Annotated in this window: 54 protein-coding genes and 1 pseudogene (2 of these 55 cut by a window edge); 28 read left to right on the forward strand and 27 right to left on the reverse strand. The window is 68.5% G+C overall.

The features are described from left to right. The 4 genes from pilB to coaE form a co-directional block, all read left to right on the forward strand. Positions 1-38, forward strand: the 3' portion of a protein-coding gene (pilB, locus tag OSC30_RS08210) for a type IV-A pilus assembly ATPase PilB (RefSeq protein WP_267171366.1). It extends 1,687 nt beyond the left edge of the window; the window shows 38 of its 1,725 coding nt (coding positions 1,688-1,725); its start codon lies off the left edge, out of view; the stop codon is at positions 36-38. Between the two features lie 178 nt (positions 39-216). Next, positions 217-1,485: a type II secretion system F family protein gene (locus OSC30_RS08215; RefSeq protein WP_323374203.1), complete on the forward strand. Its 1,269-nt coding sequence runs from the start codon at positions 217-219 to the stop codon at positions 1,483-1,485. A gap of 105 nt (positions 1,486-1,590) precedes the next feature. Further along, the gene (locus OSC30_RS08220) at positions 1,591-2,448 is read left to right on the forward strand and encodes a prepilin peptidase (protein WP_267171367.1); all 858 of its coding nucleotides are present in this window, start codon (positions 1,591-1,593) and stop codon (positions 2,446-2,448) included. After that, on the forward strand, positions 2,445-3,062 hold the full coding sequence (gene coaE, locus OSC30_RS08225; protein WP_267171368.1) for a dephospho-CoA kinase: 618 nt from the start codon (positions 2,445-2,447) through the stop codon (positions 3,060-3,062). Before OSC30_RS08220 ends, coaE begins: the two co-directional genes overlap by 4 nt. Positions 3,063-3,176: 114 nt before the next feature. Here the strand turns inward: coaE and OSC30_RS08230 are convergent, their stop codons facing one another. The 4 genes from OSC30_RS08230 to OSC30_RS08245 all read right to left on the reverse strand — a co-directional run bounded on the left by OSC30_RS08230 (position 3,177) and on the right by OSC30_RS08245 (position 6,305). Further along, positions 3,177-3,581 (reverse strand): (deoxy)nucleoside triphosphate pyrophosphohydrolase, encoded by a 405-nt coding sequence (locus OSC30_RS08230; protein WP_267171369.1) that lies wholly within the window; start codon positions 3,579-3,581, stop codon positions 3,177-3,179. 4 nt (positions 3,582-3,585) lie between these two features. Then, positions 3,586-4,074 carry a dihydrofolate reductase gene (locus tag OSC30_RS08235; RefSeq protein ID WP_267171370.1) on the reverse strand — a complete coding sequence of 163 codons (489 nt, stop codon included), beginning with the start codon at positions 4,072-4,074 and terminating at the stop codon, positions 3,586-3,588. A gap of 334 nt (positions 4,075-4,408) precedes the next feature. Next, positions 4,409-5,947 (reverse strand): M56 family metallopeptidase, encoded by a 1,539-nt coding sequence (locus tag OSC30_RS08240; protein WP_267171371.1) that lies wholly within the window; start codon positions 5,945-5,947, stop codon positions 4,409-4,411. Next, positions 5,937-6,305 (reverse strand): BlaI/MecI/CopY family transcriptional regulator, encoded by a 369-nt coding sequence (locus tag OSC30_RS08245; RefSeq protein WP_267171372.1) that lies wholly within the window; start codon positions 6,303-6,305, stop codon positions 5,937-5,939. The genes OSC30_RS08240 and OSC30_RS08245 overlap by 11 nt, the downstream gene beginning before the upstream one ends. A gap of 301 nt (positions 6,306-6,606) precedes the next feature. Here OSC30_RS08245 and OSC30_RS16885 point away from each other — a divergent pair, with 301 nt between their 5' ends. Further along, complete coding sequence (locus tag OSC30_RS16885; RefSeq protein ID WP_323374204.1) at positions 6,607-7,959, forward strand: 3-oxoacid CoA-transferase subunit B; 1,353 nt, start codon at positions 6,607-6,609, stop codon at positions 7,957-7,959. 103 nt (positions 7,960-8,062) lie between these two features. Here the strand turns inward: OSC30_RS16885 and OSC30_RS08260 are convergent, their stop codons facing one another. From OSC30_RS08260 to OSC30_RS08270, 3 genes are all read right to left on the reverse strand, one after another. Then, positions 8,063-8,950 carry a sensor histidine kinase gene (locus OSC30_RS08260; protein ID WP_323374205.1) on the reverse strand — a complete coding sequence of 296 codons (888 nt, stop codon included), beginning with the start codon at positions 8,948-8,950 and terminating at the stop codon, positions 8,063-8,065. A gap of 115 nt (positions 8,951-9,065) precedes the next feature. Further along, a complete protein-coding gene (locus tag OSC30_RS08265) occupies positions 9,066-9,791 on the reverse strand; it encodes a response regulator transcription factor (protein ID WP_267171374.1) in 726 nt (241 codons plus the stop codon). 130 nt (positions 9,792-9,921) lie between these two features. Next, complete coding sequence (locus OSC30_RS08270; RefSeq protein ID WP_267171375.1) at positions 9,922-10,554, reverse strand: arylesterase; 633 nt, start codon at positions 10,552-10,554, stop codon at positions 9,922-9,924. On the opposite strand from OSC30_RS08270, the gene OSC30_RS08275 reads away from it, so the two are divergent. The 5 genes from OSC30_RS08275 to OSC30_RS08295 all read left to right on the forward strand — a co-directional run bounded on the left by OSC30_RS08275 (position 10,553) and on the right by OSC30_RS08295 (position 15,922). Next, the gene (locus tag OSC30_RS08275) at positions 10,553-11,248 is read left to right on the forward strand and encodes an ABC transporter ATP-binding protein (RefSeq protein WP_267171376.1); all 696 of its coding nucleotides are present in this window, start codon (positions 10,553-10,555) and stop codon (positions 11,246-11,248) included. The genes OSC30_RS08270 and OSC30_RS08275 overlap by 2 nt on opposite strands. A gap of 160 nt (positions 11,249-11,408) precedes the next feature. Next, positions 11,409-13,889 carry an ABC transporter permease gene (locus tag OSC30_RS08280; protein ID WP_267171377.1) on the forward strand — a complete coding sequence of 827 codons (2,481 nt, stop codon included), beginning with the start codon at positions 11,409-11,411 and terminating at the stop codon, positions 13,887-13,889. Between the two features lie 41 nt (positions 13,890-13,930). Next, a complete protein-coding gene (locus tag OSC30_RS08285) occupies positions 13,931-14,143 on the forward strand; it encodes a glycine zipper domain-containing protein (protein WP_267171378.1) in 213 nt (70 codons plus the stop codon). Between the two features lie 29 nt (positions 14,144-14,172). Further along, entirely contained in the window at positions 14,173-14,793 is a 621-nt protein-coding gene (locus OSC30_RS08290; protein WP_267171379.1) for a glutathione S-transferase family protein, read from the forward strand. A 19-nt stretch (positions 14,794-14,812) separates the two neighbouring features. Further along, a complete protein-coding gene (locus OSC30_RS08295; RefSeq protein WP_267171380.1) occupies positions 14,813-15,922 on the forward strand; it encodes an SLC13 family permease in 1,110 nt (369 codons plus the stop codon). A gap of 285 nt (positions 15,923-16,207) precedes the next feature. On the opposite strand, the gene OSC30_RS08300 is transcribed toward OSC30_RS08295, so the two are convergent. Beyond that, on the reverse strand, positions 16,208-16,978 hold the full coding sequence (locus OSC30_RS08300; RefSeq protein WP_267171381.1) for a DUF4097 family beta strand repeat-containing protein: 771 nt from the start codon (positions 16,976-16,978) through the stop codon (positions 16,208-16,210). A 117-nt stretch (positions 16,979-17,095) separates the two neighbouring features. Here OSC30_RS08300 and OSC30_RS08305 point away from each other — a divergent pair, with 117 nt between their 5' ends. After that, a complete protein-coding gene (locus tag OSC30_RS08305; RefSeq protein WP_267171382.1) occupies positions 17,096-17,575 on the forward strand; it encodes a hypothetical protein in 480 nt (159 codons plus the stop codon). A 294-nt stretch (positions 17,576-17,869) separates the two neighbouring features. Here the strand turns inward: OSC30_RS08305 and mazG are convergent, their stop codons facing one another. From mazG to OSC30_RS08330, 5 genes are read right to left on the reverse strand one after another with little or no spacing between them, the layout of a single operon-like run. Then, positions 17,870-18,673, reverse strand: a complete 804-nt coding sequence (mazG, locus tag OSC30_RS08310) for a nucleoside triphosphate pyrophosphohydrolase (RefSeq protein ID WP_267171383.1) — start codon at positions 18,671-18,673, stop codon at positions 17,870-17,872. 8 nt (positions 18,674-18,681) lie between these two features. Beyond that, complete coding sequence (gene cysQ, locus OSC30_RS08315) at positions 18,682-19,506, reverse strand: 3'(2'),5'-bisphosphate nucleotidase CysQ (protein WP_267171384.1); 825 nt, start codon at positions 19,504-19,506, stop codon at positions 18,682-18,684. Continuing rightward, positions 19,503-20,057: an ADP compounds hydrolase NudE gene (gene nudE / locus OSC30_RS08320; RefSeq protein WP_267171385.1), complete on the reverse strand. Its 555-nt coding sequence runs from the start codon at positions 20,055-20,057 to the stop codon at positions 19,503-19,505. Before nudE ends, cysQ begins: the two co-directional genes overlap by 4 nt. A 9-nt stretch (positions 20,058-20,066) precedes the next feature. After that, on the reverse strand, positions 20,067-20,852 hold the full coding sequence (locus OSC30_RS08325; RefSeq protein ID WP_267171386.1) for an inositol monophosphatase family protein: 786 nt from the start codon (positions 20,850-20,852) through the stop codon (positions 20,067-20,069). Continuing rightward, positions 20,849-21,631 carry a type II secretion system protein N gene (locus tag OSC30_RS08330; RefSeq protein ID WP_267171387.1) on the reverse strand — a complete coding sequence of 261 codons (783 nt, stop codon included), beginning with the start codon at positions 21,629-21,631 and terminating at the stop codon, positions 20,849-20,851. Before OSC30_RS08330 ends, OSC30_RS08325 begins: the two co-directional genes overlap by 4 nt. 339 nt (positions 21,632-21,970) lie before the next feature. On the opposite strand from OSC30_RS08330, the gene OSC30_RS08335 reads away from it, so the two are divergent. Together OSC30_RS08335 and OSC30_RS08340 are read left to right on the forward strand one after the other, a co-directional pair. Further along, the gene (locus OSC30_RS08335) at positions 21,971-23,377 is read left to right on the forward strand and encodes an adenosylmethionine--8-amino-7-oxononanoate transaminase (RefSeq protein ID WP_267171388.1); all 1,407 of its coding nucleotides are present in this window, start codon (positions 21,971-21,973) and stop codon (positions 23,375-23,377) included. Between the two features lie 205 nt (positions 23,378-23,582). Beyond that, on the forward strand, positions 23,583-24,317 hold the full coding sequence (locus tag OSC30_RS08340; RefSeq protein WP_267171389.1) for a 16S rRNA (uracil(1498)-N(3))-methyltransferase: 735 nt from the start codon (positions 23,583-23,585) through the stop codon (positions 24,315-24,317). A gap of 24 nt (positions 24,318-24,341) precedes the next feature. Here OSC30_RS08340 and OSC30_RS08345 read toward each other — a convergent pair. The 8 genes and pseudogenes from OSC30_RS08345 to pilG form a co-directional block, all read right to left on the reverse strand. Further along, positions 24,342-24,715: pseudogene (locus OSC30_RS08345) on the reverse strand (type II toxin-antitoxin system PemK/MazF family toxin). Between the two features lie 34 nt (positions 24,716-24,749). Then, the gene (locus OSC30_RS08350; protein WP_267171391.1) at positions 24,750-25,241 is read right to left on the reverse strand and encodes a chemotaxis protein CheW; all 492 of its coding nucleotides are present in this window, start codon (positions 25,239-25,241) and stop codon (positions 24,750-24,752) included. Next, on the reverse strand, positions 25,238-27,082 hold the full coding sequence (locus OSC30_RS08355; RefSeq protein WP_267171392.1) for a chemotaxis protein CheB: 1,845 nt from the start codon (positions 27,080-27,082) through the stop codon (positions 25,238-25,240). The genes OSC30_RS08350 and OSC30_RS08355 overlap by 4 nt, the downstream gene beginning before the upstream one ends. Continuing rightward, a complete protein-coding gene (locus OSC30_RS08360; RefSeq protein WP_267171393.1) occupies positions 27,075-33,131 on the reverse strand; it encodes an Hpt domain-containing protein in 6,057 nt (2,018 codons plus the stop codon). The genes OSC30_RS08355 and OSC30_RS08360 overlap by 8 nt, the downstream gene beginning before the upstream one ends. A gap of 77 nt (positions 33,132-33,208) precedes the next feature. Further along, positions 33,209-35,239, reverse strand: a complete 2,031-nt coding sequence (locus OSC30_RS08365) for a methyl-accepting chemotaxis protein (protein ID WP_267171394.1) — start codon at positions 35,237-35,239, stop codon at positions 33,209-33,211. A 117-nt stretch (positions 35,240-35,356) separates the two neighbouring features. Next, positions 35,357-35,902 carry a chemotaxis protein CheW gene (locus OSC30_RS08370; protein ID WP_267171395.1) on the reverse strand — a complete coding sequence of 182 codons (546 nt, stop codon included), beginning with the start codon at positions 35,900-35,902 and terminating at the stop codon, positions 35,357-35,359. After that, complete coding sequence (locus tag OSC30_RS08375; RefSeq protein WP_267171396.1) at positions 35,899-36,270, reverse strand: response regulator; 372 nt, start codon at positions 36,268-36,270, stop codon at positions 35,899-35,901. Before OSC30_RS08375 ends, OSC30_RS08370 begins: the two co-directional genes overlap by 4 nt. A gap of 36 nt (positions 36,271-36,306) precedes the next feature. After that, the gene (gene pilG, locus OSC30_RS08380) at positions 36,307-36,663 is read right to left on the reverse strand and encodes a twitching motility response regulator PilG (RefSeq protein ID WP_091337506.1); all 357 of its coding nucleotides are present in this window, start codon (positions 36,661-36,663) and stop codon (positions 36,307-36,309) included. Positions 36,664-37,040: 377 nt separating this feature from the next. Here pilG and gshB point away from each other — a divergent pair, with 377 nt between their 5' ends. From gshB to OSC30_RS08415, 7 genes are all read left to right on the forward strand, one after another. Then, complete coding sequence (gshB, locus tag OSC30_RS08385; RefSeq protein ID WP_267171397.1) at positions 37,041-38,003, forward strand: glutathione synthase; 963 nt, start codon at positions 37,041-37,043, stop codon at positions 38,001-38,003. After that, positions 38,000-38,863, forward strand: a complete 864-nt coding sequence (locus OSC30_RS08390; protein ID WP_267171398.1) for an energy transducer TonB — start codon at positions 38,000-38,002, stop codon at positions 38,861-38,863. The genes gshB and OSC30_RS08390 overlap by 4 nt, the downstream gene beginning before the upstream one ends. Before the next feature lie 143 nt (positions 38,864-39,006). Next, a complete protein-coding gene (locus OSC30_RS08395) occupies positions 39,007-39,579 on the forward strand; it encodes a YqgE/AlgH family protein (RefSeq protein ID WP_267171399.1) in 573 nt (190 codons plus the stop codon). Between the two features lie 31 nt (positions 39,580-39,610). After that, positions 39,611-40,057, forward strand: coding sequence for a Holliday junction resolvase RuvX (gene ruvX / locus OSC30_RS08400; protein WP_267171400.1), 447 nt, complete (start codon positions 39,611-39,613; stop codon positions 40,055-40,057). 40 nt (positions 40,058-40,097) lie between these two features. After that, entirely contained in the window at positions 40,098-41,024 is a 927-nt protein-coding gene (locus tag OSC30_RS08405) for an aspartate carbamoyltransferase catalytic subunit (RefSeq protein WP_267171530.1), read from the forward strand. 103 nt (positions 41,025-41,127) lie between these two features. Further along, positions 41,128-42,894: a hypothetical protein gene (locus OSC30_RS08410; protein WP_267171401.1), complete on the forward strand. Its 1,767-nt coding sequence runs from the start codon at positions 41,128-41,130 to the stop codon at positions 42,892-42,894. Between the two features lie 272 nt (positions 42,895-43,166). Beyond that, positions 43,167-43,550, forward strand: a complete 384-nt coding sequence (locus OSC30_RS08415; RefSeq protein WP_267171402.1) for a BON domain-containing protein — start codon at positions 43,167-43,169, stop codon at positions 43,548-43,550. 74 nt (positions 43,551-43,624) lie between these two features. Here OSC30_RS08415 and OSC30_RS08420 read toward each other — a convergent pair whose 3' ends face one another. Next, on the reverse strand, positions 43,625-44,791 hold the full coding sequence (locus OSC30_RS08420) for a PilT/PilU family type 4a pilus ATPase (RefSeq protein ID WP_267171403.1): 1,167 nt from the start codon (positions 44,789-44,791) through the stop codon (positions 43,625-43,627). A 135-nt stretch (positions 44,792-44,926) separates the two neighbouring features. Then, positions 44,927-45,964: a type IV pilus twitching motility protein PilT gene (locus tag OSC30_RS08425; RefSeq protein WP_267171404.1), complete on the reverse strand. Its 1,038-nt coding sequence runs from the start codon at positions 45,962-45,964 to the stop codon at positions 44,927-44,929. Positions 45,965-46,442: 478 nt separating this feature from the next. Here OSC30_RS08425 and proC point away from each other — a divergent pair, with 478 nt between their 5' ends. Beyond that, positions 46,443-47,276: a pyrroline-5-carboxylate reductase gene (gene proC / locus OSC30_RS08430; protein ID WP_267171405.1), complete on the forward strand. Its 834-nt coding sequence runs from the start codon at positions 46,443-46,445 to the stop codon at positions 47,274-47,276. Next, the gene (locus OSC30_RS08435; RefSeq protein ID WP_267171406.1) at positions 47,273-47,845 is read left to right on the forward strand and encodes a YggT family protein; all 573 of its coding nucleotides are present in this window, start codon (positions 47,273-47,275) and stop codon (positions 47,843-47,845) included. The genes proC and OSC30_RS08435 overlap by 4 nt, the downstream gene beginning before the upstream one ends. A gap of 105 nt (positions 47,846-47,950) precedes the next feature. Here OSC30_RS08435 and OSC30_RS08440 read toward each other — a convergent pair whose 3' ends face one another. From OSC30_RS08440 to pdxH, 3 genes are read right to left on the reverse strand one after another with little or no spacing between them, the layout of a single operon-like run. Continuing rightward, positions 47,951-48,778, reverse strand: a complete 828-nt coding sequence (locus tag OSC30_RS08440; protein WP_267171407.1) for an ABC transporter substrate-binding protein — start codon at positions 48,776-48,778, stop codon at positions 47,951-47,953. Further along, the gene (locus OSC30_RS08445) at positions 48,778-49,218 is read right to left on the reverse strand and encodes a secondary thiamine-phosphate synthase enzyme YjbQ (protein WP_267171408.1); all 441 of its coding nucleotides are present in this window, start codon (positions 49,216-49,218) and stop codon (positions 48,778-48,780) included. The genes OSC30_RS08440 and OSC30_RS08445 overlap by 1 nt, the downstream gene beginning before the upstream one ends. Then, on the reverse strand, positions 49,215-49,802 hold the full coding sequence (pdxH, locus tag OSC30_RS08450; RefSeq protein ID WP_267171409.1) for a pyridoxamine 5'-phosphate oxidase: 588 nt from the start codon (positions 49,800-49,802) through the stop codon (positions 49,215-49,217). The genes OSC30_RS08445 and pdxH overlap by 4 nt, the downstream gene beginning before the upstream one ends. Positions 49,803-49,841: 39 nt before the next feature. Between pdxH and OSC30_RS08455 the strand changes: the two genes are divergently transcribed. Next, positions 49,842-50,672, forward strand: coding sequence for a kinase (locus OSC30_RS08455; protein WP_267171410.1), 831 nt, complete (start codon positions 49,842-49,844; stop codon positions 50,670-50,672). A 347-nt stretch (positions 50,673-51,019) separates the two neighbouring features. On the opposite strand, the gene OSC30_RS08460 is transcribed toward OSC30_RS08455, so the two are convergent. Beyond that, a complete protein-coding gene (locus OSC30_RS08460) occupies positions 51,020-51,865 on the reverse strand; it encodes an NAD-dependent epimerase/dehydratase family protein (protein ID WP_267171411.1) in 846 nt (281 codons plus the stop codon). A gap of 6 nt (positions 51,866-51,871) precedes the next feature. Between OSC30_RS08460 and OSC30_RS08465 the strand changes: the two genes are divergently transcribed. From OSC30_RS08465 to OSC30_RS08485, 5 genes are all read left to right on the forward strand, one after another. Beyond that, positions 51,872-52,411: a shikimate kinase gene (locus OSC30_RS08465; RefSeq protein ID WP_267171412.1), complete on the forward strand. Its 540-nt coding sequence runs from the start codon at positions 51,872-51,874 to the stop codon at positions 52,409-52,411. Beyond that, positions 52,408-53,517 carry a 3-dehydroquinate synthase gene (aroB, locus tag OSC30_RS08470; RefSeq protein ID WP_267171413.1) on the forward strand — a complete coding sequence of 370 codons (1,110 nt, stop codon included), beginning with the start codon at positions 52,408-52,410 and terminating at the stop codon, positions 53,515-53,517. The genes OSC30_RS08465 and aroB overlap by 4 nt, the downstream gene beginning before the upstream one ends. A 165-nt stretch (positions 53,518-53,682) precedes the next feature. Then, on the forward strand, positions 53,683-53,943 hold the full coding sequence (locus OSC30_RS08475; RefSeq protein WP_267171531.1) for a WGR domain-containing protein: 261 nt from the start codon (positions 53,683-53,685) through the stop codon (positions 53,941-53,943). Between the two features lie 2 nt (positions 53,944-53,945). Continuing rightward, the gene (gene hemE / locus OSC30_RS08480; protein WP_267171414.1) at positions 53,946-55,016 is read left to right on the forward strand and encodes a uroporphyrinogen decarboxylase; all 1,071 of its coding nucleotides are present in this window, start codon (positions 53,946-53,948) and stop codon (positions 55,014-55,016) included. 256 nt (positions 55,017-55,272) lie between these two features. Beyond that, positions 55,273-55,442, forward strand: partial view of a hypothetical protein gene (locus OSC30_RS08485; protein WP_267171415.1) — the start only. 391 nt of this gene lie beyond the right edge of the window; 170 of the gene's 561 nt are visible here — the first part of the coding sequence; its start codon is at positions 55,273-55,275; its stop codon lies beyond the right edge, outside the window.

Here is a 55,442-nt window from a genome sequence, read left to right on the forward strand (position 1 = left end):
CCAGCCTGGCCGAGATCGATCGCGTTACCAAGGATTGACGGCGTCGCCGGAAGGGGTCGCGCCCAAGGGCGCTCCTACAATGGGGCCCAAGGGGCGCAACGGCCATGCGAAGTTGCGCGGAACGGCACGAAATAACTTGTCGGATTTGGCATAAGCTGCACTGACGACCCGCCGCGCGAGCGGCGGTCGCGGATCGAACCATCGGGGGAATCGGGCATGGCTACGGCTAACGCAATCGCCAAGAACGCGCGTGATATCGGCGCCCAGCGCGCCGAGGTCAGCAGGATGACCATGTACGACTGGGTCGCGCTGGACAAGCGCGGCAAGCGCATGAAGGGCGAAATGCCGGCGAAGAACGCCTCGCTGGTCAAGGCCGAACTGCGCCGCCAGGGGATGAACCCGCAGACGGTGCGCGAGAAGTCCAAGCCGCTGTTCGGCGCCACCGGCAAGACGGTGAAGCCCGGTGACGTGGCCGTCTTCAGCCGCCAGATCGCCACGATGATGGCGTCCGGCGTGCCGATGGTGCAGTCCTTCGACATCATCGCCGATGGCCAGAAGAACGTCCGCTTCAAGAACATCCTGACCGACGTCAAGCAGGGCATCGAGGGCGGCGCGTCGCTGCATGAGGCCTTGGGCAGGCACCCGGTGCAGTTCGACGAGCTTTACCGCAACCTGGTGCGCGCCGGCGAATCGGCGGGTGTGCTGGACACGGTGCTCGACACGGTGGCGACCTACAAGGAACGCACCGAGGCGATCAAGAAAAAGATCAAGAAGGCGCTGTTCTACCCGGCCATGGTGCTGGCGGTGGTGTTCCTGGTCACCATGATCATGCTGTTGTTCGTGGTGCCGGTGTTCGCGCAGACCTTCCAGGATGCCGGTGCCGACCTGCCCGCGCCGACGCAATTCGTGCTCAGCGCCTCCGAGTTCGTGAAGAGCTACTGGTGGATGATCATCGCCATCGTGTTCGGATCGATTACCGGGATCATCGCCGGAAAGAAACGCTCGTTGGCGTTTGCCCATCTGCTGGACCGTATTTCGCTGCGGTTGCCGGTGATGGGTGAAATCCTGCGGCAATCAGCGATTGCCCGCTTCGCGCGCACCCTGGGCGTCACCTTCCGCGCCGGTGTGCCGCTGGTCGAAGCGCTGGACGCCGTGGCCGGTGCCACCGGCAGCATCGTCTACGGCGATGCCGTGCGACAAATGCGTGACGACATCGCGGTGGGCCACCAGTTGCAGCTGGCGATGCGCCAGACCGGCCTGTTCCCCAACATGGTGGTGCAGATGACCGCCATTGGCGAGGAATCCGGCTCGCTGGACCACATGCTGTTCAAGGTGGCCGAGTTCTATGAAGACGAAGTCAGCAACATGGTCGACACCTTGTCTACCCTGTTGGAACCCTTGATCATGGTCGTCCTGGGTGTGCTGGTCGGCGGCATGGTGGTCTCGCTCTACCTGCCGATCTTCAAGCTGGCGGGCACGGTGTAATCTTCCAGCGGACAAGGCCCCTCTCCCCGCCGGGAGGGGGGCCTTTTTTGTGCTTCTCGCAAAAACGGCATCTCAATTGCCTTTGCAGGGCTTCAAGGATTACGCATGATCGACCTTCCGCTCTGGCTCTGCCTCGTCTTCGCCGGTGTACTCGGCCTGCTGGTGGGCAGCTTCCTCAATGTGGTGATCCTGCGGCTACCGGCGCGGCTGGCGGCGCAGTGGCGGCGCGAGGCGCAGGAAGAGCTGGCGCTGGAGGCGGCCGACGAGCCGCTGCCGCCGGGGATCGTGCGCGAATCCTCGCACTGCCCGCACTGCAAGCACCCGCTGTCGGCGGGCGACAACATTCCGCTGTTCGGCTGGCTGCTGCTGCGTGGGCGATGCCGCTATTGCCGCGAGCCGATCTCCATCCAGTACCCGCTGGTGGAGCTGCTTTCGGGCGTGCTGAGCGTGCTGGTGGTGTGGAAGTTCGGGCCCGGTTGGGTGGCGCTGGCGGGGCTGGTGTTCACCTGGATGCTGATCGCGCTGGCGGGCATCGACTTTCGCACGCAGTTGTTGCCCGACCAGCTCACCTTCCCGCTCCTGTGGCTTGGGCTGCTGCTGTCGCTGCTGCCGATGTTCGTGCTGCCGGCGACGGCGATCCTCGGCGCGGCGCTGGGCTATCTCAGCCTGTGGAGCGTGTACTGGCTGTTCAAGCTGCTCACCGGCAAGGAGGGCATGGGCTACGGCGATTTCAAGCTGCTCGCCGCGCTGGGCGCGTGGATGGGGCCGGGCGCGCTGTTGCCGGTGGTGCTGCTGTCCTCGCTGGTGGGGGCGATCCTTGGCGGGCTGTTGATCGTGTTGCGCAAACACGGCCGCGAGGTGCCGATGCCGTTCGGGCCGTTCATCGCGATGGCGGGGTGGATCTGGTTCATCGCCGGCGAACCGCTGCTGCAGGCCTACATGCAGCTGACCGGGCTGCGATGAGCGCGCGGCACGCCTATGTGGTGGGCCTCACCGGCGGCATCGCGGCCGGCAAGACGGCGGTCGCCCGCCGTTTCGAAGCGTTGGGCGTACCGGTGCACGATGCGGACGTGGCCGCGCGTATGGTGGTGGAGCCCGGCAGCGAGGGGCTGGCCGCGATCGTCGCCGGCTTCGACACCGACGTGCTCGATGCGCAAGGTCGCCTGGACCGCGCCGCGATGCGCCGGCGGGTGTTCGCCGATGCCGCGGCCAAACTCCGGCTCGAGGCGATCATCCATCCTCGCGTGCGCGAATGGCTGCACCAGCGGGCGCTGACCGAAACCGCGCCTTACTGCCTGCTGGCGGTGCCGCTGCTGGCCGAGAACATCGCCCATTACCGCTGGCTGGATCGCATCCTGTTGGTGGACGTGCCCGAAGCGGTGCAGCTCGAGCGCCTGATCGCCCGCGACGGCATCGACCGCACCCTCGCCGAACGCATGCTGGCGCAACAGGCCAGCCGTGCCGAGCGGTTGGCGCTGGCGGACGACATCATCGACAACAGCAGCAGCGAAGCGGCGCTGGATGCGCATGTGCAGGGGCTGCATCGGCGTTATCTGGCGCTGGCGGCCGGGCGGTAGCGTAGTGGAGTCGTGGCGAGCGTAGGGGTGGCGGTCGCGCCCAAGGGCGCTCCTACAGGCGGTCTGCTGAGCGCGCGCTGACACGCATGCGGTGGCGGGGGAACAAGACAGTATCTACAAGGCCCCTTCTATTTCCTGCAGGATCACCCGATCCGCGGGCGCCAGCTCGTCCGGTGCGATATCCGCTGGCAGGATCCATCGCAGGCCCTGGCCTTCCGCGGACCGCGGCGTCCCCTGCCAGCGGCCGACCACCCACGTGTCGAGCAACAACGCACGTTCGCCGTAATTCCAGGGCACCTGGATCAATGGCACGGCGCTGGCGGGATCGATCCGGATATCGAGCTCCTCCGACAGCTCGCGCAGCAACCCCGCCACGGGCGATTCGCCGGCTTCCAGCTTGCCGCCGGGAAACTCCCACAGGCCGGCCAGGTGCTTGCCCGGCGGCCGCTGGGCGAGCAGCAGGCGGCCGGCAGGGTCGAGCAGCACGCCGGCCACCACGTGCATGGCGGCGGTGGTCAAGGGATCAAGATTCGCGAACGTACTCGACCATGTCGAAGCTGTATTCGTGCTCGTCGTCGGCCTTGTGGTGGGTACGCGCGACCTCGGTCCAGTCGCGCAGGTGCACGCCGGGGAAGAAGGTGTCGGCGCCCTCGACGGCGGCGCTGACCCAGGTCAGGTACATACGTCGCGCATGCGGCAATGCCGCCGCGTACACCTGGCCGCCGCCGATCACCATCAACCCGGTACCGCCGGCGCGCGCCTGCGCTTCCTCCAGCGATCGCACCGCGATCTGGCCCGGGAATGGCGCCTCGTGGCGGCGCGACAGCACCAGGTTGTGCCGGTCCGGCAGCGCCCGGCCGATCGCCACGGCGGTGTTGTAGCCCATCAGCACGTACTTGCCGAGCGTGAGCTGCTTGAACCAGCGCAGGTCGTCCGGCAGGTGCCAGGGCAGTTGCCCCTTGCGGCCGATGGCGAAGTTCTCATCCAGTGCGGCGATCAACGAAATGGACATCGGGGCTCCAGGAACGGTTGGATGGTCCTACCGGCATGCGGCCGCTGGGGGCCACCGGCCATGCTCGGGTCCATTGTAGCCACTCGCGGGAGCCGCGGAGATGCCGATCGCCCTTCCCTGACCGCCATCGCGGCGCTGGCCGGGCACTTCTACGCCACGCCGGAGACGGCCGATGGGGACGGGTGCGTGGGCGCGGCGGACACGACCGCGCAAACGTGGGCTCCTACAGGGATATCCGGAGCCGGGCGGGCCGAGCGGCTCTCCAATCTCGGCGCGGATGCTGTTTGGCTTCACCCCAGCCTCCCCCCTTGCGATCTGGGGCAGGAGCGGTTTCCTAACGCGCAGTCTCTGGTGGCTTGGGCTCGAAATGTACGCGGGCCCCGTCGAAAATCGCTTGCGCACCATCGGCGTCGGCAACCAGTTGCATGGCCGAGGCGGCCGACACCTGGTCGAAGTGCAGTGTCACCTCGCGCTCGTCCAGCACCTCTGGATTGACCAGGACAAAACCGGCCTGCGCGGCGATCATCGAGGCCGCCTTGCGTGCCGCGACACCTTGCATCTTCGCCGTGACCGGCCGGGCCGCAATCGCGGCGGCCGTGGCCCGTGCCGGGCAGCCCTGGCGTGGCGTCACTTCCAGCAGGTAGCGGCTGGCACTCGCGGGCAGCTCGCCGGACGCGGCGAGCGGCTGGCCAACGCGGCCCTGCAGCCGGAGGTGGGCCGGCGCGGCACCGGCGGATCCATGCAGCACCAGGTCGATGTCCAGCCGGCCCTCGTTTGCCGGCCGCGTGATCGCGTCGATACGCTGGTCATGCGTGCTGACCGTGGCCGTCTCGCCCGGAGCCATGCAGAGCGCGACCTTTGTCCGTTGCGCGTGATCGGCCTGCGCATCATCGCGGGTTACCGACAGCTGCATGTCGAGCTGGTACTCGCGCCCGGCAATGGACGGATGCTGCATCGTGGAAGCCCCCGGCGCGGTGGCGGCGTAGGCGACGCCGCCCATGGCGAGCGCAAACGCGAAGCTGGCGAACGCTCCGGCGAGGCGGCGGGCGGACCCGGGCAAAGGCAACTTCAACATGGCGATGCGCTCCGTGAGTGGGTGGCGGGAAGACCAACTGCATCCCACCGGCAGCGCGTGCATGGCGGCGGGGGTTTTCAACATGGCGCGGGCGTAGCGACGGCGGCAGTCGCCGTGCTCCCGCAGTACGGCGGCATCGCAGGCCAGCTCCTGGTCGCGGCGCAAGGCGCCCAGCGCCCACCACGCCAGCGGGTGAAACCAGAACAGCGAGGCGATCAGTTGCGCCAACAGGCTCCACCAGCCATCGCGACGGCGCGCATGCATGGCTTCGTGCGCGAGGATCAACGCCTGTTCGTCGTTCGAATAACGAGCCGCGAAATCCGCCGGCACCACGATGCGGGGGTGCCAGGCGCCGACCAGCGCCGGCCCCGTATCCGCCGTCGTGGCACGCAGCACGGGCCACGGCAGGTTGCTGCCGGCGTACGGGACGGCATCGAGCAAGCGCCGGCGAAAGCGCCCTTGCGCCACCGCGGCGCGCGCCAGGCTCGTGGCCGCGCCCAGCCACCAGGCCCACGCCAGCGCGTCCTGCCATGGGATGGGCGCCCCTTGCGCGCGCGGCCAGGCATCGGCGGCCGACACCACCACCCAGGCCATGCCGGACAAGGCCCCGCCGCTGGCAGCCGGCGCGTGCGGCAGCAGACTGGCGACCATCGCCAAGGGTGGCAACCCCCACAGGACAAAAGCGCTCTCTGCGCCGAACCACCGCCGGCATGGACGCCGCACCAGCGCCACGCAGGCGAGTGCCCCGGTGCAGGCCAGCACCAATAGCCAGGCCGGGCCGGTCCAGTCAGCGCTCATCTTCCAGCTCCTGCAGCAGCCGGCGCAGTTCGGCAATGTCCTTCTTCGACAACTTGCGCTGCTCGGAGAAGTGCGCCACCAGCGGCGCAACGCGACCGCCGAACAGACGATCGAGCAGGCCCTTGCTCTCCTGCGAGACGTATTTCTCGCGGCTCAGCAAGGGGGTGTAGAGATAGCGGCGGCCATCGCGTTCGGCCTTGATCGCCTTCTTCTTGAGCAGCCGGTTGAGCAGCGATTTGACGGTGCCTTCCTGCCAGCCCTGGCGGGGGCCGACTTCGGCGAGGATCTCCTCGGCGCTGCGCGGGGCCTGGCGCCAGAGGACGTCCATGATGGTGGATTCGGCTTCGCTGACCGGCATGAACCGCTCCGTTTACGTTTGTAATTGTTCATGATGTTTACACGCGTAAACAGAGCCGTCAAGCGATCCGATGTCTGGGCTGGAGAGGATTCCGGGTGTCCCAAGGTCGCCGGCCATCTGCTCCCTCCCCTGCTTGCAGGAGAGGGGTACTCTTTCGCTCCGGACAAGCACCCCCTTCCAGCCTCCCCCTGCAAGCAAGGGGGAGAGGCAGGTTCGGCGGGCTTGCGACCTTCGTACGACGCGGCCGAGGTGGGTTCCGTCGTATCCTTGGCAGCTGATTCTCCACCTGGAAGGCACTGCGATGGACAAGGTGTTTGCAAGCGCGAAGGCGGCTCTCGATGGGTTGCTGTTCGACGACATGACGATCGCCGCCGGCGGTTTCGGCTTGTGCGGCATTCCCGAGAACCTGATCGGCGCGCTGCTGGAGGCCGGCACCAAGGGCCTGACCATCGTTGGCAACAACGCCGGCGTGGACGATTTCGGCATGGGCCCGCTGCTCAAGACCCATCAGGTCAAGCGCGTGTATGCCTCCTACGTGGGCGAGAACAAGGAGTTCGAGCGCCAGGTGCTGTCGGGCGAGCTGGAACTGCACCTGACCCCCCAGGGCACGCTGGCGGAGAAGCTGCGCGCCGGCGGCGCGGGCATCCCCGGCTTCTACACGCGCACCGCGTTCGGCACCAAGCTGGCCGAGGGCAAGGAAACCAAGAGCTTCGACGGCAAGGAATACGTGCTGGAGGAAGCGATCCACGCCGACGTTTCCATCGTCAAGGCGTGGAAGGGCGACCGCCTCGGCAATCTGGTGTTCCGCGAGACGGCGCGCAACTTCAACCCGATGATCGCCACCTGCGGCAAGACCTGCGTGGCGGAGGTCGAGCACCTGGTCGAGGTGGGCGAGCTCGATCCGAACAACATCCACGTGCCGGGCATTTACGTCGACCGCATCGTGCAGGGTGCCAAGTACGAGAAGCGCATCGAGTTCCGCACCATCGCAGGCGCCAACACCGGCAAGGAAAATCCGACCCGTTCGGCGATGGCCCGGCGTGCGGCGAAGGAGTTGCGCGACGGCTTCTACGTGAACCTCGGCATCGGCATCCCGACACTGGTGGCCAACTACATTCCCGAGGGCATGGACGTGATCCTGCAGTCGGAGAACGGTCTGCTCGGCATCGGCCCGTTCCCGAGCGAGGACCAGATCGATCCTGACCTGATCAACGCCGGCAAGCAGACCATCACCACCCTGCCCGGCTCGGCGTTCTTCTCCAGCGCCGATTCGTTCGCGATGATCCGCGGGGGCCACATCGACCTGTCGATCCTGGGCGGCCTGGAAGTGTCGGCCACCGGCGACCTGGCCAACTGGATGGTGCCGGGCAAGATGGTTAAGGGCCCGGGCGGCGCGATGGACCTGGTCAGCGGTGTCAAGCGCGTGGTGGTGCTGATGGAGCACACCGCGAAGGACGGCTCGCCCAAGATCAAGTCCCAGTGCGACCTGCCGCTGACCGGCAAGGAAGTGGTGGACCTGATCATTACCGACCTGTGCGTGTTCGAGGTCGCCAAGGGCAAAGGGCTGACGCTGGTCGAACTCCACGACGGCGTGACGCTGGATGACGTCAAGGCCAGGACCGGTTGTGGGTTTGAGGTGGCATTGAAGGGCTGAGTGGCGGCTCGGGCACCCCTGTAGGAGCGCACCCTGTGCGCGACCGTGCGGCTTGGCGGTCGCGCACAGGGCGCGCTCCCACAGGGGGCATCGCGACGGGGCCTCAGGCGGGCAGGGTTTCCGGAAAGCGGATGCTGGCGATGTGTTCGCAGCCGTCGCGGGTCTGCAGTTCCAGCGGCCAGTGGAAGCGCTCGCTGATGCGCTGGGCGATGGCCAGTTCGAAGCCGTGGCGGTCGATCGCGGGCTCCTCGTCCACGCGGTTGGAAACCGCCACCGCGCCGGGCAGCACGGTGATCAGGATGGTGCCGTGGTCGGCCTGCTGGCTGGCGTTGCGCACCAGTTGCCAGCACAACACCATGAACACCCGCGGCGAGGCGCGCAGGGAGAAACGGGCCGGTTCCTCGAGCTTCAGGTCCACCGCGCGGCCTTCGAGCATTTGTTCCAGGTCGCCCATGCCCCGCTGCAGCACGTCGTTGACGACGAACTCCTCCTCGCCGGCGCCCACGTCCGATTCGCGCGCCAGGATCAGCAACGCCTCGATCAGCGCCTCCATTTCGCGCGTGGCGCGCTGGATGCGCTTGACCGAACGCACGCCGAACTTGCTCAGGTCCGACTCGTCCGAAAGCATGTCTGCCGACATCTTGATGACGGTCAGCGGGCTACGCAGCTCGTGGCTGGCATCGCGGGTGAAGTTGCGCTCGCGCAGGTTGTAGCTGGCGATGCGCGTGGCGAAGCCATGCAGGCCGCGCGCCAGCGACACGACGTCGGCATCGGTCTGGCCGGACAGCTGTGTGGGCGCCAATGCGTCCAGGTCGGGCTGCTCGTCCCACGCATCGACCACGCGCGCGAGCCTGCCGACCGACCGCCATTCGCGACGGGCCGCCAGCCAGGCCAGGATGCTGATGATGGCAAGCAGCACCACGACCGCGACCGGTGGCGCCACGTCGAACAGCCCCAGCAAGACGCCGATGATCACGCCGAGCAGCTGCAAGCCAAAGATCAGCGCAAGCCGGCGATGGAACCCACCTGCCCGTCTCCGCGCTTCGCCCTGCTCCTGTGTCAGACCCCTGTCCATGCCTGTTGTAGCGATGTCCACCCCCGCTCGATCAGGCAGTGGCCGTCGCTACTTCCGTTTCCAGGTCGGCAAGGCGGTAGCCGGCCGAATGGATCGTATGCAGCAACGGACGTTCGAACGGCTTGTCGATCACCCGACGCAGGTTGTACAGGTGCGAGCGCAGGGTGTCGGAGTCGGGCAAGGTATCGCCCCAGATTTCCCGTTCGATGTCGCGCCGGCTGACCACGCGGGGCGATTCGCGCATCAGGATGGCGAGCAGCTTCAGGCCGATCGGCGAAACGGTCAGTTCCTGCCCGCCGCGGGTCAGCCGCAGCGTGGCGGTGTCCAGCGTCATGTCGCCGACGGTGAGCACCTCGGAGGACACCTGGCGGCGATCGCGGCGGATCAGCGCGCGCAGTCGCGCCTCCAGTTCGCGGACCTCGAAAGGCTTGACCAGGTAATCGTCGGCGCCGGCCTCCAGGCCGATCAGCTTGTCCTCGAGCGTGTCGCGCGCGGTCAGCATCAACACCGGGGTGGACTTCTTGGCGTCCTTGCGCAGCTTGCGACAGACGTCCAGACCGTCCATGCCAGGCAGCATCAGGTCCAGCACGAGCACGTCGTAGCTGTTTGATACGGCCAGGTGCAGACCGCTGACGCCGTCGGCGGCGTAATCCACCGAGTATCCCCGGCGCTCCAGGAATTCCCCCACCATTTCAGCAATTTGCCGATTGTCCTCGACCAGCAGGATCAAGCCGGACTGTTCGTCTCGCAAGCTCATGGTCCCTCCGTTGCGTGTGTTCACAAATGTGAAGAGCTAACGATCCCCGGGGTGACAGCAACGTGAATTTTTTAAGGCGCGATTCAGAACGTGCTCTGGTGCCCAGTCCGCTGCGCCCGCGTAAGCCGCTTCAATCGAGCAACGGCGCCAGTTTCGCCCACACGGTGGCAAACACCGCCGGCTCGCCCGCGGCCGTGGGATGCATGCCGTCATCCTGCATTCGCGTCGGATCCAGCGCCACGCCTTCGAGCAGGAACGGCACCAGCGCGGTGTGTTTGCTGCGCGCGAGGTCGGCGTATACGGCGCGCAGGCCGTCGCGGTAGCGCGGGCCGTAGTTCACCGGCAGCTCGATGCCCAGCAGCAGCACCTTGGCGTGCGCCTTTTGTGCCATGTCGACCATCGCCGCGAGATTGGCTTCCATCGCGTCCAGCGGCAGCCCGCGCAGGCCGTCGTTGGCGCCCAGTTCCAGCACCAGCACGGCCGGCTTGTAGGTTTCCAGCAAGGTAGGCAGGTGATGCCGCCCGCTCAGCGTGGTTTCGCCGCTGATGCTGGCATTGACCACCTGCCAGGGCGGCACCATGTTGCCAAGGCGTACTTTCAGCAGGTGCACCCAGCCCTCGTTTGCGGCGATGTTGTGTGCGGCGGAGAGCGAATCACCCAGCACCAGAACGGTTTTCGCGGGAGTGGCCTCGGGCACGGCCGCCTGCGCGGCGCCGCCCCATCCGATCCACAGCACGGCCAGCAAACCGAGGAGTCGATGCATGAGCGAATCTTCCTTACCTCTTCTGGAGGCCCGCGATGTTAGCAAGACGGTCCGCGGTCCCGAGGGAACGCTGGACATCCTCGCTGACGTGACTCTCGCGGTACATGCGGGCGAAAGCTTTGCCATCGTCGGCGCCTCCGGTTCGGGCAAGACCACCCTGCTCGGCCTGCTGGCCGGGCTGGATACGCCCACTACCGGCTCCGTGCGCCTCGACGGCCATGCGCTGGAAGCCATCGACGAGGAAGCCCGCGCCGACCTGCGCCGGCAGCTGGTCGGCTTCGTGTTCCAGTCCTTCCACCTGCTGCCCGCGCTCACCGCCGAGGAGAACGTGATGCTGCCGCTGGAGCTGGAGGGCCGCGACGACGCGCGCGCGCGGGCGCGCGAGGCGCTCACCGCGGTCGGCCTGGACACGCGCCGGCGACACTATCCGGCACAGCTTTCCGGCGGCGAGCAGCAGCGCGTGGCGATCGCACGCGCCTTCGTGCATGGTCCGCGCGTGCTGTTTGCTGACGAGCCGACCGGCAACCTTGACCAGCGCACCGGCCGCCACGTCGCCGACTTGCTGTTCGCGCTCAACCGCGACCATCGCACCACGCTGGTGCTGGTCACCCACGACGCCACCCTCGCCGCCCGCTGCGCGCGCGGCGTCGAGCTGATGGAAGGCCGCATCGCCGCGCCGGCTGCGATCACATGAGGTGCTCGGAAGAGATGTTGCAAATTTGCCGCAGCGCGCTCCCTCCCCTGCGCGCAGGGGAGGGTTGGGGAGGGGCGCTCTGGACTCGCCGAAAGAGCAACCCCCTCCCAACCTCCCCCTGCAAGCAGGGGGAGGGGCGTTACGGCATCGGAGTCGTCGCATGAAGCTGCTCCGCCTTGCCCTGCGCACCCTGCGCCGCGAATGGCACCTGCCCGAACTGCGCACGCTCGCCGCCTCCCTGCTGCTGGCCGTGGTGGCGCTGGGCGTGGTGGCCACGCTCGCCAGCCGCGTCGAAGGCGGGCTGGTCGCCAGCGCGGCCGAGCTGATCGGCGGCGACGCCGGCGTGTCCGCGCCACAGGCGTTGCCCCAGCCCTACCTCGACGAAGCCCGCCAGCGCGACCTGACGGTAACGCGCAGCGCCGGCTTTCCCAGCGTGGCCTTCGCCGGCGAGCGCGGGCAATTGCTGGACGTCGATGCGACCGATGCCGCCTGGCCCTTGCGTGGCGCACTGGAACTGGCCGCGCACGGCGTCACCTCTGCGGGCCACGGCCCAGCCCCCGGCACGATGTATCTGGACCACCGCGCGATGGTCGCGCTGGGCCTGGCCGTGGGCGACCACGTGCAGCTGGGCGGCCTGGACCTGGCCGTTGCCGCGGAACTCGTCAGCCAGCCCGACGGCGGCCAGCTGGTGGCGATGGCGCCGCGCGCGTTGATGAACCTGGCCGATGCGCAGCGCGCCGGACTGCTCGGCGTGGGCAGCCGCGCACGTCATCGCCTGCTGGTTGCCGGCGCCCCCGCGGCAGTACGCGACTGGCTCGCCTGGGCGAAGGCACAGGCGCTGCCGCAGGGCGCCGAGCTCATCACGCCCGCCAAGACCCAGCAACGCATGCGCAACGCGTTCGACCGGGCCGGCTCGTTCCTGCGCCTGACCGCGCTGCTGTCGGCACTGCTCGCCGGCGTGGCGATCGCCCTGGCCGCGCAACGCTACGCGCGGCGCAAGACGCCGGAGATTGCCCTGTTGCGCGCGCTGGGCACCGCGCGCACCCGCGTATTCGGCTTGCTGCTGGCGACCCTGGGCGCGCTCGCGCTGCCGACCCTGCTGCTCGGGGTGCTGGTTGCCTGGGGCCTGGCCGAAGGCGCCTGGCAGCTGGCCGGTGCGGCCTTCGTGCACGTGCCGACCGCGCTGCCCCTGCTGCCGGCGCTGGGTGCCGCGGCCATGGGGTTGGCCGTGCTCGCCGGCTTCGCGTTGCCGCCGCTGGCGCGTCTGGCCGAGGTGCCGCCAGTGGCCGTTTTCCGCGCCAGCATGGCCCGCCGCGTGCGCCGGGTGGACGTGCTCTACCTGGTGCCGGCGCTGGTCGCGGTGGCGCTGCTATGGAACCAGAGCGGTTCGGCCAAATTGGCGATCATTCTCGCGGTGAGCCTGTCCGTGGTGGCGGTGCTGGCCGCGCTGCTCGCGCTGCTGCTGCTGTGGTTCGCCCGGCGCATTGCGCCCGGCGCGCACCCGGCGTTGCGGCTGGGCCTGGCCGCGCTGGCACGCCGGCGGACCTTGAGCACGGTACAGGCCACCGCGCTCAGCCTGGGGCTGGTCGCACTGCTGCTGCTCGCGGTGGTCGCGCCGGCGCTGCTGGAAGGTTGGCGTCGCGAACTGCCGCCGGATACCCCCAACTGGTTCGTGCTCAACCTGCAGGATGACCAGCGGACGGATTTCACCGATCGGCTCGAAAAACTGGGCGCGCAGCAACTGAACATGCTGCCGCTGGCGGTGGGCAAGCTCACCGCGATCAACGGTACGCCGGTCGACCAGTTGCACTTCGCCGACCCGGGCGCGGCCAGATGGGCCGACCGGCAGTTGCGGCTGTCCTGGACCGGCACGCTGCCGCCGTCGAACAAGGTGGTCGCCGGCCATTGGGCGGGCGCCACGCCGGCCCGCGCGGAAGTCTCGGTGGACACCTCGTGGCGCGACATGTTTGGCCTGAAGATCGGCGACCGCATGCGCTTCGACGTCGGCGAAGGCTCGCTGGAAGCCACCGTGGCCAGCGTGCGGGAGGTCGACTGGAGTTCGTTCCGGGTCAATTTCTTCCTGTTGCTGGATCCCGCCCACGCGGGGTCGCTGCCGCACACCTGGCTGGCCAGCTTCTACCTGCCGCACGGCCACGCGCAGGCATTGGCGGAGGTCTCGCGCGACTACGGCAACCTGAGCCTGGTTGACGTGGATGCGCTGCTCGATCGCGTGCGCGAGATCGTCGATCAGGTCGGCGGCGCGGTGCGCTGGGTGCTCGGCTTCAGCCTGCTGGCCGGGGCGCTGGTGCTGGCCGCGGCGCTCGCCACCAGCGCCGCCGAGCGCCGGCATGAGGCGGCCCTGCTGCGCACCCTGGGCGCGCGCCGCGGTCAACTGCGGCTGGCAGCGGCGTGCGAGTTCGCGCTGCTCGGCCTGATCGCCGGCCTTACCGCCGCGCTGGGGGCTTTTGGCGCCGGTTGGTGGCTGGCACGCGGGGTGTTCCGCCTGGACGACTTCGTGCCACCGCTGGGGCCATTGCTGGGCGGGGCGCTGCTGGCCGCCGTCGTGATCATGTTGCTGGGCCTGGCGGGCACCCGCAAGGTCACCCGCACCTCGCCGATGCGATTGTTGCGGGAGGGGTGAGGCTGGCCCAGACTCGACAGACTGCCACCCCGGAGCACGCCATGAGCGACGAACGCGAACCGACCCGCAAGTCACGCCCCGGCATGGGCGTGGGCATCGCGCTGGGCGTGGCCATCGGTGGTGGGCTCGGCGTGGTCATGCACGACATACCGATGGGTGTCGGCCTCGGCATGGCAATCGGCATTGCGCTCGGCATCGCCTTGCAGGGCCGCAACGCGCGCTGCCGCAAGCGCGACGAGCCGCCGCAAGCGTGATCTCGGGAATCACCCACGGAGAACGGCCGATGTATACGCTTTACTACGCCCCCGGCGCCGCCAGCATGGTGGTGCACCTGGCCTTGCTCGAGACCGGCGCGCCGCATGAGCTCAAGCGGGTCGATCTCGATGCCGGCGCGCAACGCGACCCTGAGTACCTGAAGCTCAACCCGCGCGGCGTCGTGCCCACGCTGGTGGTGGATGGCCAGCCATTGGCCGAATCGGCCGCGCTGCTGATACTGCTGGCCGAGCGGCACCCGGAGGCCTCGCTGGCGCCACCGCCGGGCACGCCGGAACGCGCCGCCTGGTACCAGTGGGTGGTCTATCTCAGCAACACGCTGATGTCCGCCTTCCGGCTCTGGTTCTATCCGCAGGACGTGGGCGACACGCCGGCCGTGCGCGAGGCGGTGCAACGCAGGATCGAAGGCGTGTGGGAGCTGCTCGACGCGCAACTGGCCACTCATGGGCCCTATCTGCTGGGCGAGCGGTTCTCCGGCGCCGATCTGTTGCTGACCATGCTGATGCGCTGGTCGCGCAACATGCCGCGCCCGGCCACCGAGTGGGCCGCGCTCGCGCGGCTGGCCGAGCGGGTGCGTGCGCGGCCGAGCTGGCAACGGTTGTACGAAGTCGAAGGCCTGCACGAATGGTAGCCCGGCCGCACCACTACCGATGACCGCACGCCGCTGGCTGGCATGGCTCCGGGCGGAGTGGCTGCTGCTCGCTTTCGCCCTGCTGGCGGCGGTGCTGGCGCTCGCCGACCCGCAACCCGCAGCTGCCTGGGGACGCTGGTTGCAGGGACCGACGCTGGCGGGATTGGCCGGCCTGCTGATCGCGATCCAGGGCATTCGCGACAGCGCGCTGGTGCAGCACGCCGCCGCGATGCTGGCGGCGCGCACGCATTCGCTGCGTACGCTCGGATTGCTGCTGGTGGCCGCCGCCGCGGTGCTCTCGATGGTGCTGACCAACGATGTCAGCCTGTTCGTGCTGGTGCCGCTGACGGTGGCGATCGGCAGCGTGTCCAACCTGCCGGTGCTGCGCATGGTGGTGCTGGAAGCGTTGGCGGTGAACGCAGGCTCGACGCTGAGCCCGATCGGCAATCCGCAGAACCTGCTGTTATGGCAGCACGGGCAGCTGTCGTTCCTGGGCTTCGCCTGGGCGATGCTGCCAGCCGCCGCGGTGATGTTCGCGCTGGTGGCCGCGCTGGCCTGGGCATGGCTGCCGCGCGACCGGGTGACGCTGGCGACGGAAGCGCTGGACCACGGCGCGGTGGCCGGCGGCCTGGCGACTTTCTCGCTGGCGGCGTTGCTCGCGATGGTGTTGCTGATGGAGTACGGTCACGCCGCGTTCGGCGCGGGCGTCTTGCTCGTGATATTCGCGCTGGCCTCGCCGCGCAGCCTGGCGCGGGTGGACTGGCTGCTGTTGCTGACTTTTGCCGCGATCTTCCTGGGGCTGGGCCACCTGGCCGAGTTGCCGCAAGTGCGCGCGGCACTGGATCGGCTGGACTTCAGCCAGCCGCTCACGCTTTACCTGGCCGGCATCGCGGCTTCGCAGTTGATCAGCAACGTGCCGGCGACGGTGTTGCTGCTGGAGCGGGCGAGCGATCCCATCGCGTTGGCGGTGGCGGTCAACGTGGGTGGTTTCGGGCTGGCGATCGGCTCGCTGGCCAACCTGATCGCGCTGCGGCTGGCACGCCAGCCGCACGGCTTGCGCGCGTTGCATCGGGTGTCGATCCCGTTCCTGCTGGTGTGCGCGCCGCTGGTGTACCTCATCTGGCGATGACTGGGGTGATCGCTCACCGCAACGCCCGGCGTAGGGTGGGCTTCAGCCCACCACCGATCCCGCCGGCAAGGTTGATGGTGGGCTGAAGCCACCCTACTCGTCGTGCGGCTAGTGGTTGCCAGCAGTCGTCATTCGATCCCGGTATACCTCACCTGGCGATGGCTGGGGTTATCGCTCACCGCAACGCTCGGCGTAGGGTGGGCTTCAGCCCACCACCGATCCCGCCGGCAAGGTTGATGGTGGGCTGAAGCCCACCCTACGCCGCGACGCGGACGGTGGCCGCTGTCAGTCGTCGTCGCGCGGTACCTGCACCTTGCCCTTGACCCCGTCGTGACTCACGTCGCCGCTGCCCTTGGCACCCAGGCTGAGGTCTCCGCCGACGCCGTCCACATTCAGGTCACCCGAGCCGAGCGTGTCGGCGTGCACGCTGCCGCGCACGTCGCGCAGAGTCACGTCGCCCGAGCCGATACTGCCGACCCGCGCATCGCCATCCACGCCGGTGGCGGTGAGATCGCCCGAACCCACCGAGCCGACCTGCAGGCTGCCAACCTGGTGCGCCTCGACGTCGCCCGAGCCCACGCTGGTGGCGAAGCGGCCAGCCACGTTGCGCACCTGCAGGTCACCGGAACCGACGTGGCTGTCCAGTTCGCGCACGTCACTGACCTCGGCGTCGCCCGAGCCGACCTCCACCGTCAGCGGCAGGTTGGCCGGCAACTGCACGGCTACCTCCAGGTCGGTTTCGCCACCGCCGAAAAGATGGAAGCCGCCACGGCCGCCGCCGAGTTCGAGGATCAACTGGTCGCCTTCGCGCCGCTGGGTGACGGTCAGGTCATCCAGCCGGTCGCGGTCGGAGGCGCAGGCGCGACCGTGCAGGTCGAGCTTGCGCGCGTCGGCGCGGCCGGTCACGTGCAGGTCGAAGCTGTGGACCTCGATCTGCACCGCGCGGACGCCGGCCAGGTCCAGGCTCATGTTGCGGGGTGCCTCGAAGGCACAGCGATCGGCGGCATGGCCGACAAGCGGCGCGAGCAGCAGCAGGGAGGCGAGCATGAGGCGCATGAGGGAACTCCGCGTAGATGAACGACAAGCCTGAGATGCACGCGGGGCGCAAAAGGTTGCGTCAACCGGCCCCCATGGGGCGCGTTTTTTCAGTCACCGACCCGATGGAGTGCCTCCATGTCACGTTTCACCCTGCTCGCCCCCGCCCTCGCCCTGCTGCTCGCCAGCCCACTGGCCCTGTCGCAGGACGCCCAAGCCGCGCGGCCGGCGCCCACTCCGCACGCCCGCACGCTGCCGGCGCCCGACCACGCCCCGATGCATCACCGCATGCATCGGATGCACATGGAACATGGACGCGGCATGGGCGCCATGTCCGACCTGCACGCGCTGGAGCGGCTGTACCGCAAAGCCGGCCGCGAGAAGGAGCTGGCCGGTATCTACAACGAAGTGCTGGCCAAGTCACAGGACACTCGCCTGCGCACCTACGCCTACCACCGTCTCGCCCGCCTGCAGGCGCAGCCGGCCGACGTCGATCAGGCTATCGCCACGCTGCGCAAGAGCCTGTCGGAGAACCTCGCCAACGAGGCGAAGATGCGCGCTGAGCGCGAGCGCATGCGGGCGCAATGGCAGCAGCGCAAGGCGGCGACCGCGAAGTAGGCTCCATCGCGGGATACGGAAGGCGAAAATCCATCTCCGTATCCTTGGTGGACTGCCCTTCGACTTCGGTCCTGCGGACCTACGCTCAGGGCGAACGGTGTTTCAGCTGTCCCTTGCCCGGGTAATCTGCCCTTCGCCCCCGGTCCTGCACTCAGGACTTGCAGGAGCCCACTTGTGGGCGATGCTCTGCGGTCATTGGAACCGCGGCATCGCCCGCAAGCGCGGTAGCCGTAGGGTGGGCTTCAGCCCACCATCCACTTTGCCTGGACGGCCGATGGTGGGCTGAAGCCCACCCTACGGGAGTTCGTCCAGCTTGGCCTGCCGCCAGAGGGCTTCCTGCTCCGCCAGGCTCTGTTCGGCAAGCGGGCGGCCTTGCGCGGCAGCGAGCGTTTCCATGGTGCGGAACCGCCGTTCGAACTTCGCGTTGGCACGCCGCAAGGCGCGCGAGAAGTCCACGCCCGCATGGCGCGCGAGATTGGCGGTCACGAACAACACGTCGCCCAGTTCATCCTCCAGGCGATCGACATCGGCGCCATGCTCGAACTCGACGCGGACTTCATCGACCTCCTCGGCCAGCTTGTCCAGCATCGGGCCGGCTTCGCGCCATTCGAACCCCACGCTGGCGGCGCGCTGCTGCAGCTTGGTCGCGCGCTTCCACTCCGGCAGGCCGCGAGAGACCCCGGCCAGTGCACTGGCATCGGGTGCCTCGCCGCGGCGGGCGCGTTCGGCCGCCTTGATCGCTTCCCAGGCGCGGGTCTGCGCCTCGACGTTCTCGTAGCTCTCGTCGCCGAAGACGTGCGGATGACGCCGACGCATCTTGTCGGCGATCGCGTGGGCGACGTCGCGGAAATCGAACAGGCCCCGCTCGTTGGCCATCTGCGCGTGGAAGACCACCTGCAGCAGCAGGTCGCCGAGTTCATCGCGCAGGTCGTCGAAATCGCCGCGGTCGATCGCGTCGGCGACTTCGTAAGCCTCCTCGATGGTGTAGGACGCGATCGAGGCGAAGTCCTGCTGCACGTCCCATGGGCATCCGCCTTCCGGGTCGCGCAGGCGCACCATGATCGCCAGCAGGTCATCGAGCGTGTAGCGCTCCGTCATCGGCGCGCTCAGGCCGGCCTCGCCTTGCCCAGCCGTGCCTTCCAGTCCACCGCCGGGTCGCCGACCGCCAGGAATTCCGGATTGAGCACCGACTCCTTGGTGTTGTAGCGCAGCGGTTCGCCCGACAGATCCAGCACCGCCCCACCGGCCTGCTCGAGCACGCACTGGGCGGCGGCGGTATCCCATTCGCTGGTGGGCCCCAGCCGCAGGTAGAGATCGGCCACCGCGCGAGCCATCAGGCAGAACTTGAGCGACGAGCCCATCGGGAACGGCTGGTAGGCGGTGCCCAGCAGCGCATCGAGAAACGCGTGCGTGTCGCTTCCGTGCGAGCGGCTGCCGGCCACCACGGCCGGATCGGCCAGCGTGCGCGTGCCGATGGGCTGCCACTGCCCGCCGGCGTGCTGCTGCAGCCAGGCACCCTGGCCGTCGGCGGCGGCATACAGCTCGCCGGTGACCGGTGCCAGCACCACGCCGAGCACCGGCCGATGGTTTTCGATCAGCGCAATGTTGACGGTGAACTCGCCGTTGCGCTTGACGAACTCGCGGGTGCCGTCGAGCGGATCGACCAGCCAGTAGCGCGACCAAGTCTGGCGCTGCTCCCACGGGGCGGCGCGCGCCTCCTCCGAGAGCACCGGCACGTCCGGCGCGATGCGGGCCAGTCCGGCGGCGATCACGCGCTGCGCGGCCAGGTCGGCGGCGGTCAGCGGCGAGGCGTCGTCCTTGTGCTCGACCGTGAATTCGTCGCGGTAGATCGCCAGGATCGCCGCGCCGGCCTCGCGCGTGATTTCGCATACCTGGGCCAGCAGGCCGCTTTCGGGGGCAGCGCCGCTCATGGCTGGAACCGCCCGGCGAGATATTCGCGCGCCATGAACAGCGCCGCGATCGAGCGCCCTTCGGTCACGTCGTCACGGCCGACCAGGGTATGCAATTCGGAAAGCTTCCATGGCACCACGTCCAGCTCCTCGGGTTCGTCGCCTTGCAGGCGTTCGGGGTAAAGATCCTGCGCCAGCACCACGTGCGCCATGTGCGTCATGTAGCCGGGCGAAAGCGACAGGTTGTGGAGAATCTTCAGCCGGTTCGCGCCGTAGCCGACTTCTTCCTTCAGCTCGCGATTGGCACCCTGCTCGGCGGTTTCGTCCTGGTCGAGCCGGCCCTTGGGCAGCGAGAGCTCGTAGCGGCCCACGCCGGCGCCGTATTCGCGGATCAGCAGCACGGTGTCGTCGTCGAGCATCGGCACGATGATCACCGCGCCCAGCCCGCTGGCACGCAACCGCTCGTAGGTGCGGCGCTCGCCGTTGGAAAATTCCAGGTCCAGTTGCTCGACGCGCAGGAAGCGGCTGTCGACGCATTCGCGGGTGGCGTGGATGATCGGTGGCTTGCGCATCCGGCGATTCTAGCCGGATCGAATGTCACGCAGCCGTTCAAGCGCCTGGGCATGGATGGCCGGGACGCCGGCCAACACGCTGGTGGTGTCGAGCGTGGGCGGCTTTCCATCCAGATCGGTAAAGACGCCGCCGGCCTCGCGCACGATCACCGCCAACGCCGCGATGTCCAGGATGTTCACATCCGACTCGATCACCAGGTCCAGCCCGCCACGCGCGAGCAGGTGGTAATGGCAGAAGTCGCCGTAGCCGCGGATCCGGCTGGTGTCGCGGATCAGCGCGCCCAGCGCATCCCAGCGCGCGTCGGCGGTCAGCGTCCTGACGTTGCCGATGGAAAGCGACGCCTGCGCCATCGCGCCGGTGGGCGCCACCCGCACGCGCTCGCCGTCGAGCCAGGCGCCGGCGCCGCGCCGCGCCCACATCGTCTCGCCATAGACCGGTGCGCTGGAGACACCCAGCACCAGCTCCCCGCGGTCCATCAGCGCGATCTGCGTGGAGAAAAACGGCGTGCCGCGTACGAAGCTCTTGGTGCCGTCGAGCGGGTCGACCAGCCACAGCAAGCCGTCGTGCGCGCCTTCGAGCCCATACTCCTCGCCGAAGATCGCCGCCTGCGGCAAGGCTTTCGAAAGCACCGCGCGGATCGCCTGTTCGGCCTCGCGGTCGGCGACCGTGACCGGCGTGGCATCGGCCTTCCATTCGACCGCCACGCCGCGGGTCCAGTAGTGGCGGATGATCTCCGCGGCGGCGGCGGCGGCCTCGCGTGCGGCGGACAAGGCAAGCCCGGCGTCGTAGTTCATCGGCTGGCTTCCGGGTCAGGCGCGGCGAGTCCGCCGCGACGATGCAGGTGGATCGCGCCGTCGGCATCGGGCTGTCCGAGCCGCGCCAGCCAGCGGCGCAGTGCCGGGTCGGCAGTGCGTGGTTGCAGCAGCAGATCCAGACGCCAGCCGAGCGGGCTGGCCTGCCATTGCCCCTGCACATGCAGCGGCCCGTCGCCGTCGTCGCGCAAGTGGCCGCGCAGGACACCGCTGGCGCCGTCCAGGTCCATGGCCAGATCACCGAGCGCGACACGTCCAGCCTGCGTCTGCATGCCGGCGTTGCGCCAGTGCGCCTGGCCTTCGAGTTCGACCGGCCAGTTGCCCTGCAGTAGGGCGCGTTGCAGCGTCACGGTCAGCTCGCCTTGCGGAGCGCCGAGCGAGGCGTCGAGCACGGACGTCCACGCCGCCAGCGGCACGTCGAGCGTGACATCGCTCCAGGCCGGACGGCCTTGCGCGTCCCGCTGCAGGTGGCCACGGGCGGTGACCTTCGGTCCGGTGAAATCGAGCTGCAGATCCAGCCGTCCCCACAACGCGCTGCGCGAGAGCTGCCACTGCACCCGACCCAACAGACGGCCGTCCGGCCCCCGCACGCGATCGGCCGCTCCGTTCCAGGCCAGGCCATGCACGCCTTCGAGCTTCAGCCCGCGCAACCGCTGTTGTGCGAACGGCGCCACCCAGCGCGCCGGCAGGAACAGCACGAGCAACGCGAGGAGCAGCAACAGGACGGCGAGGGTCAACCAGGCGGCGCGCGATCGTTTCACGTCGATCCTTGGGGAATGCTGCGATCCATTCTACGCAGGCGGCCTGGGTGCCGCCTGTGTGTGACGAGGCCGCGCACCTAATGGCGGAGCTTGCGCTGGCGGGCGATGCCCTCCCGCCGTTGCGTGAGAGCGGCAAGACGGCATTCATGCTCCCTCCCCTGCTTGCAGGGGAGGGTTGGGGAGGGGTGCTCTTTGGCTCCGGCCGGGCAACCCCCTCCCAGCCTCCCCCTGCAAGCAGGGGGAGGAGCAACGGGCGATACGCGGCTACAGGAACCGGTGGCAACACGTGCGCAACAGCGTCAACTTGAGCGTCCATGCCGCAAGGCCGATCATAGCCGGATGGATACCCCCTTCCCCGATGTACCGGCGCTCGCCGGCAACGCCGCGCTGGCCGCGCGCGACCTAAGGCACGTGTGGCACCCCTGCACGCAGATGCACGACCATGAGCGCATTCCGATGGTGCCGATCGTGCGCGGCGAAGGCGCCTGGTTGATCGACGCGGACGGGCGCCGCTACCTGGACGGCATCAGCTCCTGGTGGACCAACATCTTCGGCCACGGAAACCCGCGCCTGGCCGCCGCGCTGGCCGACCAGGCGGCACGGCTGGAGCACGTGATCTTCGCCGGTTTCACCCACGAACCGGCGATCGCGCTGGCCGAAGAGCTGGTGCGCATCACGCCGCCGGGGCTCGATCGCGTGTTCTACGCCGACAACGGCTCGGCGGCGGTCGAGGTGGCGCTCAAGATGAGCTTCCACTACTGGCTGAACCAGGGCCACGGCGAGAAGACCCGGTTCATCGCCCTGAGCGGCAGCTACCACGGCGAGACGCTGGGAGCCTTGTCGGTCAGCGACGTGGCGCTTTACCGAAAGACGTATGCGCCGCTGCTGCTGACGCCGATCCTGGCGCCGTCGCCGGATGCTCACGAAGGCGAGCCGGGCGAGTTGCCCGCACACGTGGCGGCGCGCCGGCTCGATGAGCTGCGCAGCATTCTGGAGCGCCACGCCCACGAAACCTGCGCGGTGATCGTCGAGCCGCTGGTGCAGTGCGCCGGTGGCATGCGCATGTATCACCCGGATTACCTGGCTGGACTGCGGCGGCTGTGCGACGAGTTCGATGTGCACTTCATCGCCGACGAGATCGCGGTGGGCTTCGGCCGAACCGGCACGCTGTTCGCCTGCGAGCAGGCCGGCGCCGAACCAGGGTCGGCGGCAGCCGGCGTGGCGCCGGACTTCATGTGCCTTTCCAAGGGACTGACCGGCGGCACCATGGCGCTGTCGGCCGTGCTCACGACCGAGTCGGTGTACGCCGCGTTCTACGCCGAGTACAACGCCGGCAAGGCGTTCCTGCACTCGCACAGCTACACCGGCAACCCGCTGGCCTGCCGCGTGGCGCTGGAGACGCTTGCGATCTTCCGCGAGGAACCGGTGCTGGAGCGCAACCGCGTGCTGGCCGCGCACCTGGCGCGGCGGCTCGCCCCGCTGCGCGAGCATCCCCACGTGGCCGACGTGCGCCAGACGGGCATGATCGCCGCCGTCGAGCTGGTGGCCGACAAGCGTACGCGCACGCCGTGGCCTTCGACCGAGCGCCGTGGCATGCGGGTCTACCTGCATGGGCTGCAGCACGAAGCGCTGCTGCGGCCGCTGGGTAACGTGGTGTATTTCATGCCACCGTACGTGGTCACGACCGACGAGATCGACCACCTGGTGGACGTGGCGCTCGCCGGCATCGAGCACGCGGTAGCCTGAACCCGCCTCGCCCCTGCAGGTAACCTCGAAAAACCCAGCTTTCGGCGACCACTGTAGGAGCCCACTTGTGGGCGATGCTTTTTTGGTGCGATCAGGCGTAAGAGCATCGCCCACAGGTGGGCTCCTGCAAAGCATCGCGCGAAAGGAAGTTATTCGAGGGTCCCTGTAGGAGCCCTACAAAGCCCGCACGCCGCCAGGATCTTCCATGCGTACCATCCGTATCCACGTCGACGCGCCGCTCTCGCCCGGCATCGAGTTGGGGCTGCCTGCCCAGGCCGGCGAGCACGTCACGCGCGTGCTACGTTTGGACGAGGGCGCGCCGCTGGTGCTGTTCCATGACGACGGCCACGACTATGCCGCGGTGATCACCCAGGTGGACAAGCGCGAGGTGCGCGTGCGCATCGAGGGCAAGCAGGCGGTCGCCAACGAATCGCCGCTGCCGCTCACGCTCGCCCAGGGCATCGCGCGTGGCGAGAAGATGGACCTGATCGTGCAGAAGGCCACCGAGCTCGGCGTCGCCTGCATCGTGCCGTTGATCACCGAACGCTCGGAGGTCCGGCTCGATCCGGCGCGGGCGCAGAAGCGGCTGGTGCACTGGCAGTCGGTGGCCGCCAGCGCCTGCGAACAGAGCGGCCGTGCCCGGCTGCCGACGATCCTGCCGGCGCAGCCGCTGGAAGGCTGGCTGGCCGGCCTCGCCCAGGATGGTGCGCAACGCCTGACGCTGTTGCCCGAAGGCAACCGGTCATTGCAGTCGCTTGCATTCGGACCGGCCGGCGGCCTGTTGGTGGTCGGGCCGGAAGGTGGCCTTGGCGAACGCGACATGGGCCCGCTACTGGCTGCCGGCTTTACCGGCCTGCGGCTTGGTCCGCGCGTCCTGCGCACGGAAACGGCCGGCCTGGCGGCGCTGGCGGCGTTGCAGGCGTTGTACGGGGATCTCTAAACCTGGCGGTCGAACGCGGACTGCTCAGCGACCGCGCAGGAAAGCCGCCTGCTGGAAACGCAGGCCGGCCAGGATCTGCTCCACGCGCGCCGTGGACAGCGCACCGACGGACTGACCCAGGCCGCCCTTGCCGACGGCGCTGATCTGCGAGACCACCACCACGCTCTGCTTCGGCAGCCCGCCCTCGCCCGCGTCCAGCAATACGTTGCCGGGCTCGGCCGCGTGCTTGAGGTTGGACTCAGCGCGCAGACGATCGCCGATTCGATGCGCGAACGGTTGAACACGTTGTCCTGCACCACGACATGCGGATGCGCCACGCCGGGCATGCTGCCAGGGGCCGGGTCGGGCGCAATCCAATGGATGTCGCCACGCCGGATATTGCGGAAGAGCCGTGCCATGACGGCCGACGGCGGGTCGCCGTCAGCTGGTGATTCAGGCGACGTCAACCTGTTCGTCCAAGCCGAGCAGCTCGGTCAGCTCCGCCTCGATGCCTTCCAGGTCGGGGATAACCGCGATGTCGTCGCGCACCAGCACCTGCGTCTTGACGCCCGGCGGCAGCGGCGCGCCATCGTGGGTCGGGATGATCAGCTCGGCGTTGAGCGTGGTCAGGCGCGGGAAGCCCTGGGTGACCACTGCCACGAAAGGCAGCTTGGGATGGTTGCCCAGCGCCTTGAACACGGCCACGCGCACAGCCAAGTCGGCGTCGCCCTCGGGGGCGCCGGCCAGTTGGGTAAAGGACACCAGCGGCACGCGCCAGCCGCGCCAGGCGATGCGTCCGAGCAGCCACTCGGGTGCGCCTTCGACCGGCTCGGGCGTGGGCAGCGTGATCACCTCGGCCACGGTGGCATTGGGCAGCAGCAGGCGCAGCTGGCCTACCGGCACCAGGACGCAGCGGATTTCGCGCGGCAGGGGTTGTTCGCTCATGGCTGACCTTCCAGGAATTGCTCGGCCAGGCGCGCCGCCAGTTCGCGTGGCGTGCCGGCATGATGGGACAGGTTCTCGTCCAGGACGCCGCTGACCATGTCGGCCGCGTGCGCGCCGCCGCTGGCTTCGACCCAGACCTGACCGCCGCGGTCGCGGACAGCCTGGCAACCGGCGAGCGCGTCGGTGGAGCGGCCGGCGAACACGATGGCCACGACGTCGTGGCCGAAGGCGTTGGCCGCCTGCGTGAAGCTGGCATCGATCGAGGGCACGTGGGCCGCGCCGGCTTCGACCGGCTGTAGTTCGATGGCGCCGTCGCGGCGCACGCTGACCTGGCGATCGGATGGCACCACGATCACTTCGCCCGTCCGGGCGCGCAGGCCTGCTTCGGCCAGCCGCACCGGCAGCGCGCACTGCGAGGCGAAATAGTCGACCAGCCCGTCGGCCGGACGGCCGGCAAGGTGCTGGGTGTGCAGCACGGTGGCCTGCAAGCCGGTCGGCAACGCCGCCAGAAACTCGCCGACCGAGGCGGTACTCTCGGTGGTGGCGCCCAGCACGACCAGTTTCGGCAGCACGCTGTCCGGGGCCTCGAGCACCATTTCGTGCACGGGGGCGAATTCCTGCGGCGCGATGGCTTCCTCCATCGACACCAGTTCCAGGCTCAGGCCCGGTAGCACCGGGGATTCGCCATCGTCGGCGTCCGGTGCGAGGTAGTCGGCGGCGCTGACTTTCTCGATGCCGAAATCGGCCGGGCTTGCATGCTCGACCGGGGCGGCGTCGCCCTCCGGGGCGAGGTAGTCGGTGGCGCTGACCTTTTCGATACCGAAATCGGCCGGCGCCCCGCGCTCGGCCGCAGGCGCCGCGGACGCGGCAGCCGGCGCATCGTCGTCGAGTAGGGTCCAACTGTCGGAGAGACGCGAAGCAACCACCGGTTCGGCTGCCGCGGGGACAGGGGCCGGGGCGGCGTCTTCGCCGATCGGCGCGAGTCCCAGGTGATCGAGTTGGAAGGACGCGCGTGCCGGCGGCTCGGCCTCTGCGGCGGCAGCACCAGCCATCACGTCCAGCGCCATGGGCGCGTCCGCTTCGGTGATCGCAGTCAGTTCGAGCGCAGCCGGCTCGCTTGCTTGCGCATCGAGCGACGGCGCGATCTCTGCCGACAGCGCTTGCTCGACGGGCGCCGCATGCACGGCGGCCGGCATGGCATCGTCGGCGTCCGGCCCTGGCAGCATGTCCTGCCCGAAGTTGCCGTCGTGCAGGGCGATGCCCTCGCCGGCGGCATAATTGAGGCCCGAACCGAATTCGTTCTCGTCGACCGGCGCGTCGGAGGCGAGCAGCGCCTCGAGCTCGGCCGCGAGGGTTTCGGAAACCGCGGCCTGGCGGGCTTCCTCGTCGACTTCCGGCGGAAGCTCGGCGATGGCGGCGACGGACTCATCCGCGGCGATCGCGACCGCCGCCGGGCCTGGCTCGACAGCGGTTTCGGCCGGGACCGGCGGGCGCGGCGGGTCGGCGTCGCCCATGGCCAGCACCTTCATCGCCAGGTGCCGCGCCCAGCGGGCACGATCCCAGCCTTCCAGCCGGCGGCTGGCCTGGCCGTCGTTGAAGACCACGCGCGGGCGATCGCCATCGAGGCTCTCGTCCAGGCGATCGAGCGCCTCGTCGTCCTCGTCGTCCAGGTTCACCACCAGCACGTCCGCATCCACCGAGGACACCAGCTCACGGCTCAAGCCCTTGAGCGGTCCTTCGTGCACGATACGGGCGCCGCGCTCCTGCAGGGCACTGCGCAGTTGCTCACCCAGACCTGCGTCGTCGAACAACAGCGCGACTGCCGGTACCGCCTCAGCCATGGACCATCTCCATCGCACGCTGCTCCAGTACCTCGACGATCTGCGCCAGCAGCTCGACTTCCTGATAAGGCTTGCCGAGGTAGCGGTCGACGCCGATGTCGAAGGCGCGCTGGCGGTGCTTGTCGCCGGTGCGCGAGGTGATCATGATGATCGGCACGTCACGCAGGCGCGGGTCCGCCTTCATGTGGGTGGCCAGCTCGTAGCCGTCCATGCGCGGCATCTCGATGTCGAGCAGCATCAGATCGGGCACGCGATCGTGCAGCTTCTCGATCGCGTCGACGCCGTCCTTCGCGGTGGCCACTTCGTAGTCGTGGCGCTCCAGCACGCGGCCGGTGACCTTGCGCATGGTGATGGAGTCGTCGACCACCATCACCAGCGGCTTGGTGCGCTGCTCCTCGATCAGCGGCGAGGCCACGGCGCTCAGGCCGTCGGCCAGGCGCTGCTCGCGACGGGCAACACCGTGACGCACCAGCGGCGGCAGGTCGAGAATGACCAGCACCGAGCCGTCGCCCATGATGGTCGCGCCAAGCACGCCCGGCACCGAGCTGACTTGCGGGCCGACCGACTTGACCACGATCTCGCGCGAGCCGATCACGGCATCGATGCGGATCGCGGCGCGCAGGTCGCCGGCACGGGTCAGCAGCAACGGCAGCTGTTCTTCCTCGACCACCGGATTGGGCTGCAAGCCGAGCAGGTCGGCCAGGTCATGGATGCCATAGGCCTCGCCGTTGTGATCGAAGGTCGGGTTGTCCTGGGTGAGCCGCGCGGCCAGGTCTTCGGGACTGATTCGCGCCACGCCCTGCACCGAGGTCATCGGAATGGCAAAGGTCGATTCGCCGATGCGCACGACGATGGCCTGGGTCACCGCCAGAGTGAACGGCAGGCGCAGCACGAAGGTGGTGCCCTGGCCTTGCTGCGATTCGATCGCCAGCGAGCCGCCAAGCTGCTTGATCTCGTTGCCCACCACGTCCATGCCCACGCCGCGGCCGGCCAGCTGGGTCACCTGGCTGGCGGTGGAGAAGCCGGTCTGGGTGATCAGGGCAAGCAACTGGTCGTCGCTGGGACGCGAGTCGGCGCGCAGCAGGCCGCGTTCGATCGCGCGGGCGCGGATCGCCTCGCGGTCGAGGCCGCGGCCGTCGTCGCTGACGCGCACCACCACCTCGGTGGCCTCGCGGGCGACGCGGATGCGGACCGCGCCTTCGGCCGGCTTGCCCGCCTTGCGGCGTTCGGCCGGCGATTCGATGCCGTGCGCGATGGCGTTGCGCAACATATGCTCGAACGGCGCCTTGATGCGGTCGAGCAGGTTGCGGTCCATTTCGCCGTGCGCGCCCTCGACATACAGCTGGGCACTCTTATCCTGTTCCTGCGCCGCCTGGCGCAGCGTGCGGCGCAGGTTCGGTACCATGGTGTCGAACGGCAACATGCGGGTGCGCAGCAGGCCGTCCTGCAGTTCGGCGCTGACGCGCGACTGCTGGATCAGCAGCGTTTCGGACTGGCGGGTCAGCTCGTCCAGCATGTTCTGGATCGAGACCAGGTCGGACACCGACTCGGCCAGCGCACGCGAGTACTGCTGCAGCTGCGAGAAGCGGTCGAGTTCGAGCGGGTCGAACACCCCCAAGCCGCTTTCGCGGTGCTCGTGCTGGAAGCGCGCGATGATCTGCGCCTCGGTCTCGATTTCCAGCATGCGCAGCTGGCTGCGCAGGCGCTGCACGGTCTGGTCCAGCTCGACCAGGTTGAAGCGGTAGCCGGCGACCTGCTGTTCCAGGCGCGAGCGGTAGATCGCCACTTCGCCGGCGTGGTTGACCAGGTTGTCGAGCAGTTCGGCGCGGACGCGGATCTGTTCCTGCGGCGAGCGGACCTCCTCCTCGCGGTCGGGCAACAGCTCGGGCAACAGTTCCGGCAGCGGCGCGGCCGGGAGCCGGGCCGAGGGCGCGGACGCCGACAACTGCTCATCGGCCAGCGCTTCCTGCCCGGCCATCGCCAGCAGGTGGTCGATCAGCGCCTGCGGATATTCGATCGGCTGACTCTGCGAAACACGCTGCACCAGCGAGTGCAGAGTGTCGAAGCCGGTTTCGAGCGCACCGATCAGCTGCGCGGTATCGCGCTCGCCGACCGGTTTCTCCAGCAGCGTCTCGATGGCGTGGGTGAGGTCGCCCACCGGCACCAGGCCGGCGATGCGGGCACCACCCTTGAGGGTATGCAGATCGCGTTGCAGGGCGACAGCGTGCGCCGGTTCGTTCGGCTCGGCGCGCCACTGGGCCAGCAGCTCGCCGGCGTGGTCGAGCAGTTCGTGCGCTTCCTCGGTGAAGATTTCCAGCAGATCCGGATCGATCTGGCCCACCCACGGCATCGCCGGGGTGGTGGCCTCAACCGGCGGCGCGACGGCTTCGACCGGCGCGTCGGCGGCTTTGGATGCGGCTTCGACCTCGGTCTCGGCAGCTTCGGATCCGCCATCGGCAACGACGGGTTCGATCGTATCCTCGGCCGCGATTTCCTCGGGCGCTTGCTCGACCGGTTCGGCACCCGGCTCGATGGCGGACACGGCCGAATCCGGTTCCTCCGCCACAGGCGAAGCGGTGTCGACGGCTTCGTCGGCATCTTCGTGCAGATCGAGCTCGATCGACGGTGCCGGCTCGCTGTCGGCCGCCACGGCAGCCGCTTCGTCCGATGCTTCGGCGCTTTCCTCGAGCGCGTCCGCGGACGCGGCCGCATCGATGGGGTCGTCGGGGGTTGGCGCAGCCGGCGGGTTGCCGGCGGGCTCGTTCAACAGGCTGTCCAGCAGCGCCGCCAAGCTCTGCTCGTCCTCGCCCTGGTCTGCATCGGGTAGCGAGGTGGCGTCCGGGGCCGAAGCCTCGGCAGCATCCAGGTCGAACGCGTCCAGCGCGGCCAGCAGTTCGCCGGCGAAGGCGTCGTGTTCGTCGGCGCCCGCCTCGGGTGCGGCCGATTCGGCGAGGGCGTCGTCCAGGCCGGCACCGAGTTCGGCGGCCATGTCGTCGTCGGGCAACCCGGTGGGCAGGTCTTCCGCGTGCGGATCGAACAATACGTGCGCGACCTTCGGTTCGGGTTGACTGTCGCGCAGCTCGATCAGGCGCGCGGTCAGCGCGTCGACCGAGGGCAGCTGCGGCTCAGCCGCGTCGAACTGCGCCATCACGTGATCGACCACGTCGGCCGACTGCGCAAGCAGGCGGCAGCCCTCTTCCGACAGCGGCTGGCCGGCAGCGCGCAGGCGCTTGAGCAGGCTTTCCAGCGGCGACAGCAACTGGGTCAGCAGCGGGATGTCGACCATCGCGATGGCGCCATGCAGCGTGTGCACGGCGCGCAGCAGAGCGTCGTCGATGCGCAGCTCGCCATCGGCACGCGCCAGCGCGCCGCGAATGGCTTGCAGGTACTGCGCGACTTCGCTGCGCAGGATTTCCAGCAGCACCGGGTCGACCGGCGGCATCACCGGCATCGCGATCGACTCGGCCGAGTCGTGCACCGCCTCGGTGGCTGCGGCGGTCTGTTCGGTGTGCGCGGCGGTCGGAACCGCGTCGACGGCGGCCTCCAGGCGCGGTACGCGGCGACGCACCACGCGGCGCACGGTTTCCGTGGCGGCCGGGGCGTGATCGCTGATCTGCGCCATGTCGCCGGCGGCCAGGCGCTCGGCGGTGGCCATGATCGCGGCCAACGGAGCAGTCGGCGTGCCTTCGCCCTTGAGCGCGACCAGCAGTTGCGGCAGCGCGTCGATGGCGGCGTGGACCAGCGCCAGCACGCCCTCGTGCGGCTGGATGCTGGCATCCAGCACGCGGTTGAGCATGTTCTCCACTTTCCACGCGAACTCGCCCAGCACGCTGGCACCGACCAGCCGGCCGGAACCCTTGAGCGTGTGGAAAGAGCGGCGGATCGGGGTGATCGCGGAAAGCTGCGCCGGATCGGCCGCCCACGCCTGTTCGGCGGTGTGCAGGTTGTCGATCTCTTCCTGCATTTCTTCCAGGAAGATCTCGCGGATGTCGTCGTCGATGCCTTCGGTGCCGAGCTGGAAGCCGGCATTGCCGGCCAACGCGTCGGCGACCGGCACTTCTTCGACGACCTCTTCCTCGATCTCGATCCAGTCGCCTTCCTCGTCGGTATCGGCCGAGGCGGCCAGCGATTCGGTCTGCGCCAGGCGCAGGCCGGCCAGTTCGTGGGCGGCCGGCTGCAGCGGCTCGCTGCTGCCCAGCATCAGATCGCCGAAGTTGTCGCCATCGGCAACGCTGACCGACTCGGACAGCGTGGGCTCGACGGACTCTTCCGCAACGGCCGGCGCCGGTGCCGGCGCCTCGTAGGCCACGGCGGCACGCGCGGCCGGCAGCGGCCAGTAGCCGAGCGAGCCCAGGCTGTGTTCGGCCACGTCCAGGATGTGTTCAAGCCCGCCACGATGCTCGCGGGCGGCCTCGAGGTAGTACTCCAGCGCCGCCAGGGCGTCAGCCAGGTGGTCCATCTGCGCGCTGCCCGGCACGCGCCGGTCGGCAAGCATTTCATTGCCGATGAAGCGGCCGATGCCTTCGGCCAGTTCGGACGGACGCGGCGCCGAGAGCATGCGCATGGCACCGGCCACTTCGTCCATCAGCGCAGGCGTGCCGTGCAGTTGGGCGTGGTCCCAACCGGCCTCGACGAAGGCGACGATCGCGTCCTTCACCTTGGCGGCGTTGGCGATCGCCTCCTGCATCAGCGTGGCCAGGATGCTGCGCGCTTCGCTGCGGGGCAGTGCGGGCACCGCCTCGCCCTCGACCGGCAATGCCTCGCCGGCCGGGTTGTCGTCGGCGCCCAGGCTTTCGATGTGGTCGTCCAGCGACGATTCGACGTACAGCAAGGCGCCGGCGACGTCGAGCAGTACGCCTTCTTCCGGGGCACGCACCTTGTGCGCGATCTCCTCCAGCACGCGGCGCTGCTCGTTGACCACGCGACGCGGCACGGCCAGCGCCAGCATGCCCAGCGTATCGCCCACGCGCTCGAGCACTTCGCCCTGCGCGGCCAGTTGTTCGGGATCGCCCTCGCTCTGGCGCAGGAACAGGTCGAGCGCTTCCTTCACCCGCAGCAGGTCTTCCTTCAGCGCCTTGGACACCGAATCCAGCAGCGCGCGGTTGTGGCCGGCCATCGAGCCGCGGGCGTGTTCCAGTTCGGCGGCGTCGGGCAGCAGGCTGTCCAGCCGGTACGTCTGCTTGAGCAGCGCCATCTGCGGGCTGGCCTGGCGTGCCTGCGCCACGATGTAGAGCAGCTTGCTGGCCAGTTCGTCGGCGTCGCCGCCGCGCAGGCTCGCTTCCCCCTGCTCGACCAGCTGGCGGATGTTGCGGTCGACTTTGCCGATCAGCTGGCGGATCTCGGCCGCATGGCTCTTGAGCACACCCTGTTCCAGGCCCTCCAGCACGCCGGCGGCAATCCACCACAGGCGGCGGCCGGGCACGGTCCAGCAACGGCCGGCAATAGCCAGCAGCGTCTCGTGCATGGCGACCAGCTGTTGCGCGGCGTTCTGGCCACGGAACCAGGCCAGCAGCTGTTGCTGGAAATGCAGTCGCAGCGTGGTGATCGCGCCGCGCTGGGCGGCCACGTCGACCTCGCCCTGGGCGCCGGGCGCCTGCACCGGCAGGGCCTGTTCCAGGTTCGGGCTGAACAGTGCCGCCTCGGACAGCGCCTGTTGATCGCGGCTGGCGCGCAGGTCGTTGAGCAGCGGCAGCAGCACCACCGGCACGTCCCGATGGCCGCCGGAGAGGCGTTCGAGGTAGTCGGGCAACTGCATGAGGCCGCGCATCAGCGCGCCGAAGGCGTCCTCGCGCTGGCGGATGTGGTCCTCCAGCAGGCAGATGGCGAGCGTCTCCATCTCCTCGGCGACCATGGCCGCGCCGTAGAGCTCGACCATGCGCAGGGTGCCCTGCACCTGGTGCAGATGATCCACGCAGGCGCGCATGATCTCGCGCTTGCCGGGATTCTCTACGTAGGACTCCAACGCCTCGCGGGCCCGCGCCAGAGTCTCGTCGAGCTCCGGCTTGACCCACTGCAGGGTGGTGAAATCGATGTGGTCTTGAAGTCTCATGCGCCCCTCTTGAGCGGCTGCGCGCTACGCACGCATCGCGCAACCGTTCGAGGTTGCCCCCTGTCGGTAAACGTTGATCAACCCGGCAACTTGAAGTGAGCCACCGAGCGCCGCAGGTCGCTCGCCAGCTGGGCCAGGTAGCCGATCGAGTCGGCCGTCTGGCTCGCGCCCTGCGAGGTCTGCGAAGTGATTTCCTGGATCGCGTTCATCGACTGCGAAATGTCGGTCGCCGCCGCGGACTGCTGACGCGCCGCGGTGGAGATGTTCTGAATCAGCGCGGACAGATCGTGCGAGACGCGCTCGATGTCGCCCAGCGCACTGCCGGCGTCCTCGGCCAGGCGCGCACCGGCGACCACCTCGGCGGTGGTCTGCTCCATCGAGTTCACAGCCTCGTTGGTATCGGACTGAATGGTCTGCACCAGCGTTTCGATTCGCTTGGTCGCGCTGGCGGAGCGTTCCGCCAGACGCTGCACTTCATCCGCCACCACCGCGAAACCGCGGCCCGCCTCGCCGGCCGAGGCCGCCTGGATGGCTGCGTTCAACGCCAGGATGTTGGTCTGCTCGGCAATGTCGTTGATCAGTTCCACGATCGAGCCGATTTCCTGCGAGGACTCGCCGAGGCGCTTGATGCGCTTGGAGGTCTCCTGGATCTGGTCGCGGATGGAGTCCATGCCCGAGATGGTCTCGCGCACCACTTCGGCGCCGCGCGAGGCGATCTGCACCGAGCGTTCGGCCACGTCGGCCGACTCGGCCGAGTCCTTGGAGACGTTGTCCATCAGGCTGGCGATCTGGTTGATCGCCGAGGTTGCCGTACTGATACGGGCGGCCTGGCTCTGCGCCGCGTCGGCCAGGTGGCGCGCGGTGGTCTGGGTTTCCTGCGCCGACGAGGACACCTGCTCGGAGGTCTCGTTGATCGTGGTCACCAGGGTGCGCAGCTCGTCGATGGCGTAGTTCACCGAATCGGCGATGGCGCCGGTGATGTCCTCCGACACCGTGGTCTTGACGGTGAGGTCGCCTTCGGCGAGCGAGCCCATTTCGTCCAGCAGGCGCATGATCGCCTCCTGGTTACGCTGGTTGAGCTCGGTCGAATCCTGGAAGCGGCGGCGCTGGTCACGCACCAGGGTAACCACCAGCAGCAGCGCGAAGGCCACCGCGGCCGCGGCGCCCAGCACGCCCCACCACACGTTCGGGAACAGGCGACGATAGGGCAGCTTGCCGATCTGGTCGGACAGCTCGTTGGCGCGCAGCAGCACATTCTGCGAATCCAGCGAGGCCTGGTTGCCGGCGTTCTTCACGTCGGCAATTGGCGCCGCAGCGGACACCAGCTTGGCGATCGGCTCGGCCAGCGCGTCCCAGTTGCCCTGCATGTCGGTCAGGATCTTGCGCGCGTTGGCGTCGCCCATGGCCTTGATGCCGGCGTCGGGGTTGCCGTCGGTCAGGCCCTTGAGCACGGTGCCGTACAGCTGCGCGTCGCGGGCCAGGCCGTCGGCCGCGGCCTGCGCGGTATCGCCGCCCTGCAGCACCTCCTGCACGCGGCGGACCATGCGGTCGGCCAGCAGCATCTGGCGCGAGGAACCGAGCATCTGCTCGGCACTGCCGTTGCGCTGCTGCAGGATGTTGGTGACCTGGTCCATGCTCGAGTTGAGCAGCGGCATTTCCTTGGAGAGCTTGTCGGCGCGCTGCGCCGAATCGAGCACCACCGCCTTGTTGGACAGGATCTTGCGGATGTCGCCGTCGAGCTGGCCCCAGGCATTGACCAGCGCCGTCACCGAACGGCCGGCCGGGCTGGCGTTGTTGTCGCCGTAGGCCTGCATGCCGCCCTTGGGATCGCCCTTGGCCAGCTTCTGCACCGCCGCGTCGATGGCGTTGCGGGTGCTCTCGAGCTCGCGGAAGGAATTGACGTTGCCGTCAGACGCCTCCAGCGCATACTTGGCCGTCTGCTGCGACAACACCTGGATCTGCGTGGTCAGCGCACTGGCCTGGCGATCCTCGCCGTTCTTCTGGTTGAGCAGGAAGAAGTCCAGCGCCGCGAAACCGATCGCAATCAGCAGCAGGACGATAAGGCCTGTGTAGCCCCGTTCCTTGCCGATGCCCCCTGTAGTGCTCATCGTTACACCTCGTCCGTCTTCCATCCGGTCATCGCGGCGCTATGGTCGCCCCGACGGCCTGAAACTCTCGCCCCTGTTTCCGGCCCCACGCGGCGCCGGCCCCACGTATTGCTCCGCTCAGGCCGCAGCCTGGCGGAAATCCGGTGCGCGCACGAGCCGGTTCATGTTGAACACGCCCAACCGCTGCTCGCCCACCGCCACGCGCTCGCCGACGAAACGCGACAGACGCGGATCGTCCTCGGGCGTGGCATCGCGGCGCTGCTCCTCGTCGACCGTGCGCTGGCCGAACACCTCGTCGACCATCAGCGCGACGCTGCCGCCGCCCTGGCGCACGATCAAGAGGCGCGTGCGCTCGGTCGGCTGGGTACGCTCGCCGAACAGGAAGCGGTTGAAATCGATCACCGGCACCAGGTTGCCGCGCACGTTGGCCACGCCGAGCAGCCATGGAAGGGTCAGCGGCACCGGCGTCAGCACCGGCACCGCGAGCAGCTCGTTGATCTCGTCGATCGCGCTGACGAACAGCCGCGAACCGACGCGATAGCCGATGCCGCGCCACAGGCCGGGCGCCTCCATCCGATCCTGCACGTCCTGCGCGTGCGCCAGCGACAGGCGCTCGTAGCGGGCCAGGATCTCGAACGGGGTCTGGTTGGCCGACTCGCTCATGCCGCGCTCGGCAAGAGGTCGTTGATGCAGGTCAACAGTTCCTTTTCGTTGACCGGCTTGGTGATGAACGCGCGCGCGCCCTGGCGCAGGCCCCAGACGCGGTCGGTTTCCATCGACTTGGTGGTGATCATCACGATCGGCACGTTCGAGGTGGCCGGGTCGCGGGTGAGCGTGCGGGTGGCCTGGAAGCCGTTCATGCCGGGCATGATGACGTCCATGATGACCAGATCCGGAAGCTCCGCGCGGACGCGCTCGATGCCTTCCTCGGCGGTGCTGACGGCGGCGACAGCGTACCCGGCCCTCTCGAGCAGCGTGGTGAACACGCGCACGTCGGTCGGTGAGTCGTCGATGATGAGAATCTTTGCCACAGGTCTCCCCTATAAGACGCTGCAGTCAGTGGCTTTTCAGACCGTGCTGACGTGACGATGGATGGCCCCAAGCAGTTCGTCGCGCGTGAACGGCTTGGTCAGGTATTGCTCGGCGCCGACGATGCGACCGCGAGCCTTGTCGAACAGGCCGTCCTTCGAGCTCAGCATGATCACCGGCGTGGCACGGAACTGCGGATTGTTCTTGATCAGCGCGCAGGTCTGGTAGCCGTCCAGGCGCGGCATCATGATGTCGACGAAGATGATCGCCGGCTTCTGGTCGGAGATCTTCGCCAACGCTTCGAAGCCGTCGACGGCGGTAAGCACGTCGCAACCTTCCTTCTTGAGCAAGGTTTCGGCCGTGCGGCGGATGGTCTTGGAGTCATCGATCACCATGACCTTAAGACCCGACAAGCCGTTGTCGCTCGTATTCAAGTTCACTCAACCCCCCTGCTGCCCGCCCAAGGCTCAGGTAAGGCACACGGGCCGGGCAGATGCCGACCAGTATGCAGAAAAAACCGCAACTTGTTTTGTGGTTGCGTCCCGATTGCCGGCAACGCACCAATGCGTTGCTGTTTACCGCCTGACCGCAGCGGCGTCAAGCAAAATCAAGGCGTGGAGCCGGCCTGGTGTGTAGTATCGGCAAACACGTCAGTTCTTGAGCGAGCGCGTCAGAACTTGCCGCTGTGCGCCCCCTCGGCGACCATCCGCGGCTGCCGCGCGCGCCACCCATGAACCCGGGTAGCGCACCTTCCCTCCACGGAGCATTTTTCATGCCGCTTTCGGTTGCCGTGTTGATGGACCCCATCAGCACCATCAAGATCGCCAAGGACACCAGCTTCGCCATGCTGCTCGAAGCGCAGCGCCGCGGCCACGCGCTGCACTACATGGAACAAGGCGACCTGGCGTTGCGCGACGGCACCCCGCTCGCCCGCCTGGCGCCGCTGGCGGTGCGCAAGGACCCGGCCGGCTGGTACACGCTGGGCGAGCGTCAATGGCGCGACCTGCGCGAGATGGACGTGGTGCTGATGCGTAAGGACCCGCCGGTCGACGCGCAGTTCATCTACGACACCATGGTGCTGGACGTCGCCCAGCGCGGCGGCGTGCAGGTGGTCAACGACCCGCAAGGGTTGCGCGACTGCAACGAGAAGCTGTTCGCGCTCGCGTTTCCGCAGTGCATCGCGCCGACGCTGGTCTCCCGCGACGCCGGCGAGCTGCGCCGTTTCGTGGCCGAGCATGGCGAGGTGGTGCTCAAGCCGCTGGACGGCATGGGCGGGCGCGGCATCTTTCGCGTCAAGGCCGGCGACAGCAACCTCAACTCGATGCTGGAGACCCTGCTGGCCGGGGGTATGCACGGCGAGGGCCGGCACTTCACCATCGCGCAGAAGTTCATCCCGGCGATCAGCGCGGGCGACAAGCGCATCCTGCTGGTCGACGGCGAACCGGTGCCCTACGCGCTGGCGCGCATCCCCCAGGGTGACGAGTTCCGCGGCAACCTGGCCGTCGGCGGCCGCGGCGAAGGTGTGCCGCTCTCCGAGCGCGACCGCTGGATCGCTGCCCAGGTGGCGCCCGAACTGCGCCGCCGCGGGCTGCGTTTCGTCGGCCTGGACGTGATCGGCGACTACCTCACCGAGATCAACGTCACATCGCCGACGTGTGTGTGCGAACTCGATGCCCAGTTCGGGCTTAATATCGCCGGACTGCTGTTCGATGCGATCGAGAACGTTCCTGCGTGAGTGCCACCGCCCGCCGTCCCGACACCCCTGATCCGATCGGGGCGACCTTGTTGTTCTCGCTGTTGCTGCACGGCGTGCTGGTGCTCGGCCTGACCTTTCATTTCGTCAAACCCAAGCCCGGCCTGCCCACGCTGGACGTGACCCTGGTCGACGTGGCCAACCGGGAAACGCCGGACAAGGCCGACTTCCTGGCCCAGGCGAACAACCGCGGCGGCGGCCAGAGCGATCATGCCGCGCGTCCCTCGCAGCGGTTCTCCGGCGCCCTGCCCCGACCCACTGCCGGCACAGCGCCGCAGCCGGTCGAGGCGACCGTGCCACGGCCGCGGGAGGCTACGCCGGCGCGCCGCATCACCACCAGCGGACGCAGCGATTTCAGCGTCACCAGCGATACCGCGCAGACCGAGCGCGAGACGCCCGAAGCACCCAACGCCGACCAGCTGCGCCGCAAGCAGGAGATGGCGCAACTGGCCGCCGAGGTGCGCAACCGCACCGAGGCCTACGCCAAGCGCCCGAAGAAGAAATTCATTTCGGCCAATACCAAGGAATACGTGTACGCGGCCTACATGCGTGGCTGGGTCGACCGCATCGAGCGTGTCGGCAACCTCAACTATCCGGAGCAAGCGCGCCGGCGCAACCTGCATGGCGAGCTGGAACTGACCGTCACCCTGCGCCGCGACGGCAGCGTCAAGGCGATCGACGTGATCCGCAGCTCCGGCGAACCGCTGCTGGACAAGGCCGCCGAACGCATCGTGCGCCTGGCCGCGCCGTTCCCCGCGATTCCGGACGAGCAGCACGTCGACGAACTCTACATCACGCGCACCTGGCAGTTCCTGCCGGGCAACGTGCTGCGCAACAAGTAACCTGCCGCGACGATATCCCGCATGCCCGGAAGGCATCGCCCGCAAGCGGGCTCCTACAGGGGCCGCGGTGGCCTCGCGCACTGCGGCCGCTTCACATCGGCAGCGCTACAACGGATGCCCTCCCGCCGCATTACAATGGCCGCATGAGCGCCGTCCCCCATTCGCAGACACTCGCCGGACATTTCCTGATCGCGATGCCGAGCCTGGCCGAGCCGCCGTTTTCGCGCAGCGTGGCTTTCCTGTGCCAGCACGACGAGGATGGCGCGGTCGGCCTGCTGGTCAACCGGCTTTCCGAATACCGGCTTGGCGACGTGCTGGCGCAACTGAAGCTCGACTGCACCGACGCCGAACTGGCGGACCGGCCGGTACTGATCGGCGGACCTGTGCAGCAGGAGCGCGGCTTCGTGCTGCACCGCGAGCGTGGCCACTGGGAGTCGAGCTACCGCATCAACGCCGAATGGTCGGTGACCACCTCGCGCGACATCCTGGTCGCGATGGCCGCCGGCGACGGTCCGCAGGACGCGCTGATGGCGCTGGGCTACGCTGGCTGGAGCGCCGGCCAGCTGGAGCAGGAACTGATGGACAACAGCTGGCTGACCGTCGAAGCCAACGAGCGGGTGATGTTCCACACGCCGCTGGAAGAGCGCTGGAGCGCCGCCGCCGGCCTGGTCGGTGTCGATCCGCTGCAGCTTCCCGGCTACGCGGGCCACGCATGAGTCGCCACGCTCACAGCGCCGGTTCCCGCGCATGAGTTGCGTGCTCGGTTTCGATGTCGGCAGCCGCTTGATCGGCGTCGCGGTCGGCAACCGGATCACCGCCAGCGCCCGCGCGCTCGCCGTGGTGCCCGTGCATCCGGCCGGTCCGGACTGGGCCCAGCTCGACGCCCTGCACGGACAATGGCTGCCCGAAACGCTGGTGGTCGGCCTGCCGCTGGCGCTGGACGGTACCGAACAGCCGGCCAGCCGCCTTGCCCGCCGCTTCGCCGAGCACCTGCGCCAACGCTACAAGGCCCCGGTCGCGCTGGTCGACGAACAACACAGCTCGCAGGAAGCGGCCGAGCGTTTCGCCTTGGCGCGTGCCGCCGGAGCCCGTCGGCGCAGCGATGCCGCCAGGATCGACGCCGAGGCCGCCGCCGTGATTCTGGAGCGCTGGCTTGCCGCCGCGCCCGCCTCCGCACAGGACTCGACAGGCTGACCGCATGTTCATTCCATCCCGCTCTTTCGAACCGCCCGCCATGCATTCGCGCCTGCGCCACCTGACCACGCTGGAAAACCTGCCTCGCAGCTGCATCGAGCGCCTGCTCGACCGCGCGCTGTCGATGCGCGACGCCTGCGCGCACGGCACCCGCAAGCTCGACCTGCTCGCCGGGCGCACCGTGCTCAACCTGTTCTTCGAGCCGTCCACGCGCACGCGCACCTCGTTCGAACTGGCCGCGCGCCGCCTCGGCGCGGACGTGGTCAATTTCGATATCGGCTTTTCCTCCACCGCCAAGGGCGAGGAACTGTTCGATACGCTGCACACGCTCGAGGCCATGCACCTGGACGCGATCGTGGTGCGCCACAAGGTCTCCGGCACGCCCGAGGAACTGGTGCGCCACGCGATGAGCGGCGTCTCGGTGATCAACGCCGGCGACGGCAACCGCGCCCATCCCACCCAGGGCCTGCTCGACGTCATGACCATCCGCGAACATCGCCCGGATTTCGAGAACCTGGCGGTGGTGATCTGCGGCGACATCAAGCATTCGCGCGTGGCGCGCTCGGACGTGCATGCGCTGACTGCCATGGGCGTGCGCGAGATCCGCCTGTGCGGTCCTGCGCCGCTGATGCCCACGCAGGAGGAATTCCCGCGCTGCACCTTCGTGGAGGATTTCGACCAGGCCATCGAAGGCGCGGACGCGGCAATCATGTTGCGCCTTCAGAAGGAACGCATGGCCGCCACCGAGCTCCCCGACGAAGCGGCCTACTTCGCCCATTACGGCCTGGACACCCGCCGACTTGCGCGCGCGGCCAAGGGCTGCCTGGTGATGCATCCGGGCCCGATCAACCGCGGCGTGGAAATCGCCCCGGCGGTCGCCGACGGCGCACAATCGAAGATCCTCGAACAGGTCGGCAACGGCGTGTTCGTGCGCATGGCCGTGCTGGGCGAACTGCTGGCCCGCTGACTACGTCTCCGGATCCCCTGTAGGGCTTTTACGCACGGTCGGCAGCCGCGAAGCTCCCACGGCATAATGGCCCCGCCTTCTTCATTTCAGGGAAAAGAAAACCATGCGATCGACGACGCGAATCCTCGCGCTGGCCTTCGGCGGCCTGCTGCTGGCAGCTTGCGGAAACAAGGACAAAGACGCCCCGCTGGCCTACGCCCCGGCGGATACGCCCTACGTGGTGGCCAACCTGGACGTGCTGGACGACGACACCCGCGCCGCGCTGTTCGCCCAGGCCGACGCACAGATGCCGGCCGAAGTAGCCCAATTGCGTGCCGCGGCCGACGAGATGGCCGCCAAGGATCCGGACACTGCCAACCTGATCCGCGCTTTCGCCAAGGAGCTGGACGGCAAGACGGTCGAGACGTTCGCGCAGAACACCGGCCTGGACCTGAAGGGCTATTCCGCGCTCTACGGCCTGGGCCTGGCGCCGGTGCTGCGCTTCGAGCTGAGCGACACCGACGCCTTCGAGGCGTTCATCGGCCGTCTGGAAGACGCCTACGGCAAGAAGCTGGAGGTGGCCACCGTCGGCAAGCAGAGCTACCGCCGCCACGTCTCGCCCACCAGCGGCACCGAGCTGATCCTGGCGGTGGTCGGCAAGCAGGCGGTTGCGGCGATCCTGCCCGCCGATGCCGCCGAGCCGCTGCTGCGCCAGGCGCTGGGCCTGGATCGCCCGGCCAAGAGCGTGCAGGAGGACGGCCGGCTGGCCGACCTCGCCAAGGCCAAGGGCTACGAGAACTGGGCGGTGGGCGAACTGGACCTGACCCGCGCGCTGCCGCTGGCCGCCAGCGGCAAGGATCCGCTGTTCAACGCCCTGCTCAAGGCCCGCGCGCAGGCCGAATCGGCCAAGACCGGCGAGCCGGTCGCCAACCAGTTGCAGATCCCGCCGAGCTGCCAGGCCGATGCCGCGCGCATCGCCAACCGCGTTCCGGAAATGAGTTTCGGCTATACCCGGCTCGATCCCAAGCATCAGGACATGCGCTGGGACCTGGCACTGGCCAGCGACATCAGCCAGGCCTTCAGCGGACTGAAGGTCGACCTGCCCGGGCTCGGCGCGACGCAGGTCAGCTCGCCGTTCGAATTCTTCCTCGGCCTGCCGGTGGCGCAGATGCGTGCCTTCTGGACCGCGCAGGCCGACGCCGTGGCGGCCAAGCCGTTCAGCTGCCCGGCGCTGACCGATCTCAACGACAGCTTCGCCAAGCTCGGTGCGTCGATGCAGAAGGCCGCGATCCCGCCCTTCGGCGACCTGCTGGGCGTGGGCCTCTCGCTGGACAGCTTCGCGCCGGGCAAGGGCAACGCCATGCCCAAGTTCACCGGTCGCCTGGTGCTGGGCACCAGCAATCCCGCCGGCCTGCTGGCGATGGGCCAGATGATGACCCCGGCGCTTGCCCAGCTGAAGCTCACCAGTGGCGGCCAGCCAGTCGCGCTGCCGTCCAATCTGGCCACCATGTTCGGCCAGCCGGCCTGGATCGCGATGGGTCCGAAGAGCCTGGGCCTGGGCGTTGGCGCAGGCGAGGACGCCAAGCTCGGCGATGCGCTGAAAGCGCCGACCGGCGACGCCGGCCAGATGCTGCGCATGCACCTGAGCGGCCAGATGTACCTCGACTGGGTCACCCTGATGCAGCAGAAGGCCGACAGCCTGACGGCTGCCGCGGCGGCGCTCGGCAAGAACGAGCCGGACGACCAGACGGACAAGGCCGCCAGCGAGGCGCGCACCAAGGCCCAGTTCGACGCCATGCGTGCGCAGGCGGCCCGGATCCAATCGCTGGAAGCCGAGGCGCACGTCGACAGCAGCGGACTGGTGGTCACGAGCCAGACCACGCTCAAGTAAGCCGCCGTTCGAGGCAGCACCCAGGGGCGCCCGAACGGGCGCCCTTTTTCGTGGACGAACGTCCTCGCCATTCAGCCGCCGGACCGGCATGCAACGCGCGGCTCACGCGTCGTTCGCGACACCCGAACGTTCGTTTCAGCCAGCCGTTCACAACGGTAATTGGCACTGAACATCGCGCCGGCGAACGCACGAGTCGTTCACGCCAGCCCTGTTGCCATGGTTACGCGGTGCAAACGCATCGTCTTTGCGACAGATACCCCAAGGAGAGTGCCATGCGTACCCATCCCGCGTTCCATCGAGCCCTCATCGCCGCAGGCCTGACCGCTGCGTTGTCCGCCGTACCTTTCGCGCAGGCCCTCGCACAGGACGCCACCGCCGAGTCCAACGGCAGCATGCAGTCGTCCAACCAGACCGTGCCCGGCAAGGTGGACGATGCCTGGATCACCACCAAGGTGAAGTCCGAATTCGCCACCACCTCGGAGATTCCCGCCACCAACATCTCGGTGGAAACCCGCGAGGGCATGGTGCGGCTGACCGGCACGGTCGGCAGCAACATGGAGAAGAACCGCGCGGTGCAATTGGCGCACCAGGTCAAGGGCGTCAAGAGCGTCGACTCGACCGGACTGACCGTCTCGGCGCCCGCCGATTCCCCGTAAGTCGCTTCCTGCAAGAAAAAACAAAAGGAGCCTGCGGGCTCCTTTTTTTGTTCCCCTACTGCGGAGTCAGCACATCAGCGATGCAGCATGCCGCCGCCGAACTGGTTGTTGTCGCGGGTTTCCTCCAGTTCCACGCCTTCCAGGCCCTGCGACAGCGTGTGCGCGTCGCCGCCCTGGGCCAGCTTGATGCGCAGGCGCACCTCGTTGGAGCTGTCGGCGTGACGCAGCGCGTCCTCGTAGCTGATCTCGCCAGCGTGATAGAGCTCGACCAGGCTCTGGTCGAACGTGCGCATGCCGAGATTGACCGATTCCTTCATCACGTCCTTGATCTTGTGGATCTCGCCCTGGCGGATGTAGTCCTGCACCAGCGGCGTGCCGAGCAGCACCTCCACCGCCACGCGCCGCGCCTTGCCGTCGGGCGTGGGGATCAACTGCTGCGCCACGATGCCCTTGAGGTTCATCGACAGGTCCATGAACAGCTGCTGGCGTCGGTCCTCGGGGAAGAAATGCAGGATGCGGTCGATCGCCTGGTTGGCGTTGTTGGCGTGCAGGGTGCACAGGCACAAATGGCCGGTTTCGGAGAAGTTGATCGCGTACTCCATCGTCTCGCGGGTACGCACCTCGCCGATCAGTATCACGTCGGGCGCCTGGCGCAGGGTATTCTTCAGCGCGTTGTCCCAGCTGTCGGTGTCGATGCCGAGCTCGCGCTGGGTGATGATGCAGCCCTCGTGCTTGTGCACGTACTCGATCGGATCCTCGATGGTGATGATGTGGCCGGTCGAGTTCTGGTTGCGGTAACCGACCATCGCCGCCAGCGACGTCGATTTACCCGAACCGGTGGCACCGACAAAGATGATGATGCCGCGCTTGGTCATCGACAGCGACTTGAGCACTGGCGGCAGCGTCAGCTCCTCGAAGGTGGGGATCTTCGACTCGATCCGGCGCAGCACCATGCCCACGCAGTTGCGCTGGTAGAAGCACGACACGCGGAAGCGGCCCACGCCCTGCGCGGAGATGGCGAACTGGCACTCGTGGGTCTTCTCGAACTCCTCGCGTTGCGCCGGCGTCATCACGTTGAGCACCATGTCGCGCGCCTGCTGCACGGACAGCGGGCTCTGCGTGATCGGCACGACGCGCCCCTGCAGCTTCATCGACGGCGCCACGCCGGCGGTAATGAACAGGTCCGACGCCTTCTTGTGCACCATCAGCTTGAGGAAAGAGGTGAAGTCGAAGTCGCTCATGGCGTTTGTCCGGGGTTCGGGTTCGGGATTCGGGATTCGTCAGAAGCAGCCGGCGGCGATCCCGTTGCGGCACGAAGGGAGGAGGATGCGGCAGATGGGTTGCAAATTCCCAATCCCAAATCCCGAATCCCGGCCTTACTTGAAAATATCCTTGTTCTTGGCGTACCCGATCGCCTCTTGCCGCGCGACCAGGCCGCGCTTGACCAGGTCCTGCAGGTTCTGGTCGAGCGTCTGCATGCCGTGCTGCTGGCCCGTCTGGATCGACGAATACATCTGCGCGACCTTGTCCTCGCGGATCAGATTGCGGATGGCGGGGATGGCAACCATGATTTCGTGCGCCGCGATGCGCCCGCCGCCGACCTTTTTCAGCAGCGTCTGCGAGATCACCGCGCGCAGCGATTCGGACAGCATCGAGCGCACCATCGGCTTCTCGCCGGCGGGGAACACGTCGATGATGCGGTCGATGGTCTTGGCCGCCGAGCTGGTGTGCAGGGTGCCGAACACCAGATGGCCGGTTTCCGCGGCGGTCAGCGCCAGGCGGATGGTTTCCAGATCGCGCAGCTCGCCGACCAGGATGTAGTCCGGGTCCTCGCGCAGCGCCGAGCGCAGCGCCTCGTTGAAGCCGTGCGTGTCGCGGTGCACCTCGCGCTGGTTGACCAGGCACTTCTGCGAGGTGTGCACGAACTCGATCGGATCCTCGACCGTGAGCATGTGGCCGTATTCGTTCTTGTTGATGTGGTCGACCATCGCCGCCAACGTGGTCGATTTGCCCGAGCCGGTCGGCCCGGTCACCAGGATCAGGCCCTGCGGCTGCTCGATCAGCTCCCGGAAAATACGCGGCGCACCCAGGTCTTCGAGCGTCAGCACCTCCGAGGGAATGGTACGGAACACCGCGCCGGAGCCGCGGTTCTGGTTGAACGCGTTGACGCGGAAGCGCGCCAGGCCGGGGATCTCGAACGAGAAGTCGGTTTCGTAGAACTCCTCGTAGTCGCGCCGCTGCTTGTCCGACATGATGTCGTAGATCAGCGAATGGACCTGCTTGTGCTCCAACGCGGGAATGTTGATGCGGCGCACGTCGCCGTCCACGCGGATCATCGGTGGCAGGCCGGCGGAAAGATGAAGGTCCGAGGCCTTGTTCTTCACCGAGAAGGCCAGCAGTTCGGCGATGTCCATCAGGCGTTTCCCCTTGAAGCGTTCGTCTGGATGAAAAACGGTACTGCGCAGGGAACCGCCCGGTCGCGCGCCGACAAGCGCACATCCCGTCGCCTTCGAGCCGGTCGTCCGACATCCCCCTTGCAACACGGCCGATACTACTCGCGCAAATGGCCGCGGGGCCAGTGGGTTGCCGCATCCGGCTGCCAAAACTGCGATGTTTTCCGAACGCACCTGCCGCCGCTGCGACAGGCCGCTCCCTCCCTGCCGGCCAGCGGGCTGCGAAGATGCTCTTTCGCTTGGGATGGGCAACCCCCACCGACCTTGCCTTGAAGGCTGGGGAAGGCACCCCTTCCGGCCGCAAGGGGGGCTTGCGGCTGGTGAAGTCAGGCAAGACCGCATCGCAAAGAAGGCGCGCCCTGGCAAACCCGGCCCTGTCACCCGCCAACCAGGCGCTTCGGGTTAAGGTATCGCCCCCACGCAAACCCAAGGGACCGGCATGACACGACTAGCCTTCATCGGCGGCGGAAACATGGCGCGCAGCCTGATCGGCGGCCTGCTCAAGACGGGCGCCGCGGCCTCGTCCATTCGCGTGGCCGAGCCGAACGCGCAGGCGCGCGAGGCGCTCGGTCGCGATTTCGGCGTGGCCACCTTCGCCGAAAACCGGCTGGCGGCCGAGGACGCCGAGATCCTGTTGCTGGCCGTCAAGCCGCAGATCATGCCGGCGCTCCGGGCCGAGTTGAGCGACGTACTGCAGCGCCAGCGTCCGATGTTGATCTCGATCGCCGCCGGCGTGCGGCTGGACCAGCTCGAGCGCTGGTTCGGCGCCTATCTGCCGATCGTGCGCTGCATGCCCAACACGCCCTCGCTGATCGGCGCCGGCGCCACCGGCCTGTGCGCCAACCCGCGAGTCAGCCCGCCGCAGAAGGCGCAGGCACAGCACATCCTCGATGCGGTGGGCATGACCCGCTGGATCGACGACGAGGCGCTGATGGACACGGTGACCGGAATATCCGGCTCCGGGCCGGCGTATTTCTTCGCGCTGGTCGAGGCGCTGGAAGACGCCGCCGTGGCCCAGGGCCTGCCGCGCGAGAGCGCCCGCGCGCTGGCCGCGCAGACTTGCCTGGGCGCCGGCCGCATGCTGGTCGAGGGCGGCGAGGCGCCGGGCGAACTGCGCCGGCGGGTAACCTCGCCCAACGGCACCACCCAGGCCGCGCTGGAGAGCTTCGCCGCCGACGGGCTGCCGCGGATGGCCGCCAACGCCGTGGCCGCGGCGACCCGGCGCGGCGCCGAGCTGGCCGCCGAACTGGACGCCAAGGAGCCACGCCCGTGATCTACCTGCTCAACGCGTTTTCCCTGCTTCTGGAAATCGCTTTCGACGTACTGGCGACGCTGTTCGTCCTGCGGCTGCTGGCCGAAGCCGGGCGGGCCGACTTCCGCAACCCGGTCAGCCAGTTCGTCTACCGCTACACCAACCCTGTGCTGGCGCCGATCCGGCGCGTGCTGCCGAACTGGCGCCGGATCAACCTGGCTGCCTTGCTGGTGTGCTACCTGGTGATGCTGCTCAAACGGCTGGTGCTGTTCGCCCTGGCCGGCACCATGCCGCACGTCGCCGGCCTGCTGGTACTGGCACTGGCCGACCTGCTCGACTTCGTGCTGCTGTTCTATCTGGTGCTGGTCTTCGGCTGGTCGCTGCTGACCATGTTCGGCGCCGGCTACCACCCGGTGCTGCGGCTGGTGGAGGCCATCGTCGACCCGCTGCTGCGGCCGCTGCGCGGCAAGCTGACGGTCGGCATGCTCGATTTCTCGCCGGCGCTGGTGATGATCGGGTTGCTGCTGGCGCGCATCCTGATTGCGGCGCCGCTGTTTGATTGGGGCACGCACCTGGCGCGCGGGTTCTAGCCGGCCGCTCGCCTGCAGGAGCCAACTTGTCGGCGATGCTGTTGCCGGTCTGATCAGGCGTGAGAGCATCGCCCACAAGTGGGCTCTGCAAAGGCATCGCGCGAATCAAGGGATATTCGGCGATCCCTGCAGGTATCGCTCACGGTTGGCCCAGGCTTCGATGATGCGGTGTATCTCGGCCAGGCCGTCAAACAACGCCGCCGGCCCCGGTTGCAGGATGATCGGCGACTTCACTTCGTGCAGTTCGCCGTCGCGCACCGCGGGAATCGCATCCCAACCCGGCCGCGCCGCCACCCTTTCCGGCCGGAAGCGCTTGCCGCACCATGACCCCAGGATGATGTCCGGCGCACGGCGCATCACCTCGTCGCCGTTCGCCAGGATGCGCTGCTTGGCCAGCGGTTCGCGCGCCAGTTCCGGGAACGCATCCTGGCCGCCGGCGATGCCGACCAGCTCGGCCACCCAACGGATGCCGGTGATGATCGGCTCATCCCATTCCTCGAAGTAGACCTTCGGCCGGCGCGGCAGCCCTGCCGCCGCGGCGCGCACCTGCGCGATATGCGCCTCGGCGCGCCGCGCGTAGGCCTCGGCCTTGTCGTGCGCGCCGACCATGGCGCCGAGCCGGCGGATGTAGGCCAGGATGCCGTCCACGCTGCGGTGGTTGCTGATCCACACCTCGACCCCTGCCTTGATCAGCTCGCGCGCGATGTCGGCCTGGATGTCGGAAAAGCCGATCGCCAGGTCCGGCTGCAGCTTCAGGATCTCGCCGATCTTCGCGCTGGTGAACGCCGACACCTTGGGCTTTTCCTTGCGCGCCCGCGGCGGGCGCACGGTGAAACCGGAAATGCCGACGATGCGGTGCTCCTCGCCCAAGGCGTAGAGCACTTCGGTCGGCTCCTCGGTGAGGCAGACGATGCGTTGCGGGAAACCGTCCATCAGTGCCCCAGCACGGTCACCGTGACCTTGCGCTGGTGCGGGTCGTGGCGGTGCTCCCACAGGTAGATGCCCTGCCAGGTGCCCAGTTGCGGCTTGCCGCCATGCACCGGGACGGCAAGGCTGACGCCGGCGAGAATCGAGCGCACGTGCGCGGGCATGTCATCCGGGCCTTCGGCGTCGTGCTCGAACAACGGGTCGCCGTCGGGTACGGCACGTGCGAACCAGCGTTCCAGATCCGCGCGCACGGTGGGATCGGCGTTCTCGCCGATCAGCAGCGAGCAACTGGTGTGCAGGGTAAAGACGTGGGCGATGCCGGTCTGCACGTGGCTGGCGGCGACCGCTTCGGCCACTTTGCCGGTGATCTCGCTGAACCCGCGCCCGCGGGTGTGCACCACGAAACCACCCTGGGCGACGTGCGGCGCGGGCTCGGCACGGCTCACGGATAGAGCAGCCGGCTGGTCCAGGTCTGGCCATGGCGGCTCCAGCGCACACGATCGTGCAGGCGGAACTGGGCGCCGTACCAGAACTCGACCATGTCCGGCTCGACCACGAAGCCACCCCAGTGCGGCGGGCGCGGCACGTCGCGGCCCTCGTATTCCTTCTCGCAACGCGCGACACGCTGTTCGAAGGCCTCTCGGTCCGGCAGCGTCTGCGACTGCAGCGAGGCCCAGGCGCCTATCTGGCTGCCGCGGGCACGGCTGGCGAAATAGGCATCGGACTCTTCAGCCAGCAGCTTGCGCGCGACGCCCTCCACGCGCACCTGCACGCCCTGGCGCAGCTGCTTCCAGTGGAAACACAGCGCCACCTGCGGGTGCGCATCGAGCTGCACACCCTTGTCGCTTTCGTAGTTGGTATGGAAGCGGAAGCCGCGCTCGTCGGCGCCCTTCAGCAGCACGATGCGCGAACTGACCCGGCCAGCCGCATCGGCGGTCGAAAGGTTCATCGCCGTGGGTTCGGGATCACCGCCGGAAGCGGCCTCTTCCAGCAGGCCGAGGAAGGTGTCGAGGATCTCGCGTTTGAGCATGACTCTTGCATCGTGGCGGCGCCGCGCCATCATGCGCGGATGACCAACGATGCTAGCACGCAGAATGTCGCCCTCGCCGGCCATCTTCTCGACCACTACGCCGGGCGCATCGCGCGTTCACGCCGCCCCTACATCCTGGGCCTTTCCGGCCTGCAGGGCAGCGGCAAAAGCACGCTCGCACGGATGATGAAGGCCGAGGCCGAGTCGCGCGGCTGGGCCACCGACGTACTCACACTGGACGACTTCTACTACCCGCGCAGCGAGCGCGAGGCGCTGGCGCGCGAGGTACATCCGCTGCTGCGCACGCGCGGCGTGCCGGGCACGCACGAAATCGAGCTGCTGCTCTCGGTGCTGGCCGCCCTGCCGCAGGCGTCGGAGAAACTGCCGGTGACCTGGCCGCGTTTCGACAAGGGGCGCGACACGCGCATCCCGCCCTCACGCTGGCCCAAGGTCGCCCGCCCGCCCAAGCTGGTGATCCTGGAAGGCTGGGCGCTGGGCCTGCGCCCGCAGTTGCAGGCGGCGCTGGAGACGCCGGTGAACACCCTGGAGCGCGAGGAGGACCCGGACAGCCGGTGGCGCCGGTGGGTCAACAAGCAGCTGCGCGCCTACCAGCCGCTGTGGCGCAAGCTCGACGCACTGATCGTGCTGCAGGCGCCGAACTGGGACGTGGTGCGCCGCTGGCGCGGCGAGCAGGAAGAAGTGCTGCTGGCCCGGCATGCGCCGCTGGCGATGGACGCCGAGGCGATGGTGCGCTTCCTCGCCCATTTCGAACGCCTGAGTCGCCACGCCCTGGCCACCCTGCCGGCGCTGGCCGACAGCGTGGTCGAGTACGACGACGACCGCCACGTCACCGGCCTGGCCCACGCCTGACGCGTTAGCTCCCCTCTCCCCCCGGGCAGAGGGTTGGGGTGAGGGGCCGCTCTTGCGCCCCCCCCCCGCAAGCAACGACCAGCTCTTCCTACCATTCCCGCGAGCCCCGGCCCGTCACCTCGGTCCTCTCCCCAAAGGGGAGAGGAAGAAAGGCGCTCACGCTCCCAACGACGGGCCTGGCCCACGCCTAGCGCTCTAGCTCCCTCTCCCCAACGGGGAGAGGGCTGGGGTGAGGGGCCGCTCTTGCGATGAGCCCCCCGAAAGAACGACCGGATCTTCCCGCCGTTCCCGCGAGCCCCAACCCCTCACCTCGGTCCTCTCCCGGAGGGGAGAGGAAGAAGAGCGCATCACGCCCCCAACAACGCCGCATATCCCAACCGCGCATCCGGCCAGCGCGGCACGAAACCGCTCGCGCGCAGCCGCGCATTGCTGAGCCGCTTGCTGCCCACGCCGGCGGGCAGCGGCCCATCCGGCGGACGCGGCGCACCAACCACTCCGGCCAGATGGTCGTACAGCACATCCAGCGGCAGCGGTGTGTCATCCCCCCCCAAATAGAGCGGCCCGGCATCGGGCAACAGCAGCAGGTGCGCGATCGCCGCGGCCGCGTCATCCACATGGATGCGGTTGGCCCAATGAACCTGCCCACGCGGCACGGTCGCCTTCCCCGCGCGCAGCCGATCGATCAGCTGCAGCCGCCCGGGCCCGTACAAACCGGCCAGCCGCACCACCGTGGAAGGCACCGCTTGGCCGGCAAGCCAGCGCTCCGCTTCCAGCAATACGCTGCCGTTGAATCCCGGCGGCCGCGCGGGCGTGTCCTCGTCCACCCAGCCGCCGGCGTGGTCGCCATAGACCGCGCTCGAGGAGACGAACAACACGCGCTGCAGTGCCGTACCCTCGAGGGCGGCCAGCATGGCGCGCAAACCGCCCAGGAACACTCCCTCGTAGGTCGCGCGATCACGCGCATCCGGCGCCGGCAGGTAGACCAGCCGGTCGATGCCTGCGGGCAGACCACCTATGGTCGCGGGCGTCGTGAGGTCGCCGGCGAGCCAGTGGATACCCTCGTCGCGCGCCTCCGGCGGTCGCCGCCGCAGCGCGAACACTTCGTGCCCCTGCGCGCGCAGCCGCCGCGCCACGCGCAGCCCCACGTCACCGCAACCGGCCAGCAAGACGCGTTCGCCCGTGATTGCTAGCATGCGCGCATGAACCCCTCGTGCAACCTGTTCCTGATCGGCCCGACCGGTGCCGGCAAGACGTCGATCGGTCGACGCCTCGCCGCGCATTATGGCTTGCCGTTCCTGGATCTGGACCAGGAGATCGAGCGCCACTGCGGCGTGGACGTGCGGTGCGTATTCGAGATCGAGGGCGAGGCTGGCTTCCGCCAGCGCGAGAGCGCGCTGCTGGACGCGCTCAGCGCGCGTGCCGGCGTGCTGCTGGCCACCGGCGCCGGCGCAGTGCTGGATCCCGCCAATCGCCGGCACCTGGCCGAGCGCGGTTTCGTGCTGTGGCTCGACACGACCGTGGCGCAGCAGCTCGAACGCCTGGCACGCGACACCAAGCGCCCCTTGCTGGCCGGCGAGGATCGCCAGGCACGGCTGGAAGCGATGGCGCAGGTTCGCGCGCCGCTCTATCGCGAGATCGCCGACCTGCGCCTGCCCGGCGAACACGAAGGCGTGGCCACGGCGAGCGAGCGTTGCCTCGGTCTGCTCGAACAGCACTGGCAACGGCAACAGGCGGCATGAACGCATCGGACATCCGGACGATAGAAGTCGCCCTCGGCGCGCGCCGCTACCCGGTCTGGATCGGCCGCGGCCTGCTCGGTGACAGCGCTCGCTGGCGTGAGCGCCTGCGCGGGCGCCACGCGCTGGTGGTCAGCAACACCACGGTGGCGCCGCTTTACATGGAACGGCTGGCGCGGGGCCTCGATGGTCTGCACTGGTCGAGCTTCCTGCTGGAGGACGGCGAGGCGCACAAGACCTTCGCCAACGTCGGCCGCGCACTGCAGGCGCTGGCCACGCTCGGCGCCACCCGCGACGCCTGCGTGATCGCGCTGGGCGGCGGGGTCGTCGGCGACCTGGCCGGCTTCGCCGCCGCGTGCTGGATGCGCGGCATCGACTTCATCCAGGTGCCGACCACGCTGCTGGCGATGGTCGACTCCTCGGTCGGCGGCAAGACCGGCGTCAACCTGCCAGCCGGCAAGAACCTGGCCGGCGCCTTCCACCAACCGCTCGCTGTGGTGGCCGACATCGACACGCTGGCCACCCTGCCCGACCGCGAGTACCGCGCGGGACTGGCCGAAGTGGCCAAGGGCGCGGCCATCGGCGACGCCGATTTCTTCGTCTGGCTGGAAGCGCACGCCGACGCGCTTGTCGCCCGCGACACCGGCGCCGTGGTCGAGGCGATCGCGCGCAAGGTGCGCTACAAGGCCGGCGTGGTCGCCCGTGATGAAACCGAACAGGGCGAACGCGCCCTGCTCAACCTGGGCCATACCTTCGGCCACGCATTGGAAACCGCCGGCCACTACACCAAGCTGCTGCATGGCGAGGCGGTGGCGATCGGCATGGTGCTGGCCGCTCGCCTGTCCGAACGGCTGGGCATGAGCAACGCCCCCGATACCGCGCGATTGCAGCGACTGCTCGAGCGCCTGGGTCTGCCCATCGCGGTGCCCGCGGGCTCCGACGCGAAGCAGTTGCTTGCCTTGATGCGGCTGGACAAGAAGAACACCGCCGACACGTTGCGGCTGATCCTGTGGCGGGGCATCGGCCGGGCCGAAATCGTGGGAGGCGTCGACGAAGCAACCGTGATTTCCGTGCTGGAAGCGGCGCCCGCCACCACGACAGCATCGTAGGGTGGGCTTTAGCCCACCACCGGCCTTGCGGAAAACGCGCTGGCCGAAGCCCATCCTGCCGTTCGTATTCGTGGCGCCCACTCTTGGCGCCGCGCCTCGCCAGCATCGCGGCGGCCCTCTAGAATGATCGCCTTGCGGCACTCCCGCCGCACCATCACGGACGCCATGCGCCTCTACCTGCAAACCATGCCTGCCTCGGCCGAGGCCCCGCGCTACGTTCAGATCGTGCTCGAGCAGGATCTGCTCGGCGGCTGGACGCTGTACCGCGAGAGCGGCACCCAGGGCGGCAAGGCCACGCTCAAGCGCGAGCAGTTCCTCGAGCGCGACGCCGCCATCGCGGCGTTCGAGAAAACGCGCGACACGCAGTTGAAGCGCGGTTTCCGCGTGATGTTCGCCCAGGGCCTGGACGGCCCGCACGGACGCTAGCCATGACCGCCCCTCTCCAGAACGACCGCTTCCTGCGCGCGCTGCGTCGCGAGCCTACCGACACCACGCCGATCTGGGTGATGCGCCAGGCCGGCCGCTACCTGCCCGAGTACCGCGCTACCCGCGAGCGCGCCGGCAGCTTCATGGGTCTGGCGCAGAACCCCGAATTCGCCTGCGAGGTAACGCTGCAGCCGCTGGAGCGCTTCGATCTCGATGCGGCGATCCTGTTTTCCGACATCCTCACCATTCCCGACGCGATGGGCCTGGGGCTGTCTTTCGCCCAGGGCGAGGGCCCGCAATTTGCCCGCCCGGTCCGCAACGCCGCCGACATCGCGCGGCTGGCGGTGCCGGACATGGACGGCGAGCTGCGCTACGTGATGGATGCGGTGCGGCTGATCCGCCGGGAACTGGACGGCCGCGTGCCGCTGATCGGTTTTTCGGGAAGCCCGTGGACGCTGGCCTGCTACATGGTCGAGGGCCACGGTTCGCGCGATTTCGCCATGCTCAAGGCGATGTGCTGGAACGAGCCGGCGCTGGCCCATCAGTTGCTCGACACGCTGGCGCGCGCGGTCGCCGACTACCTGCGCGCCCAGGCCGCCGCCGGCGCGCAGGCGCTGATGGTGTTCGACACCTGGGGCGGCCTGCTTGGGCCGGCGCCGTTCCGCGAGTTCTCGCTGCGCTACATGCGCCAGGTGATCAACGCGCTGAAGGCCGACCCGCAGGCGCGCGAGCTGCCGGTGATCCTGTTCTCCAAGGGCGCCGGCGCGCACCTGGCCGAGATGGCCGACTCCGGCTGCGCCGCGCTCGGCGTGGACTGGACCATCGGCCTGGCCGATGCCCGCCGCGCGGTGGCCGGCAAGGTCGCCCTGCAAGGCAACCTCGACCCGTCCGTGCTGCGCTCCAACCCGGAGGTCATCCGCCACGAGGCGCGCGCCGTGATGGACAGCTACGGCAATCACCCCGGTCACGTGTTCAACCTCGGCCACGGCATCACGCCGGAAGTCGATCCGGAGCACGTCAAGGTACTGGTCGACGAAGTGCACGCGCACGGCCGCCGGCTGCGCGCGGGCTAGTGGCGGCTTAGCTCGTCGTCAGGCATCCGGTCACTGCCGCGGGTTCTGATATCCAAGATCGCTATCGCAGCGCACGCCTCAGCAGGCTGCCAGACGCTTCGCCCGTGGTTGAAGTCCCTGCCGTCGGCTGACGACGCCGCGCGAGGTTCAATTATTGCCACGAACTGCCGTTACCGTACTCGACAGTTTTGTGGACCGGTGTATGCCTTCAACCCTTCCCCCGTTTTGCCTTGCTCTCTTCCCGAAAGGTCATGTCGTGGAAAAGGCGCTACCTGTCAGTCCCATCCGGGGCAAGGGCTCGGCCGCCAAACGCGGCGTGTGCAGCGCACTCTTGTTCTTGTGGTTTCTTGGCGCGTTGCCAGTGGCTTTCATTTGCGTGGGCTCCTTTGGATGGGACCATCGCTTTGGCCACCCACCCTACGGAAT

It is taken from the genome of Frateuria hangzhouensis, from assembly GCF_026410505.1.
Taxonomy (GTDB): Bacteria; Pseudomonadota; Gammaproteobacteria; order Xanthomonadales; family Rhodanobacteraceae; genus Frateuria_A; species Frateuria_A hangzhouensis.

Coding starts and splice junctions, on each gene's coding strand:
- OSC30_RS08215 (WP_323374203.1), top strand. CDS start 217: ATGGCTACGGCTAACGCAATCGCCAAGAACGCGCGTGATATCGGCGCC.
- OSC30_RS08220 (WP_267171367.1), top strand. CDS start 1,591: ATGATCGACCTTCCGCTCTGGCTCTGCCTCGTCTTCGCCGGTGTACTC.
- coaE (WP_267171368.1), top strand. CDS start 2,445: ATGAGCGCGCGGCACGCCTATGTGGTGGGCCTCACCGGCGGCATCGCG.
- OSC30_RS08235 (WP_267171370.1), bottom strand. CDS start 4,074: ATGTCCATTTCGTTGATCGCCGCACTGGATGAGAACTTCGCCATCGGC.
- OSC30_RS08240 (WP_267171371.1), bottom strand. CDS start 5,947: ATGAGCGCTGACTGGACCGGCCCGGCCTGGCTATTGGTGCTGGCCTGC.
- OSC30_RS08245 (WP_267171372.1), bottom strand. CDS start 6,305: ATGCCGGTCAGCGAAGCCGAATCCACCATCATGGACGTCCTCTGGCGC.
- OSC30_RS16885 (WP_323374204.1), top strand. CDS start 6,607: ATGGACAAGGTGTTTGCAAGCGCGAAGGCGGCTCTCGATGGGTTGCTG.
- OSC30_RS08265 (WP_267171374.1), bottom strand. CDS start 9,791: ATGAGCTTGCGAGACGAACAGTCCGGCTTGATCCTGCTGGTCGAGGAC.
- OSC30_RS08275 (WP_267171376.1), top strand. CDS start 10,553: ATGAGCGAATCTTCCTTACCTCTTCTGGAGGCCCGCGATGTTAGCAAG.
- OSC30_RS08270 (WP_267171375.1), bottom strand. CDS start 10,554: ATGCATCGACTCCTCGGTTTGCTGGCCGTGCTGTGGATCGGATGGGGC.
- OSC30_RS08280 (WP_267171377.1), top strand. CDS start 11,409: ATGAAGCTGCTCCGCCTTGCCCTGCGCACCCTGCGCCGCGAATGGCAC.
- OSC30_RS08285 (WP_267171378.1), top strand. CDS start 13,931: ATGAGCGACGAACGCGAACCGACCCGCAAGTCACGCCCCGGCATGGGC.
- OSC30_RS08290 (WP_267171379.1), top strand. CDS start 14,173: ATGTATACGCTTTACTACGCCCCCGGCGCCGCCAGCATGGTGGTGCAC.
- OSC30_RS08295 (WP_267171380.1), top strand. CDS start 14,813: ATGACCGCACGCCGCTGGCTGGCATGGCTCCGGGCGGAGTGGCTGCTG.
- OSC30_RS08300 (WP_267171381.1), bottom strand. CDS start 16,978: ATGCGCCTCATGCTCGCCTCCCTGCTGCTGCTCGCGCCGCTTGTCGGC.
- OSC30_RS08305 (WP_267171382.1), top strand. CDS start 17,096: ATGTCACGTTTCACCCTGCTCGCCCCCGCCCTCGCCCTGCTGCTCGCC.
- mazG (WP_267171383.1), bottom strand. CDS start 18,673: ATGACGGAGCGCTACACGCTCGATGACCTGCTGGCGATCATGGTGCGC.
- cysQ (WP_267171384.1), bottom strand. CDS start 19,506: ATGAGCGGCGCTGCCCCCGAAAGCGGCCTGCTGGCCCAGGTATGCGAA.
- nudE (WP_267171385.1), bottom strand. CDS start 20,057: ATGCGCAAGCCACCGATCATCCACGCCACCCGCGAATGCGTCGACAGC.
- OSC30_RS08325 (WP_267171386.1), bottom strand. CDS start 20,852: ATGAACTACGACGCCGGGCTTGCCTTGTCCGCCGCACGCGAGGCCGCC.
- OSC30_RS08335 (WP_267171388.1), top strand. CDS start 21,971: ATGGATACCCCCTTCCCCGATGTACCGGCGCTCGCCGGCAACGCCGCG.
- OSC30_RS08340 (WP_267171389.1), top strand. CDS start 23,583: ATGCGTACCATCCGTATCCACGTCGACGCGCCGCTCTCGCCCGGCATC.
- OSC30_RS08350 (WP_267171391.1), bottom strand. CDS start 25,241: ATGAGCGAACAACCCCTGCCGCGCGAAATCCGCTGCGTCCTGGTGCCG.
- OSC30_RS08355 (WP_267171392.1), bottom strand. CDS start 27,082: ATGGCTGAGGCGGTACCGGCAGTCGCGCTGTTGTTCGACGACGCAGGT.
- OSC30_RS08360 (WP_267171393.1), bottom strand. CDS start 33,131: ATGAGACTTCAAGACCACATCGATTTCACCACCCTGCAGTGGGTCAAG.
- OSC30_RS08365 (WP_267171394.1), bottom strand. CDS start 35,239: ATGAGCACTACAGGGGGCATCGGCAAGGAACGGGGCTACACAGGCCTT.
- OSC30_RS08370 (WP_267171395.1), bottom strand. CDS start 35,902: ATGAGCGAGTCGGCCAACCAGACCCCGTTCGAGATCCTGGCCCGCTAC.
- pilG (WP_091337506.1), bottom strand. CDS start 36,663: ATGGTGATCGATGACTCCAAGACCATCCGCCGCACGGCCGAAACCTTG.
- gshB (WP_267171397.1), top strand. CDS start 37,041: ATGCCGCTTTCGGTTGCCGTGTTGATGGACCCCATCAGCACCATCAAG.
- OSC30_RS08395 (WP_267171399.1), top strand. CDS start 39,007: ATGAGCGCCGTCCCCCATTCGCAGACACTCGCCGGACATTTCCTGATC.
- ruvX (WP_267171400.1), top strand. CDS start 39,611: ATGAGTTGCGTGCTCGGTTTCGATGTCGGCAGCCGCTTGATCGGCGTC.
- OSC30_RS08405 (WP_267171530.1), top strand. CDS start 40,098: ATGCATTCGCGCCTGCGCCACCTGACCACGCTGGAAAACCTGCCTCGC.
- OSC30_RS08410 (WP_267171401.1), top strand. CDS start 41,128: ATGCGATCGACGACGCGAATCCTCGCGCTGGCCTTCGGCGGCCTGCTG.
- OSC30_RS08415 (WP_267171402.1), top strand. CDS start 43,167: ATGCGTACCCATCCCGCGTTCCATCGAGCCCTCATCGCCGCAGGCCTG.
- OSC30_RS08420 (WP_267171403.1), bottom strand. CDS start 44,791: ATGAGCGACTTCGACTTCACCTCTTTCCTCAAGCTGATGGTGCACAAG.
- OSC30_RS08425 (WP_267171404.1), bottom strand. CDS start 45,964: ATGGACATCGCCGAACTGCTGGCCTTCTCGGTGAAGAACAAGGCCTCG.
- proC (WP_267171405.1), top strand. CDS start 46,443: ATGACACGACTAGCCTTCATCGGCGGCGGAAACATGGCGCGCAGCCTG.
- OSC30_RS08440 (WP_267171407.1), bottom strand. CDS start 48,778: ATGGACGGTTTCCCGCAACGCATCGTCTGCCTCACCGAGGAGCCGACC.
- pdxH (WP_267171409.1), bottom strand. CDS start 49,802: ATGCTCAAACGCGAGATCCTCGACACCTTCCTCGGCCTGCTGGAAGAG.
- OSC30_RS08455 (WP_267171410.1), top strand. CDS start 49,842: ATGACCAACGATGCTAGCACGCAGAATGTCGCCCTCGCCGGCCATCTT.
- OSC30_RS08460 (WP_267171411.1), bottom strand. CDS start 51,865: ATGCTAGCAATCACGGGCGAACGCGTCTTGCTGGCCGGTTGCGGTGAC.
- OSC30_RS08465 (WP_267171412.1), top strand. CDS start 51,872: ATGAACCCCTCGTGCAACCTGTTCCTGATCGGCCCGACCGGTGCCGGC.
- aroB (WP_267171413.1), top strand. CDS start 52,408: ATGAACGCATCGGACATCCGGACGATAGAAGTCGCCCTCGGCGCGCGC.
- OSC30_RS08475 (WP_267171531.1), top strand. CDS start 53,683: ATGCGCCTCTACCTGCAAACCATGCCTGCCTCGGCCGAGGCCCCGCGC.
- hemE (WP_267171414.1), top strand. CDS start 53,946: ATGACCGCCCCTCTCCAGAACGACCGCTTCCTGCGCGCGCTGCGTCGC.